Genomic DNA, 56,722 nt, shown 5'->3' with positions numbered 1-56,722 from the left:
GCCTTCCTCGATATGCAGGTGCTCGTCGTCCACATCGAACTCGGCCTGAAACGCCTTGCACTGCTCGCGGTACCGCGCTTCGATGGTTTCCTTGAGCTGGAAGGTCGGATCCGCGGCCGAGAGCATGGGCGACGGATGCGCCGTGATCACATGCAGATGCGCCTTGGCCAGGCTGGCAATGTCGTAGCCATGATCAATGATCGTGGTGTGCAAATGCCGGTGTTCGCCATCGGCATTGCCCACGTCCACAGCCGCAAGAATCACTCGGTCTTTCCAGGAGGTGGATGTTTTCACCAACAGCACCGGAGTCGGGCAGTGGCGCAGCAGTTTCCAGTCGGCCGGGGTCAGCAGAGCTTTTTTCAGCGCGCTGTCGGGATAGTGCTGTTTGATCACCAGCCCGCAACCTTCGGCCTGCTGCACGTCGATGATGGTCTCGTGCAGGCTTTCGTTCCACGCCTGTTCGGTGGTCACGCTGTAGCCATCCGCCAGCAGTGCGGCTTTGAGCACGCCAAGCATGCCGGCGTGGTCGTGCTTGCGGTCACACACCAGCAGGTGCAGATGGGCCTGGGTCACGCCGGCGATCAACTTGGCGCGCTTGAGCGCCAGGCTTTCCGAATGTTCGGGTTCGATGACCACCAGAATGCTGCGAATGGCTTGCATGAGCGGAGTCTCCAGCAAAGAAAAGGCACGGCGTTGCACAACTATAGTTGCTGCTCATGCGCCTGCGACTTGATGCATATCAACGCCTGCGACTGGTGGTCTGCGGGCAGGCCGGTATAATCGGCGGCCTTTGCTCGTACACCTTTTACCGTGAGCCTCATGATCCTTCCCGAAATCCACGAATTCCTTGGCTGCCGCACACCCGACGCTTGGGTCCAGGCCGCACTGGCCGATCAGGAAACCCTGCTGATCGACCACAAGAACTGCGAGTTCAAGGCCGCCAGCACCGCGCTGAGCCTGATTGCCAAGTACCATTCCCACGTCGACCTGATCAACATGATGTCGCGTCTGGCCCGGGAAGAACTGGTGCACCACGAACAGGTCATGCGCATCATGAAACGCCGCAAGATCGAGCTGCGCCAGCTGCACGCCGGGCGCTACGCCTCGGGACTGCGCAAAGTGGTGCGCAGCCACGAACCGGTGAAACTGGTGGATACGCTGGTGGTCGGCGCATTCATCGAAGCGCGCAGTTGCGAGCGTTTCGAAGCGCTGGTGCCGCATCTGGACGAAGAACTCGGCAAGTTCTATTTCGGCCTGCTGAAAAGCGAGGCGCGGCACTTCCAGGGTTATCTGAAACTGGCTTACCAGTACGGCGACGCGAAGGACATCGCTCAGGTGATCGACAAGGTGCGTGCTGCCGAGCAGGAACTGATCGAGTCGCCGGATGACGAGTTCCGCTTTCACAGTGGTGTGCCGGCTGCCGCATAACCTGTAGGAGCTGCCGAAGGCTGCGATCTGTTGATCTTGTTTCAAAAATCAAAAGATCGCAGCCTTCGGCAGCTCCTACTTGTTAAAAACTCTTAAGAGTATGAAATATCACCGAAAACCGGCCCCTGCGGCCGGTTTTTGCTGCCCGAAACAACGCCTCGCCGACGATTGCCGCCATACTGTCGACCATTTCACACATGGGTTGGCAGACGGTCGTTATGGATAACCTGGGTTTTGGCAAAGTCCTGCTGGTCGAAGACGATGAACGTCTGGCCACGCTGATTGCGCACTTTCTCGAGCAGCATGGCTACGAGGTGCGCGCGGTGCATCGCGGCGATCTGGCGGTGGCCGCGTTTCTCGAATTCCAGCCCAAAGTGGTGGTGCTTGATCTGATGCTGCCGGGGCAGAGCGGGCTGCACGTGTGCCGGGAAATCCGCAGCGTGTCGGACACGCCGATTGTCATCCTCACCGCCAAGGAAGACGACCTCGACCACATTCTCGGCCTGGAATCCGGCGCCGACGATTACGTGATCAAGCCGATCAAGCCGCCGGTATTGCTCGCTCGGCTACGCGCCTTGCAGCGTCGGCAGATGCCGGAGGCCGGCGTGGTCAGTGCGCTGGAGTTCGGCCGCTTGAGCATCGACCGCAGCTGCCGCGAAGTGCGGCTGGCTGGCGAGATCATCGAAATGACCACCATGGAATTCGAGCTGCTGTGGCTGCTGGCCAGCGCCGCCGGCAAAACCCTGTCCCGCGATGACATCCTCAACCGCATGCGCGGTATCGCCTTCGATGGGCTCAATCGCAGCGTCGACGTGTACATCAGCAAGTTGCGCAACAAACTCAAGGACAATCCCCGTGAGCCGGTGTGCATCAAGACCGTGTGGGGCAAGGGTTACCTGTTCAATCCATTCGCGTGGGAGCTGTAGATGCTGCGGTTATTCCTCGGGCTGTTTCTGGTGATGACGGTGGGCCTGGTCCTGGCTCTGCAAACTGTCGAACACACCTTCAACGCGTTGCTCGACAATCAGATGCAGGCCTACAACCGTGAGGCGGTGCGCGGGCAGGCGTGGTCACTGGTCGAGCACATGCGCGATCAGCAAGGCGCGGCGCGTGAACAGCAGCTGGAAGCGTTGCGCCCGCACTACGGCTTGTCGCTGAAGCTGATCGAAGCCGATCAACTGGACCTCAGCACCGAGGAAAAGGCCGAACTGGCGCAAAACCTGTTGGTGATCCGCGACAACTACACCCAATTCATCAGCAACATCGACGGTGGCTCGCAACTGCTCAGCATCAAGCTGCCGCCCGAACCGAGCCTGATGCCGTTCTACATCGCGGTGGCTTACGCGATGCTCGCGGTGCTCATCGGCATCGTGCTGTTCTTCTGGGTACGCCCGCACTGGCGCGATCTGGAAAAACTGCGTCTGGCCGCCGAGCGCTTTGGCGATAACGATCTGTCGGTGCGCATTCAACTGTCGAAACGCTCGAACATCCGCGATCTGGCGGAACACTTCAACCTGATGGCGGCGCGCATCGAGAGCCTGATCGCCAATCAGCGCGAGCTGACCAACGCGGTCTCCCACGAATTGCGTACGCCAATTGCGCGGCTGTCGTTTGAACTCGACCAGCTCAAGCAACAGCCGGACGCCAGCCAGAACCGCGAACTGATCGCCGACATGTACGCCGACCTCGGCGAGTTGGAAGAAATGGTCTCCGAACTGCTGACCTACGCCAGCCTCGAACGCGGTGCGACGGTGATCAAGCGCGAAAACATTCAAGCGGCCAACTGGCTCGACAGCGTGGTCGGCAGCGTTGCGCTGGAGGCGGAAGCGGCGGGGGTGCAGTTGCTGATTGGTGACTGCCGGCTCGACACCGTGCGCATTGAGCCGCGGTTCATGGCGCGGGCGGTGATCAATCTGCTGCGTAATGCCATTCGTTATGCCGAGCAGCGAGTCGAGGTGACGCTGGTGCGCAGCGGCGATTACTACGAAGTGCGGGTCAACGACGATGGTCCGGGGGTGCCGGTGGAAGGCCGGGAGAAGATCTTCGAACCGTTCTCGCGACTGGATGCCAGCCGCGACCGGCGTACCGGTGGCTTTGGGCTGGGTCTGGCGTTGGTGCGACGGGTATCGCAGTCCCATGGCGGGCAGGTCGAGGTCGGGGAATCAGTGTGGGGTGGGGCGTCGTTTCGGATGACCTGGGCGCATCTGGACTGATCTGCGTTGTCGGTTCCAGCCCTATCGCTGGCAAGCCAGCTCCCACAGGTTTCTCGGCGTACACAAAACCTGTGGGAGCTGGCTTGCCAGCGATAGGGCCATCAAAGCCAGCGCAAATCCATGCTCATTTGACCAGCCCCAAGCGCTCATGCCACTGCGCAATCGACTCCTCGGGATACACCGCAAACTGTTTGTCCTTGGGCTTGGCATCCACTTCGACCCAAGGCGCCTTCGACCCCAGCATCAAATGCGTGTGTTGCGGCGGTACCGGCAGCGGCGTATCGATGGCCGAGGCGAACGGGTGGATCAGCTCCGGCCACTCAGGGCTGAACAACCATAAACCGCTGCCGCACTGTGAGCAGAAATGCCGTTCGGCCGTGCTGCGATGGGCACGTTTTTCACCTGCTTCCTTCATCTTCGCGTGGTAGATGCTGATGTGCTTGCGCCCCTGAACCTTGAGGCTGGCCGCGTCGCCACCCAGGTTGATCGCGTAACCGCCACCGCCCTGGGTCTTGCGGCAGATCGAGCAGTAGCAGCGTTGATAGGGATAGGGATGGGCGCTGGTCAGGCTGAAGGTGACGGCGCCGCAGTGGCAAGAGCCTTCGAGGTGCATGAGGGGCCTCCGGTTGGCTGGATGGGTTTGAATGAGCCTAGAAGAATTGTGTGAATGTGCCGACGCCATCGCTGGCAAGCCAGCTCCCACAGTGATTTTTTGGTGTGCGCGGCTTTGCCATTCGACACAAAACCTGTGGGAGCTGGCTTGCCAGCGATGAACGATAACGCGGAGCCACTGGACGCCTGCTCAAGGCCCGGTCAGCATGTCCCCAAAAAAGGCACCCCAACCCATGCGAAGACTCCCCTCACTGGCCGCCCTCAGAACCTTCGAATGCGCCGCCCGCCACGCGCATTTCGGCCGGGCTGCCGCCGAGCTGTGCGTCACCGACAGCGCCGTCAGCCACCAGATCCGTCAGCTCGAAGAGCAGCTCGGCGTCTCGCTGTTCATCCGCGAAGGCCGGCAGATCCGCCCGACCATTGCCGCCGGGCGCCTGATGCAGAGCCTGCAGCAGGCCTTCGAATTGATCGGCGAGGCCTGCGATGAACTGCGCGATCCATCCTCGCTGGCGGTCGTGCGTCTGGCGGTCACCGCCGAACTGGCGCAGAAGTGGCTGATGAACCGCCTCACTGATTTCTATGCGCGCTATCCGCACATCACCCTGCATCTCTACGAACAGCCGATCGACGCCAGCGCGCCGGGCGAGGACATCGATCTGGCGATCACTTACGGCATCGGACCTGCAGACAGCAGTTCCTACTTCGTGCGGCCGTTGCCGGCGCTGCAATTCTTCCCGGTGTGCAGCCCCGGGCTGTTCAACCAGGGCGCTCTGAAGTCGCCGAAGGACTTGATGCGCCATTGCCTGCTGCACGACGATCAGGATGGCAAGACCTGGACAACGTGGCTCACCAGCCACGCCGGCGATCTGCGCCCGCAGCGTCAGCTGTATTTCGCCCATGCCGGGTTGGCGCTGGAAGCGGCGGCGCAGGGGCAGGGCGTGGCGATGGGCGACAACCTCACCGCGCAGGAGGACCTGCTGAGCGGGCGACTGGTGCGGCCGTTCAGTGCGAGCATGACCGCGCTCGGCCAATACGCGCTGGTTTGCGAACGGCTGCGGCTGGAGCGTCCGGCGGTGGCGCAGATGCTCGAATGGTTCAACGATCAGTTGAGCGATTGATGAGTTGAATTCAACGGTTCCGCAATAATCATCGTTGGCGGGCCTGCCGTCCGCGACCTTAGCCTGTGGTCATTCCCCACCCAAGACGAGGTTTGACCATGGCACGTTTGCTCGACTCCACCCCCAAACACGACGGCTTCCGTCTGCCCGGCGAATTCGAAGCCAAATCCGGCTGCTGGCTCGGCTGGCCGGAGCGCACCGACGTGTGGCGCAACGGCGCGAAACCGGCGCAGAAAGTCTGGGTGCAGATCGTCACCGCCATCTCCCACAGCGAACCGGTCACGGTCTGCGCCTCCGCCGCGCAATTTGCCACGGCGCGTCGGCAATTGCCGCCGCAAGTGCGCGTGGTCGAGATGACCTGCAACGACACCTGGTTTCGCGACAGCGGCCCGTGCTTTGTGGTCAATGATGAAAGCGGCGAAGTGCGTGGCGTCGACTTCGAATTCAACGCCTACGGCGGCCTCGACGGTGGCTTGTATTACCCGTGGGACAAGGACGACCAGATCGCCAGCAAGATCCTCGAAATCGAGCGCTTCGACCGTTACCGCGCACCGCTGATTGCCGAACTCGGCGGCATCCAGAGTGACGGTCAGGGCAGCATCCTCACCACCGAACAGTGCCTGCTCAACCGCAATCGCAACCAGCATCTGGGCAAGGAGGAAGTCACTCGGCGCCTGACCGATTACCTTGGCGCCGAACAGGTGATCTGGCTGCCACGCGGCTGCAAGTTCGACGAAACCGATGGCCATGTCGATGACCTCGCCTGCTTCGTCCGCCCCGGCGAAGTGGTGCTGCAGTGGACCGACAACCGCGACGATCCGCAATGGGAAATCTATCAAGAGGCCTACGACATCCTGCGCAGCACCCGTGACAGCCGTGGCCGCGAGTTGATCGTGCACAAGCTGCCGCAACCGGACGTGCTGGAGTGGACCGCTGAGGAAGCCGAAGGCCTCGATCAGCAGGACAGCACCCATACCCGTCAGGCTGGCACCAGAATCTGCGCGTCGTATATCAACTACTACGCCGGCAACAGTTCGATCGTGGTACCGCTGTTCGGTGATCGCAACGATCAGGTGGCCATGGCGACGCTCGCCGAACTGTTCCCGCAGCACAAGATCGTCGGCATCGAAAATTCCCGGGAAATCCTCCTCGGTGGCGGCAACGTCGCGTGCATCACCATGCCGCAATACGCCGGCACGTCTAATCGCAAGGGGGTGTGATGATGGGCCTGCACAAACTGACTCAAGCGTTATTGCTGGTGCTTGCACCCCTGTGTGTGCAGGCCGCCGACGCCGCCCGACCGGTGGTCAATCTGTACATCTGGGGCGAGTACCTGGCCCCGGATACGCTGAAGAATTTTGAAGCGCAGACCGGCATTCAGGTGGTCGCCGATCACTTCGATTCGCTGGAAACCGTGGAAACCAAACTGCTCACCGGGCGCAGCGGTTATGACCTGGTGCTGACCGCCGGCCAGCACCTGTCGCGGGCCATCGAGAGTGGGGCGATCCAGCCGCTGGACAAGGCGCAAGTGCCGCACTTTGCCGGGGTTGGCGAGGAGTTTCGCCAGCACATGGCGGTGTTCGATCCGGGCAACCGCTACGCCGGGATATACGCCTGGGGCACCACGGGTGTGGGTTATCAGGAGCAGGCGATCAAGCAGCGTCTGCCGCAGGCGCCGACCGACAGTTGGGCGATGCTGTTTGACCCGGCCGTGGTGGCGAAATTTGCCGATTGCGGGGTAAGTCTGCTCAACGATCCGAACGAAGTGTTCGCGGCGGTCATGAAGTACATGGGCCTGGACATCAACCGGCAGAACCTCGATGACCTGAAACTCGCCGAGCAGCAACTGGCGAAGATCCGCCCGTACATCCGTTACTTCGACAACGACCTGAACATCAGCGACCTGGCCAACGGCAACACCTGCGTGGCGATGTCGTGGAACGGCAACGTGGCGATTGCAGCAGGGCAGGCGCAAGCGGCGAACAAGCCGTTCCAGCTCAGCTACCGCATCCCCAAAGAGGGCACGTTGATCTGGTTTGACGCCATGGTCATTCCCAAGGATGCACCGCATCCGCAGGCCGGGCTGGCGTTGATGGATTATCTGATGACGCCTGAGGTGATCGCGCCGATCACTGACACCATCCACTACGCCAATGCGATCACGGCGGCGGATGCTTTGGTTGATGCGTCGATCCGCAATGATCCGGGTACGTACCCGTCAGCGGCGGTGCGGGCTTCGCTGTACAGCAAGAATGACAATGGCAAGGCGTTCAATCGGGCTTTGATTCGGGCGTTCAGCAAGTTGAAGTCAGGTCTCTGATTTGAGGTTGAATCAACTGGCGCCTTCGCGAGCAGGCTCGCTCCCACCTTTGCAACGCATTCCCCTGTAGGAGCTGCCGCAGGTTCGGGCAGCTCCTACAGGGGTTTTGGTACGCGCCACAGGTACCAGGCCGCCACCGTCCGATACGGGCTCCACGCCAAGCCGATCTCGATCATTTGCTTGCGCGTCGGCTGCACCTCCAGCCCCTTCAATCGGCGATAGCCCTCGCGCACGCCAAAGTCATCCGCTGGCAAAATATCCATGCGTTCCAGGCTGTAGATCAGCAGCATCTCCACCGTCCAGCGGCCAACCCCGCGCAGGCTGACCAGACGTTCGATCAACGTCTCGTCGTCCATCGCCCGCGCGATGGGGTAATCCGGTACCACGCCGTCCAGCGTTGCCTGGGCGATGCCCTGAATCGTTGCAATCTTGCCCGCCGAAAAGCCGCAGCCGCGCAGTCGATCAAAGTCGGTCGCGAGAATCTGTTCAGGCCGGGGAAACGTCTGCCCGGGAAACAACGCCACCAGGCGTCCGACAATCGCGTCCCCGGCCTTGGCGTGCAGTTGCTGATAGGCAATCGCCCGCACCAGCGACTGATACGGATCACGCGTCGGGTGCGGTTGATGCAGGCAGGGGCCGACGGTTGCAATGTGGTGCTGCCAGTCCTCGTCGAGCGCGGCCAGAAACTCACTGGCCGCCTGATAACGATCCGGCATGCTATTTCAGCAGACCGTTGACTTCGCCGTAGGTCAGCGCCTTCAGATCATGGGTATCGAGCTTGCCGCTGGCGAGGAAGCTTTTCACCAGCGCACCCATCGCGCCATAGAGGAATTCGGCGATCCCGGACCCGGCGCTCAAACGCCGCACGCCCAGGGCTTGCAGCTCGGTCGGCGAGGGCAGGCAGGCGAAGCCGAGCACATTCACCGGCAGTGACGTGCCCTTGCAGATTGCCTCGATTTCATAAGCGGTGGTCACGCCAGCGGCAAACAGCCCATCGGCCCCGGCCGCCTGATACAACGCCGAACGGCGCAGGGTTTCGGCGACGCGATCCTCGGCCGGTACCAGACCCTTGAGGTAGACGTCCGTGCGCGCATTGATGAACAGCTTCACATCACGCTTCTGAGCGACTTGCCGAGCCATTTCAATCTTGCGCGCCAACAGTTCCGGGGCGCCGCTGCCGTCCTCGATATTGATCCCGACCGCACCGGCGGCGAGCACCGCATCGACCACTTCGGCCACACGGCCAAGGTCATCGGAATAACCCGCCTCGATGTCCACGCTCAGCGGCACCTGGATCACCCGCGCGATGGATTCCACGGTTGAAATCAACCGCTCGAGGGGCAGGGTGTTGCCGTCTGGGTAGCCATGCGCCCAAGCGACTGCCGCGCTGCTGGTCGCGACCGCTTTACCGCCCGCGTGCTCGACCAGTCGCGCGCCAGTGGCGTCGGCGACGTTGGTCAGGATCAGCAGACCTTCCTGGTGTAACTGGTGGAACCGAGTGTCGAGCGCGTTCATCGAGATTCCTTCTTGTGAGTGGTGCAAAGCGTCAGAAAGCCAGGGGTTGTGTGAGCTGCACCGCAGCGTTTTCCAGCCTCAGCAGAAACGCCTTGCGCGGCTGCCCACCACCATAGCCGGTCAGTGACCCATCCGCACCGATCACCCGATGGCACGGGACCACGATCGACAACCGATTGTGCCCGTTGGCCAACCCCACCGCGCGACTAGCGCCGGGTTTGCCCAAACGTGCCGCGATGGCACCGTAGGTGCTGGTGTGGCCGAAGGGGATGTTCAGCAGTTCGTCCCAGACTTGCCGGTCGAACGCGCTGCCGGGCAGGTGCAGTGGCACGCTGAAGACGCTGCGGGTGCCGGCGAAATATTCCTTCAGTTGTTGTTCGATCTGCTGCAGATGCGCATTGTGCCCCGGTGCGACCACGTAGCCGTGACGGGCCTGCAATTCCTCGACTTCGCGGGTCAGCGCCGGGCGGTCGAGAAACTCCAGCAACACCAGTCCCCGACGTTCGGCCATGGCGATCATCGGCCCCAGTGGTGTGGTCAGGCGGGTGAACAGCAGCGGTTCGCTGTTGGCCGCGCGGCCCGGGGTGATGTGGAAGGATTTCTGGAACGCGTCACGAAAACCGCTGAGCGATTCATAGCCGGAGTCAAACGCCGCGTGATCGATCGAGGCGCCCTGGCGAATGCCGCCCAGCGCCATGCCGAGCCGGCGGGTGCGCAGCCATGCATGGAAGGTCATGCCGAAATGCTGCTTGAACCAGCGTCGCAGCTTCAGCGGTTCGATGCCTTCGGCCAGCAACTGGGCGTCGCTCCAGCGCACTTCCGGGTCGGCATCGACGGCTTTGAGCAGGCGCTGCACCCAATCGGGTGCGATGGCTGCAGCGTCCAGCGGTTTGCAGCGCAGGCAGGCGCGATAACCGGCGCTCAGGCACTCATCGGCATGGGCGAAGAATTCGACGTTTTCCGGCTTCGGCTTGCGCGCCGTGCAACTGGGGCGGCAGAAGATCCCGGTGGTTTTCACGGCCGTGAAGAACACCCCTTCGTAGGCGGTGTCGCGTTCGAGCATGGCGCGAACCATCTCGGCGTGGGGCGGCAGCAGTGCGGTTTGTATGTTCATGGCCAGAGCTTAAATCCAGGATTTCGATGGCTCCACCGAAAAATCGACAGTGAATTTCCAGAACCTCTGAACTACCGTGTAGGAGCTGCCGCAGGCTGCGATCTTTTGATCTTGTTTCTTAAAATCAAAAGCAAAAGATCGCAGCCTGCGGCAGCTCCTACAGAGTGGGTGAGGTGTCGAGTTCATGCATCCGTTTTCGATTCAACATATTGATCACATCGTCCTGCGTGTCGCCGATCTGCAGCGCAGTATCGATTTTTACCGCCAGGTCTTCGGTGCCGAGGTGGTCAGACACAACGAACCACTGGGTCTGGTGCACCTGCGCGCCGGAACTTCGATGATCGATCTCGTCAACTTGCAAGGCGAGCTGGGCAGGAAGGGCGGCGGTGCAGCCGGTACCGAGCGGCGCAACGTCGATCATTTCTGCCTGCGCATCGACCCGTTCGACGAGGCGGCGCTGGTCAGCCACTTGCAATCCTGCGGCCTGACCGTGGAAAAAGCCGCCAGACGCTTCGGCGCCGAGGGCTACGGCCTGTCGCTGTATTGCTTCGACCCGGACGGCAATCAGGTCGAACTCAAAGGCCCGTCCGAGGCTTAAGCACGTTTGGCGAACAACAGCACTGAAGCGGCCGCCGACAGCAGCCCTGCACAGCAACGGTTGAAGACCCGTTTGCCGCGCGGCTCGGCGAACCAGCGGCGCATGTGCAGGCCCATCCACGCATAGGCGCCGATCGCGATCCATTCCAGCAGCAGGAACAGTGCACCGAGCACGGCGAATTGCGCCGGCACCGGGCGGCTCGGATCAACGAATTGCGGCAGAAACGCGGTGAACAGCAGGATCGCTTTCGGATTGCCCGCCGCCACCAGAAACTCCTGACGTGCCAGCCGCCAGAACCCCACCGACGCTCCCGCTACCTGCTGCTCGGCCTCAGGATTGGCTCGCCACAGTTGCCAGGCCAGGTACAGCAGATACGCCGCGCCGATGATCTTGATCGCATGGAACAGCCATTCCGAGGTCTGCAGCACCACTGACAGTCCGGCGCCGGCGAGGGCGATCATCCCGGCGAACGCGATAATCCGCCCGATACCGGCGGCGCAGGCCCGGCGATAGCCATAGCGGGTGGCATTGTTGACCGACAGCAAATTGTTCGGGCCGGGGGCCATATTCAAGGCAAAGCAGGCCGGAAGAAACAGCGTAAGCGTGGCGAGATCCATGGATGTGGGCTCCAGAAGCGATGCCGCATTTTTACCACAGGCGGCGGCCGCGTTGACCCATACAGTCTCGCGGCGCTGTCGCGGTACAGCCTTGGCAGTCCCTTCAATCAAGTCGAACTTTTCCGATTGGCCGGAACTCTCAAAAGTCTGAAGGCGCTGGTTTCGTCAGAAAAATCTATGCGCCAAGTCAGAAAAAGGCGTTTGCCGTGTAATATTCGTCCAAAGCTGCAAACACCCTGCCGGCCCCGAAGCGGCCCCACCAAGAGCGATTTACATGCAAGCAAAGGCCCGTGAAGTTTATGTGCCGCCGGTGCTGCAAGATCTGCGAGCCGGCACTGCCGAACTGCACATCGCACTGGAAAAACGTCTTCCTTTTTTCTCCAATACCCTCGATTCCAACGCTTTCGTACGGTTGATGCAGGCTTATTACGGCTTTTATCGGCCACTGGAAAGCGCATTGCTCGACAGCGGCGCGATCCCGGTGGGTTTCGATCTTGCGCCACGCCTCAAATCGCAGATTTTGCTCGATGATTTGCAGGCTCTGGGCCTTACGACCGAGACCATCGCCCGTTTGCCACAGTGTCAGACGTTGCCCGTGATCGACTCCGGGCCGACTTGCCTGGGTGTGTTGTACGTGCTGGAAGGGGCAACCCTCGGCGGGCAGATCCTGCGTCGCGAAATCGCTTCGCGGTTGAGCCTGGACGCCGACAATGGCGCGGCATTCCTCGACGTTTACGGCGCTGCCACCGGCCGCCGCTGGCGCGATTTCATTGATTACCTGGGCAGTCGACCGCTGAGTGCGGATGAACGTGAAGCCGTGGTTGCGGCGGCCCAGTCCACATTCAGTTGTTTCGAGCGCTGGCTCGAAAGCCGGGAGGTACTGGCATGAACCCGCAAGACCAAGAAGCCTTTGAAGAACTGCTGGCCAACTGTGCCGACGAACCGATCCGCTTTCCGGGTGCCATCCAGCCCCATGGCCTGCTGCTGACCCTGAGCGAGCCGGCGCTGGAAATCATTCAGATCAGCGCCAACGTCGAGACCCTCTTGGCACGGCCGGCGCAGGAGCTGATCGGCCAGCCGCTGCACAGTTTGTTGGGTGAAGCGCCTGCCGCCGCCGTGCGCGATGCGCTGCAGCAACCGGTGTTCGCCGATGCCGGACCGCTGCATTTCCGCCTCAACGGCACCGCGTTCGAAGGTCTGCTGCACCGTCATCAAGGCGTGTTGATTCTGGAACTGGAAATCCACGTCGAAAACTTCCAGCCGCGTAATGTCGCCGGCAACCAGACCCATCTGGGACGCATGCTCCAGCGCTTGCAAGCAGCCACCACATTGCAGGCCCTGTACGACATCAGCGTCAAGGAAATCCAGGCGATGACCGGTTACGACCGGGTGCTGATCTACCGCTTCGAGGAGGAGGGCCACGGTCAGGTGATCGCCGAGGCGTCGGATCCGTCGATGGAAGTGTTCAACGGCCTGTTCTTCCCGGCCTCGGACATCCCCGAGCAAGCGCGCGAGCTGTACCGCACCAACTGGCTGCGGATCATCCCCAATGCCGATTACCAGCCGGTGCCGCTGGTGCCCAAGTTGCGCCCGGACACCCAGACCCCGCTGGACCTGAGTTTCGCCACCCTGCGCAGCGTCTCGCCGATTCATTGTCAGTACATGAAGAACATGGGCGTTCTGTCGTCGATGAGCATCTCGCTGCTCAAGGGCGACAAACTCTGGGGCCTGATCAGCTGTGGCAACCGCCAGCCGCTGCATGTGCCGCACGAGTTGCGCAGTGCCTGTCAGACCATCGGTCAGGTGCTGTCGCTGCAGATCAGCGCGATGGAGGCGCTGGAACTCAGCCGTCAGCGTGAAGAAAAGGTCGAGGCGCTGACGCTGCTCAATCAAGCCATGATCGACTCGCCGGAAAATGTCTTCGATGGTCTGGCGCAGCAACCGCAAGTGCTGATGGCGCTGGCCGGGGCCGGGGGCATTGCGATCATCGAAGACAAGCAGTTGCACCGTTACGGCAACTGCCCGGAACCGGAAGACATTCGCGCCCTGCACAAGTGGTTGCAGGAAACCGGCGAGCCGGTGTTCGCCAGTCATCATCTGGCCAGCGTCTACCCGCCAGCCGCGCAATTTCAGCAAGTGGCCAGCGGCGTGCTCGCCATGAGCCTGCCCAAACCGGTGGACAACGGCGTGTTGTGGTTCCGCCCCGAGGTCAAGGAGAACATCAACTGGAGCGGTGATCCGCGCAAGCCGCTGGATCTGGAAAACTCCGATGCCGGCCTGCGTCTGCGCCCGCGCACTTCGTTCGAAATCTGGAAAGTCGAGATGGCCGGGATCTCCACCAAATGGAGCCACGGCGATCTGTTTGCGGCCAATGACCTGCGCCGCTCCGCACTGGAAAACGACCTGGCCCGGCAGGTGCACCGCGAGCAGGAAGCGGTGCGCGCCCGTGATGAGCTGGTGGCAGTGGTTTCCCACGATTTGCGCAATCCGATGACCGTGATTTCCATGCTCTGCGGCATGATGCAGAAGACCTTCAGCTCAGATGGCCCGCACACCTCGCGGCGCATCTCCACCGCGATCGACACCATGCAGCAGGCCGCCGGGCGGATGAACACGCTGCTCGAAGACTTGCTCGACACCTCGAAAATCGACGCCGGGCGCTACACCATCGCCCCGCAGACCCTGGACGTCGGGCAGATGTTCGAGGAAACCCAATCCCTGCTTGGGCCGCTGGCGCTGGACAAGGACATCAGCATCTCGTTTCAGGCCGATCCCGACCTGAAAATTCATGCCGACCCGGAGCGCCTGTTTCAGGTGCTGTCGAACCTGATCGGCAACGCGATCAAGTTCACCCCGCGCAAAGGCTCGGTGGGCGTACTGGCCAAGTCTGACGGCAGGGAAATCGTGTTTACGGTGCGCGATACCGGTGAAGGCATTCCCAAGGAAAACCTGGCGCGGGTGTTTGACCGCTACTGGACGGTGAAGGAGGGCAACCCGACCGGAACCGGGCTGGGTTTGTACATCACGCAGGGGATTGTTGAGGCCCATGGCGGGCGCATCGAGGCCAGCAGTGAGCCGGGTGAGGGCACGGAGTTTCGGTTTACCGTGCCGGCGATGCTTACCGGTGAATGAGAAAATCCGTGCCTCGTTAAACGGGGCACGGATTTTGAGTGGTCAGCCCAGATCGCTCAACGACATGAACACGTGTTTCGGCATCGGTACAAATCGCTGGTTGCGCAGTTGGCTGATCGCATACACCGCACTCGCGGTACGACCATTGCCGTCACCGAAGCCTTGGAAACCGGCGATGGCCGCCAGCAAGTGTTTGTCGAAGTGCTCATGAGCGGCATCAAGTGTTTTCAGGTGTTGCTCCAGCAAGGCAAAACCGCTGACGCTGCTGCCATACTTTGACGGCGCACCCGCCTCGCGCACGGACCCAGCCAGTTGAGGAACCAGTCGGCCGTGGATTTCTTTGACCACGGTCGCATCGGTCAGGGATCTGTTGTTGCCCGCATACTCACGCAGGATCGCCACAATGTGTGCCAGTTCGTTGTCGGAGGTCGAGCCTTTGACCATCCACGCCCCGGCTCGCTGCGCATTGTCGGAGAAACCCTGCGGGTTGAACGACGATTCGGGCATCACATCGGTGTAGGGCGGCTTGCCAAGATCCAGCTTCAAGACGTTTTGCTGATGATTCTTGAGGTAGATGATTTTCTTTGATTCAAGCTCGGCCATGAACCCGAGTGTGTCGGAATAGTCACGGGCTTTTGTAGTGAACTTGGTTCCATTGAACCTGGGGCCTTTGCTTTTTGTGAACGTGATCAATACGTCGTTCGCTGCGGCATGGCCTATCAACGATTCCAGTTCCTGGAATCCCTTTGACGACGCAGCCGCTTCCTTCGTTGCAGTATTGAAAAGATGCTGCAGCTCTGTCGCATTGCTGCCCTTGGGGACGGATATAACGTCCTGACTCAGTCGTGTGACGATCTGTTCGACAGTTTCCAGAGCGTCGTCCTTGAACAGTGCCCGCGCATGAGCCACCGTCGGCAGGGTCATGCGAATCTCGGCCGCCGCGCCGGACTTGCTCAACGCTTTGACCAGGTCGTAGGAGCCACTGCTGGTGGTCGTCAGTCGACGCAACTGGCGGGCTGCTGTCATGCTGATCGAACTGCCAGCGTGGCTGAGCTTCAGCGCGCTTTTGCCTGCCAGCTTCCCGGCGCCGACGATCAGTTGGGGAACGCCGTCGACAGGGTTGAAGATTGACACCAGAATACTGCCCGCCACGCGCCCGAGGCTTAGCAGCCTGGTGCTGCTTGCCACTGCCTTTGCCAGCGCTCCGGCCGCCCCGATAAAGACAAAGGACACCGCGAGGGCGTCGATGACGCAACTGAAGGCTGCCCCACTGCGTTCATCCGGATCATCCGAAGTCAGTTGCTGGATACAGCCTCTGAATGGAATGAAGATGTTCAGAATGATGTTGGCAACGCGCTCGTACGCTTCCTGCTTTTCCTCGTATTCAGTCTGGTCATAGCCCATCCGGTAATATTCGTTGTAGGTGATGGGCGGGTTCTTTTGCGCAATGAAGTCGGCAATGTCTTTTAGCCTCGGCGATTGGTAACTTTCCATTGGCGATGTGTACCAGGCCGATTCTTCGTAGTGCGGCGCAAATTGACCAAACCGATCAAGCAGCATGCCGAACTCATGAACATCTGCATGCTCGGCCAGTTCCCAGTGGCGGCGCGGCAGTAATTGATTGATGTCCGTTTGTTCGCTCTGACCAGGCGTTGCACCCTGGAAGTAGGCTGCGTGCTCGGTAATGATATTTTCCAGATAGGTAAGGCGCGGGAAATTCCCGGTCTTGCCGTTGGTCGGCCCGTCGAAGCTTGCGGTGTCTTCATTGAATGCATAGCCGCTGGCGAAAGCCTCGGCCAGGCGCTCGCTTTTGCGGCACACTCCCTGTAACGGGAACAACTCAAAGCAATGGTTTTTCGATTTGTGACGACACAGGATGACCACCCCGTGCGGGGAGAAGTGGTCGGCGCTGTGACCGGGGATATTGCGGTTGCCGCGCACCAGGTAGAGCGTTGAAGCGCCCTGTGTCAGTGCTTCTCGATCACTCATGCCGAGCCGGGAGAATGCCAGCCGGATCATGGTGCTGATTCCCGACTTGAAGGTTTCGTGCTGCGGCTTGAGCTTATCGGCATACAACTGATTGATTGGCGCCAGGCTGGCCAAATCCGGATGCACGTCGTGCAAATTGCGCTTGGTCGATGTGCTGGTGAGGTTTTTACGGTGTAACTGGTTGGCAAGGTAAAGATTGATCACCGTGTCGCTGATCAGTCCCCCTTTATTGTGCGGCGAACGAAATACCTCCTGATGATGGTCGATGTCGGCATCGAACAGCGTTTGCTGCGCCAGTTTCCGTCGGCTGACCGGCGCAGCGGTTATCGACTTCAGCGCCGCCTCCAGTTCACCGGCATACGTGTTGTAGTGATTCACTGCCGCTGTTGCGATCTGTTCTTCCGATAATGCCGGGTCTTCACGGAGCATCACCTCGTTGATGTTTGCCCAATCCAGCACGCATTGCAGATTGAGTAATTGATGCAGGGCGCGTTGTGCATCGCTGAGCGGCGCAAGTGCGGCAAATTTCATCAGTTGCTCATAAGACAGTTTGCGCGACAAGCCGGGAGCGATCCTTTCTGTCAGCATGACGGCCTTGCGCAACATGACCCAGCCTGGTGAACCGATCAGCAGTGTCGGCGGGGTAACGACCAGAAACTCCGGTGATTGCCCCGCCAGCACCAGTTCCACTGCCAGGTAAGCGGCGAACGGACTGACGCGGTTGATCTGCTCAAAATGGCTTTTGAGACGAGTCCGCGCCTGCGCCGGGGTTTCATGCACATACAGCGATTCATAACGCAGACTTCGATGAGTTTCGACCCGCTCATCCGAGCCCATGTCCAGGTCCAGCACGACCGCGGCGAGCAGTAACCGGCTGCGGGTGACCTCCGTTACCGTGTGTGCCTTGCCCTCGATCAGAAGTGCATCGAAACAACGCTGAGCCAGACTTTTTGCCTCGCTCGTTTGCATCAGAATTTCCCACGCCAGTCGCGGATCTTCCTGCAGCAAGGCGCCGCTTCTCTTCTTGAGCAGCACATCCGTCAGGTAGTTGATCAACGGCTCGGAATACCGCCCCGACTCAGCCATCAACGTTCGCACGACCTGCATGATCACAGGATACTGCTCCGGCTCGACTATCAGGGCGATATCCTGAGTCTCTTCGGAAATACCCCAGTAGTTAGCGAATTTTGGCGGCGCGGGCATTTTGAAGTTCAGGTAGTCGATCAAGTTTGCAAGGTCTGCATAATTTTCAGGTGGGTCAATTTCCTGAAACGCCAGCCAGTTGCGCAGTGGCACGGTGGCGCTGGAGGAAATAATGCCGCCAGAACGCCATGCGGTTTTCGACAAGAGTTCGATATCGTTCCGTAAAGATTCGATCTCATACAGTTCATCGGTAATGATGGCGTAGTGGATGTAAAAACCCGTAGCGCCGAACGCTTCATAGGCGGCGTACACTTCACCATTGCTTCTGACCATAAAGAAGTGATCGGCAGGCAGGTCGAAGGAGGCAATGAATTCAATGAATTCTGGATGTTTGCTGAGTGAACGCAGCAATAATTTGCCGGCGAGATGTTCACTGTCGAAACGGCTTCCCGAAACAACTTCCGTAGCGAGTTGCATGAAGTTTTCTTCAGCACGAAAGGCTTGTCGAAGGAAGTGTCGGTTCTCCAGAGCCTTGGCGATGTTCAGTCGTTCAGCTTCGTCGGCCGATGCTGGGGCAGTTGCAAATAGGTTGCGATTAATATCCATATTGACTTCTTCTGGTTCGGGTTATGTAGCGCAGCAGTCAGCCAAGTTAAATTGGCGGGTTGTGAAGTGGTCGGGAATATAAAGCGTCGAGCAATGTTGGTGTTTCATTTTAAGTTTCAGGTTGTTATTAAAAGTATCGAGATGTCTGCTTGAAGTATTAAGTGGCAACAGAAACTTCTTCTCCGGCCTCAAGTGCCTGAGTTGTGGCGCGGGTCGTGGGTGATTTTGTTCAATACGCGAGCCCGCGGCACTGTTTACTGTTGGCGCCTTGTTCCCCAATTGCAGCAGGTGCGTAATGAGTCTGATTGTGTCGATGGCGGCGTTTGCGCTGGTGGCGTCCATAACCCCGGGGCCGGTGAATATCGTCGCGCTGAGTTCCGGGGCGCAGTACGGCTTTCGGGCCAGTCAGCGGCACGTGGCGGGGGCGACGCTGGGCTTTGTGCTGTTGCTGGTGCTGATGGGTTTGGGCCTGCATGAAGTCCTGAAACTGTGGCCATTCCTGACCCGGGTGGTGCAATTGGCCGGGGTGGCGTTTCTGTTGTTCATGGCCTGGAAGCTGGCTGCCGATGACGGCCAGTTGCATGCCGGCGAAGCGGGGCGGGCGCCGTCGATGCTGTACGGCGCGGTGATGCAATGGCTCAACCCGAAAGCGTGGCTGGCCTGTGTGGCAGGAATGGGCGCGTTTGTCGCCGATGGCGAGGCGCAGCTGGTCTGGCAGTTCGCCGCGGTGTATCTGGTGATCTGTTATCTGTCGGTCGGTTGCTGGGTGTACGCCGGAACGTTTTTGCGGGGGTATCTGGGCAATCCGGCGGGGATGCGCCTGTTCAATCGCTTGATGGCTTTGCTGCTGGCGGCGAGCGCGGTTTATCTGCTGTTGCCGTGAGCCCGAAGTCGATGGTCAGCCGCGATATTGGCCGGGTGTCGCGGCCAGATGCTGTTTGAACGCGCGCTGAAAATGCGCCTGATCGGCAAACCCTGCTTCCAGTGCAACATCGGCAATCAGCTGGCCGCTGCGCAGGCGTTCGCGGGCAAACTGGATGCGCTGGTTGACCAGGAACGCGTGCGGCGTCATGCCGTAATGCTGTTTGAATGCACGGATCAGATACGACGGTGACAACTGCGCCGCCGTGCAGATGTCCTCCAGGCTGAGCAGGTCGGTGCAGTGTGCGCGGATGAAGTCGGCGGCGCGCTCGAGCTTGATATTCGGCTCGCGCAGCGCGGGTTCAGCCGGGTTCAGGCGCCATTGCAAATCACTGAAAAACTCCACCGCCGCGCTGTGTTTACGCAGTGCGTCCTGCTGCTCATCGACCAATATGGCGTAAAGCTCGCGCAGGTCACGAAACAGTCGCAGGTCACCCAGGTGCGTGGTGGAAAATCGCCGAAACTCAAGCTCCGCACTGAACCCCAACTGATGCTGCAGATCCGTCAGCCATGGCGTCTCGACATACAACATCAAGTACGACCACGGCTGATCATCGATCGGATTGCAGGCGTGCACGTCGCCCGGATTCATCAGCACCACGGTGCCGGCGGCGACTTCGAATGTCGATTGCTCATGCACATAAATGCTCCGTCCGGCCGTGATCGCGCCGATGGAAAAGTGCGCATGGGAATGGCGTGAGTAGCAGACTTCACGACCATCGGCGATGGCCCGCGCTTCGATGAAGGGCAGGGCATCGTCCCGCCAGAAGCGTGGGGCTTTTTGAGGGTTTTTGGCGGCAGCGTGTTTCATCGTTATGGTTCCCGGCAGGCCAGACCCGGAGTGTATTAGCTCTGGCCGGCAAAGGCCCGCTCCAGTTCGGCGATGTCGAGTTTTTTCATCGTGAACATGGCCTGCATCGCCCGTTGCGACTTGCTGGTGTCGGGGTCCAGCATCATGTGCATGAACGCCACCGGCACGATCTGCCACGACACCCCGAACTGATCCTTGAGCCAGCCGCATTGCTGGGCCTCGACCGGGCCACCGGCCGACAGATTGCCCCAGAAATGGTCGACTTCTTCCTGATTCTGGCAGTTGACCTGAAACGAAATGGCTTCACTGAACTTGAACAGCGGCCCGCCGTTGAGGCCGGTGAAGGTCTGGCCGTCGAGTTCGAAGCTGACGGTCATCACCGCGCCTTCCGGCTTGCCGTGAAATTCCTCGCCGACCTTGCTGTAGTGGGTGAGGCCGGTAATTTTCGAATGATCGAAGATCGAGCAATAGAACTTCGCAGCCGCTTCGGCCTGATCGTCGAACCACAGGCACGGCGTGATTTTCTGGAAACGTTGCATGGCAGTCATCCTCGGCAGGTTAGACACGCGGGATTTACAGCGTAGTCAGTCCCTGGTCGACTGGCGGTGCCGTAGATCGACAAGTGCAGTGCAATTCAGCAACACCCTGAACCTGTGGGAGCTGGCTTGCCAGCGATGAGGCCGGCACCTTCAGAAGTGATGTTGCCTGAGCCACCGCCATCGCTGGCAAGCCAGCTCCCACAATGTCTGTGACTCAGTCAGGATGTGCAGGAAGTCAGCGCCGTTCGGCGATCATCAGTAACGACTGCGGCACCGGGCTTTGCGGATGCTGCGGCTCCTGCAAACTGAGAATGTGAAACCCGGCCATGTCCAGCGCGTTGCACCAACTCGACAGCGTGCGGAAATACCACGGCATCGGCTGCCACTGGCCCTTGAACGCGGCGAACGATTCTTCACGCCAGCCATCCTGATAATTGCCGGCCGCCACGGCCCACGGATGCAGGGTCTGAATGATCATGGTGCCGCCCGAAACCAGCAACGCGTGCATGGCGGCGAGCAATGGAATGATGTCCTGATGCAGCAGCGAGAAGTTGGCGCAGGTCAAATCGTAGTCACGGCCAATAGCGCCTTCGGCCTCGACCAGCGTCTGGTAACTGGCGACATGCACATTGGCTGAACCGGCCGCGCGTGCCGCCTCGATCAGCCTCGCATCACCGTCGACACCCACCGCATCGATGCCGCGATCCGCCAGCGCGCGCAACAACCAGCCTTCGCCGCAACCCAGATCCAGCACGCGTTCCGGTTGGCGGCCCATGATCGCCAGCAGGATCGCCTGATCGGTAACCTGCTGACGGCTTTCGATGGCACCGCTGCGGATGACCTCGATCCAGGCATCAGCGTTGGCGTGCCAGCTCTGTAACAAAGTGGATTCAGGGGAGGACATGGCGCTGTCTCCGGCAAAGGGCAAATTGTGAGCGTTCGCTAGTACGGCTGCTATGTTCAAAGGCTGAACAGAGTCTGACAGAGGATAGACACCATGACCCCATTAACCGGCGGTTGCCTGTGCGGCGATGTTCGCTTCGAAGCTGCGGGCCAACCTTACCGCATCGGCATTTGCCATTGCCTCGACTGCCGCAAACATCACGGCGCATTGTTTCACGCATCGGCAATATTTCCCGAGAACGCGGTGACCGTCAGCGGGACTCTCGGCGAGTATCAAGGGCGGGTGTTTTGCCCGCGCTGTGGTTCGCCAGTACTTGCACGTTCGGGGGATGAAATTGAAGTGAATGTCGGCTCGCTGGACGAGCCGAACCGGTTCAAGCCGACTTATGAGCTGTGGACCATCCGCCGGGAGTCATGGTTGCCAGCGCTGCCGCTGGCGCACCACTACGAACGTGATCGTGAAGGGACGGGCCGTACCGAGGCGTAGTACGCAGTCAAGCCAATCACCCAGTCCCCTGTGGGAGCTGGCTTGCCAGCGATGAGGCCGGCGCATTCACAATTGATGTTGCCTGATCCACCGCCATCGCTGGCAAGCCAGCTCCCACAATGATGTGTGTCAGCCGCGAATAAACGCCAGCAAATCCGCATTGATCGTCGGCGCTTCAGTGGTCGGCATACCGTGCGGAAAGCCCGGATATGACTTCAGCGTGCCGTTTGGCAGCAGTTTCGCGGACAAAGGCCCCGAGTTCACATACGGCACGATCTGGTCGTCTTCGCCATGCATCACCAGCACCGGCACGGTGACTTTTTTCAGGTCTTCGGTGAAGTCGGTCTGGGAGAACGCGACGATCCCGTCGTAATGCGCCTTGGCGCCGCCGATCATGCCCTGACGCCACCAGTTGCCGATGATCCCTTCCGAAGGTTTTGCTCCCGGGCGGTTATAGCCATAGAAAGGACCGCTGGGAATGTCGCGATAGAACTGCGCGCGATTGGCCGCCAGTTGTGCCTGAAAATCATCAAACACCGATTTCGGCAACCCACCGGGATTGCTTTCGGTCTGGACCATCAACGGTGGCACCGCGCTGATCAATACGCCTTTGGCCACGTTGTCCTGCCCATGTCGGGCGATGTAGTGGATGACCTCACCGCCGCCGGTGGAGTGGCCGACATGCACCACGTTCTTCACCCCCAGATGCTGAACCACCGCCAGCGCATCGTCGGCGTAATGGTCCATGTCGTGGCCGTCCCAGACCTGGCTCGAACGTCCATGGCCCCGACGGTCATGGGCAATCACCCGAAAGCCCTGGCCCAGGAAGAACAGCATCTGCGCATCCCAGTCGTCCGAGCTGAGTGGCCAGCCGTGGTGGAAGTGGATCACCGGAGCGTCCTTCGGGCCCCAGTCCTTGTAGAAGATATCGACGCCGTCTTGAGTGGTGACAAATCCCATTTTCGCGACTCCTGACCAATGTGATGGGTGACCGCGCTCGTTGCAGGCCTGCGTTGCTGGCTCGGGTGAGCGCCGTTATCAGCCAGAAGATTAAAGTCGACATTTTTACGTTGAGGCATGACCGGTGGTCGCAACGTCTGGCTTGCGGCGCAATTTGGGCTTTGCTGAAAGGGATAAGCCGAGGCACGCACTGGCTTCGATGGCCGTAGCGACGCCCCTTCAGAACACCGTGAGTCTGAGGAAAACCCCCGATGCTGACCTTGAATATCAATGGCAAGGATCAGGAACTCGATGTGCCGGCAGACATGCCGCTGCTCTGGGTCCTGCGTGATGTGGCGCACCTGACCGGTACCAAATTCGGCTGTGGCATGGCCCAGTGCGGCGCCTGCACCGTACACGTTGATGGGGCACCGTTGCGTGCCTGCATCACGCCCGCCACTGCCGTGGCCAACGGCCAGAAAATCCTCACCATCGAAGGCCTGTCCACCGACGGCTCGCACCCGGTGCAGCAAGCCTGGGCCGAACTGGATGTGGTGCAATGCGGTTACTGTCAGTCCGGGCAGATCATGTCTGCCGCGGCGCTGCTGGCGAAAATCCCCAAACCTACCGACAGCGATATCGATCAGGCGCTCTCCGGCAACATTTGCCGCTGCGGCACCTATCCGCGAATCCGCGCAGCAGTGAAACGTGCGGCCGAAATTGGCTGATTGGGAGATAGACGATGAACAGTCCTGTATCGCGTCGCGGCTTTCTCAAGGGCAGTGCCGTGCTGGGTGGCGGTCTGGTGGTGGCGTTTGTCGTGCCCGGTGCCCATCGGTTTGCGCGGGCAGCGGAGAATGAAGGCAAGGTCTTCGCGCCGAATGCGTTTTTGCGTATCGCCGCCGACAACAGCGTGACGGTGTTGCTCGGGCATTCGGAAATGGGCCAAGGCATCTGGACTGGCCTGACCATGTTGATCGCCGAAGAACTGGACGCCGATTGGTCGACGATCCGCGTCGAACACTCGCCGGCATCGGCGGCCAATTACGGCATGCCGGCATTTGGCGGAATGCAGATTACCGGCGGCTCGACTTCGACCTGGATGGAGTTCGACCGTTACCGGCTCGCAGGGGCCACGGCGCGGCAGATGCTGGTGGAAGCGGCGGCCAAGCGCTTCAACGTCGCTGCGTCGACGATTCGCACTGAGTCGGGCGTCGTGATTGCCGGCGATAAAAGCGCGACGTACGGCGAACTGGCGGACGCTGCCGGGCAACTGCCAGTGCCGGATCCGAAGTCGATCACCTTCAAGGAGGCGAAGGACTGGAAGGTCATCGGCAAACCGACCAAACGCCTCGACACCCCGGAGAAAATCACCGGGCGCGCCAAGTTCGGTATGGACGTGCAATTCGAAGGCTTGATGACCGCGATGGTTGCCCGTGCACCGGTGTTCGGCGCCACGGTCAAGTCCTTCGAGGGGGCCGAGGCGCTGGCGGTGCCCGGCGTGCACAAAGTGGTGCAGGTGCCGACGGGCGTGGCGGTGATCGCCGAGCATTATTGGGCGGCGAAACTCGGTCGCGATGCCTTGAAAGTCGATTGGGACAGGGGGCCACACGCGGACCTGAGCAGTCAGGGCCTGCTCGACAACTTCCGCAAGCTGGCAGCGACACCGGGCACTTCCGCCAGTCAGGCCGGGGATCCGCAGGGCAACTTCAATAAAGCGGCGAAGAAAATCGACGTCGAGTACAGCGTGCCGTATCTGGCGCATGCACCGATGGAACCGCTCAACTGCACGGTGAAGATCAGCGCCGACAAGTGCGAAATCTGGACCGGCACGCAATTCCAGACCCTCGACCGGATGGTCGCCGGCAAGATCACCGGACTCAAACCGGAGCAGGTGGAGATTCACACCGAGTTTCTGGGCGGCGGTTTCGGGCGCCGGGCCAATCCGACTTCGGACTTCGTCGCTGAAGCCGTGCAAGTGGCGAAAGCGGCCGGGGCGCCGGTGAAAACCGTGTGGTCCCGTGAGGATGACATTCGCGGCGGTTATTACCGCTCGATGTTCCTGCATCAGGCGCGCATCGGCCTCGACGGGCAGGGCATGCCGTTGAGCTGGCAGCATGTGCTGGTCGGTCAATCGATCATGGCCGGCACCATGCTCGAACAGACCATGGTCAAGAACGGCATCGACGCAACTTCGGTCGAAGGCGTGGCCGACAGCCCGTATATCAAAGGCCTGTCTCATCAACAGGTCGAGCTGCATTCGCCGCAGACCGGGATCAACGTGCTGTGGCTGCGTTCGGTGGGGCACAGCCACACCGCGTTCGTCATGGAGTCACTGATCGATGAAATGGCCACGGCGGCCGGCAAGGACCCGGTGGAATACCGGCGAACGTTGCTCAAGGATCATGCGCGCCATCTCGGCGTGCTGAATCTGGCGGTGGAGAAGGCCAACTGGACAGCGCCATTGCCGGACGGGCATGCGCTGGGCGTGGCGGTGCACGAGTCGTTCGGCAGTTATGTGGCACAGGTGGCCGAGGTCTCCCAGGACAATCTGGCGATCCGCGTGCACCGCGTGGTGTGTGCGGTGGATTGCGGGATCGCAGTCAATCCGCAGAGCATCGCGGCGCAGATGGAATCGTGCATCACCTTTGGCCTGGGCATGGCACTGCACAGCAAGCTGACGGTCAAGGACGGCGCGGTGGTGCAATCCAATTATCACGACTATCAGGTGCTGCGCCTCAATGAGATGCCGCTGGTCGAAGTGCATATCGTGCCCAGCAGCGACAAGCCCGGGGGCATCGGTGAGGCGGGGGTTCCGCCCACCGCGCCGGCGGTGGCCAACGCTGTGTATGCACTGACCGGGCAACGTTTGCGTGAACTGCCGCTGCAACTGTCGGGGGTGTGAGATGAAACGACATCTGCTATTGGGCACGGTGATTCTGCTCGGGCTGGGCGGCTATGCTTCGGACCTGTTCGCCGATGATCAGGAGGCGCTCAAGGCGTTCGGCACGGTGCAGAAGGTGTTCCAGAGCCCGCGTTGCCAGAACTGCCACATTCCCGGTGACTCGCCGCTGCAATTCGATGCCGGCAAACCGCACGCGATGAATGTCGTGCGCGGCATGGACGGCAAGGGTGCCGCCGGTTTGCCTTGCGCCACCTGTCATGCCGAGCGCAACCCGCCGGACAGTTATGGCCCGCATGCGCCTCCGGGGGCGCCGCACTGGAGCCTGCCACCGGCGGCGCACAAGATGGCCTGGATTGGCCTGCCGCCGGACAAGTTGTGCGCGATGATCAAGGACCGCTCCAGCAACGGCGACCGTGATTTCGCCGCGCTGATCAAACATGTCAGCGACGACAAACTGGTGCTGTGGGGCTGGAATCCCGGAGCCGGACGCGCGCCGGTGCCAGTGCCGCATGACATTTTTGTGGCCCAGTTCAAGCTTTGGGCCGATGCCGGCGGGCCGTGCCCGGTGGCGGGCGGTTGAGTGTGTGAGTCGCTGGCGAATCAAGCTACTCTAACGGTCGTTGACCCTGATGGAGTGCGTGATGCTGGCCCCGATCAAACCTGCCAATGAAGCTGTGCGAATCCAGGCATTGCACGGACTTAACGTCCTGGACTCTGCGCCCGAAGAACGTTTCGACCGTTTGACGCGTCTGGCCAAACGGCTGTTCAACGTGCCGATTGCGTTGGTCACGCTGGTCGACAAGGATCGGCAATGGTTCAAGTCGTGCGTCGGCCTCGACGTCAACGAAACCCCACGGGATGTGTCGTTCTGTGGGCACGCGATTCTTCAGGATGAATTGCTGCTGGTGCCGGATGCCAAGCAAGACAAACGCTTTCATGACAATCCACTGGTGACCGGCGAGCCGAACATCCGTTTTTACGCGGGCTACCCGCTGACCGTGCCCAACGGCAACAAGATGGGCACGCTGTGCCTGATCGACACCAGGCCGCGCGAGCTCGATGACGAGGAGCGCGGGCTGTTGCGCGATCTGGCTGGCATGGCCGAGCAGGAATTGATGGCGGTGCAGATGGCGAACATGGACGAGCTGACGCTGCTGTCCAACCGCCGTGGCTTCAAGGCCCTTGCTCAGTATGCGCTGGAGGCCTGCAAGCACCGGGACAAACCGGCGACGCTGCTGTTTTTCGATCTCAATGACTTCAAACACATCAATGATCACTATGGGCATGCCGAAGGCGACAGTGCGCTGAAGACCTTCGCCGACGTCCTGCGCATCGCTTTTCGTGAGAGTGACGTGGTCGGGCGCCTGGGCGGTGACGAGTTCGTGGCGCTGCTGACCGGCTCCAGTCACGTCGAAACCACGGCGATCATGGCGCGGCTCAAGGACATCCTCGACGAGCGCAATACGATGTTGCAACGCGGCTACGACATCCGCTTCAGCGTCGGCCAGATCGAATATGATCCGCAACGCCATGACACGGTGGATCGGCTGCTGGCTGATGCCGATAGCGCAATGTACGAACACAAGCAGCAATTGAAGCGCGGTCATTGAGGGCCTCATCGCTGGCAAGCCAGCTCCCACAGATTTCGCGGGTGCTCACAAAATCCAGCCACACCGCAGAACCTTGTGGGAGCTGGCTTGCCAGCGATAGCGTCCGGTAAGGCGCCACACTTTTATTTGGCAAACAACTGTCCGATGTCCTTGAACGCCTTGAACTCCAGCGCATTGCCACACGGGTCGAACAGAAACATCGTCGCCTGTTCGCCCACCAGGCCTTGAAAGCGAATCCCCGGCTCAATCACAAACCGCGTGCCCAGCGACGTCAGACGTTCGGCCAGCGCCTGCCATTGCGCCATCCCCAGCACCACCCCGAAATGCGGCACCGGCACGTCATGCCCGTCCACGGCATTGGTGTGGGCGGCTTCCTGAGCAGCGTTTTTCGGCGCCAGATGAATCACCAGTTGATGGCCGAAGAAGTTGAAGTCGACCCAGTGTGCGCTGGAACGTCCTTCCTCAAGGCCAAACACTTCACGGTAAAAATGTCGGGCGGCGGCGAGGTCGTATACGGGAATGGCCAGATGGAATGGGCTGAGTGACATAGGCGCGGTCTCGATAAACGGTTGGGGTGAGCTGAGTTTAGCGCTGTGCATTTCGATTGAAAGACGATAGTTTTTGCGCCGAGCTCAAATTATTTCGATCAATTGAGGTGTCCATGCTGCGTGAACTCAAGACCTTTCTGGCGGTGGCGCAGCACGGCACGTTTGCCGCGGCGGGTCTTCATGTCGGCCTGACGCAATCGGCGGTCAGCGCGCAAATCCGCAATCTGGAACAGACCCTGGGCGTAAGACTGTTCGATCGCACCGGGCGGCAGGCGATCCTCAATCCGGCAGGACAGCGCGCGGTGCCGATGGCGCAGGAAATGCTCGCGACTTTCAGTCGCATGGCGATCAGTGAAGACGCCAGCGAGTTTCGCGGCGAGCTGAGAATCGGTGCCGTGGCCACCGCACAGACCGGGCTGCTGCCTCAGGCGTTGTTGCGCTTGCGTCAGCAGGCACCGGGCGTGGAGCCGAAACTGGTGCCGGGGGTGTCGCTGAACCTGTTGAGTCAGGTGGATGCCGGGGAAGTCGATCTGGCGATCATGATCAAGCCGCCGTTCGAATTGCCCAAGGAGCTGTCGGCGCAGGTGATTCGTCGCGAACCCTTCGTTCTGATCGTGCCGACAACGGTCGAGGGCGATGATCCGCTGCAACTGCTGGCCGAACACTCTCACGTGCGCTACGACCGCAATTCGTTTGGCGGACGACTGGTGTCGCGGTTTCTGCGTGAGCAGCGGATAGACGTCCACGTAGCGCTGGAGCTGGATGAGCTGGAAGCGATTGTGAAAATGGTCGAGTGCGGGCTTGGGGTTTCGTTGCTGCCAAGAGCCGGATTGTGGCTGGAGCAACCGTTGAGGGTGAGGGTGATCGAATTGGGTGAGTTGACGTTCTATCGCGAGATGGTGCTGTTGCAGCGTTACAGCCAGCGCAGCCAGCCGATTCAGCAGTTGTTCGCCCGTTGCCTGGAATCGCAGGCATGAAAAAGCCCGCCAATTGGCGGGCTTTTTATCGGCAGCGCGAAAATTACTCTTCGATGTTGCCCATGGCGGTGGTGTTGAAGCCGCCGTCCACGTACATGATTTCACCGCTGATGCCCGACGCCAGGTCGGAGCACAGGAAGGCGCCGGCGTTGCCGACTTCTTCGATGGTGACGTTGCGGCGCAGTGGAGTTTGCGCTTCGTTGGCGGCCAGCATCTTGCGGAAGTTCTTGATGCCCGAGGCGGCCAGGGTACGGATCGGGCCAGCCGATACGCAGTTGACGCGGGTGCCGTCCGGGCCCAGGGAACCGGCCAGGTAACGTACGCCAGCTTCCAGCGAAGCCTTGGCCATGCCCATCACGTTGTAGTTCGGCATGGTGCGCTCGGCGCCCAGGTACGACAGGGTCAACAGGCTGCCGTTGCGGCCTTTCATCATTTCGCGACCAGCCTTGGCCAGGGCCACGAAGCTGTAGGCGCTGATGTCGTGAGCGATGCGGAAACCTTCACGGGTGGTGGCTTCGGTGAAGTCGCCGTCCAGTTGGTCGCCCGGGGCGAAGCCGACGGAGTGCACGATGCAGTCCAGGCCGTCCCACTTCTTGCTCAGTTCTTCGAAGACCTTGGCGATTTCTTCATCGCTGGCCACGTCGCACGGGAAGCACAGCTCAGGGCTCGAACCCCAGCCCTGTGCGAACTCTTCAACGCGACCCTTGAGTTTGTCGTTCTGATAAGTGAAGGCAAGCTCAGCGCCCTCGCGATGCATTGCGGCAGCGATGCCGGATGCGATGGACAGCTTGCTGGCGACACCGACGATCAGTACGCGCTTACCGGCGAGAAAACCCATGTGTTGCTCCTCTTTCAGGTTATTGCGCAGTGGCTGGTGCCAGAAAAGCGGCTTCCAGCAACTGCTGTGTATACGAATGTTTGGGAGCGGCAAAGATTGCTTGCGCGTCTCCCTGTTCGACCACTTGGCCATGCTTGACCACCATCAGCTGGTGGCTCAGCGCTTTGACGACAGCCAGGTCATGGCTGATGAACAAATACGTCAGGTTGTACTTGGCTTGCAGTGAACGCAACAGCTCCACCACTTGCCGCTGCACCGTGCGGTCGAGCGCCGACGTCGGCTCGTCCAGCAGGATCAGCGCCGGTTTCAGCACCAAGGCCCGAGCAATGGCGATACGTTGCCGTTGCCCACCGGAAAATTCGTGGGGGTAGCGGTGCCGGGTTTCCGGATCCAGACCTACCTCCTTCAATGCCGCAATAATCGCCGCTTCCTGCTCGGTCGCGGTGCCCATCTTGTGAATCCGCAGGCCTTCGCCAACGATGTCGCTGACGCACATTCGCGGGCTCAGGCTGCCGAACGGGTCCTGAAACACCACCTGCATCTCCCGCCGCAACGGGCGAACCTCGTTCTGCGTCAGGCAGTCTAGCTGCTTGCCCTCAAAGCGGATCGCGCCTTTGCTGCCGATCAGCCGCAAAATCGCCAGACCCAGCGTGGATTTGCCGGAACCGCTTTCCCCCACGATCCCCAGGGTCTGTCCCTGAGGCAGGCTGAAATTGATGCCGTCCACTGCCTTGACGTAATCCACCGTGCGTTTGAGCAGGCCTTTCTTGATCGGGAACCAGACTTTCAGGTTCTCGACTTCGAGCAACGGCGCCCCGATTTTATTGCTCGCCGGGCCTCCGCTGGGCTCCGCGCCGAGCAATTCCCGAGTGTACGGATGCTGCGGCGAACGGAACAGCTCTGCGCACGATGCCTGTTCGACGATGCAACCGCGCTGCATGACACATACGCGATGCGCAATTCTTCGCACCAGGTTCAAATCATGACTGATCAGTAACAGCGACATGCCCAATCGAGCCTGAAGTTCCTTGAGCAAATCGAGGATTTTCAGCTGAACGGTCACGTCCAGGGCGGTGGTCGGCTCGTCGGCGATCAGCAGCTCCGGCTCGTTGGCCAACGCCATGGCGATCATCACCCGCTGGCGCTGGCCGCCGGACAACTCGTGGGGCAGGGCCTTGAGGCGCTTGTGCGGCTCGGGGATGCCGACCATCTCCAGCAGCTCCAGCGTGCGTTTGGTCGCGACTTTGCCGCTCAGGCCCTTGTGGATGCCCAACACCTCGTTGATCTGCTTCTCGATCGAGTGCAGCGGGTTGAGCGAGGTCATCGGCTCCTGAAAGATCATCGCGATGCGGTTGCCGCGGATGTGGCGGATGGTCTTTTCGCTCAGCCCCAGCAGATTCTGCCCGGCGTAGTTGATGCTGCCGGCCGGATGGCGGGCCAGCGGATAAGGCAGCAGGCGCAGGATCGAGTGCGCCGTCACCGATTTGCCCGAGCCGGATTCGCCGACCAGCGCCAGGGTCTCACCGCGCTTGATGTCGAAGCTCACGCCCTCGACCACCCGGTGGGCCCGCTCATTCAAGCCAAACTCGACGGCGAGGTCGCGCACTTCGATCAGATTGTCCTGATTCATTTCACTTCCTCGGGTCGAAGGCATCGCGAGCGGACTCGCCGATAAACACCAGCAAACTCAACATCAGCGCCAGCACCGCAAACGCGCTGATGCCCAGCCACGGCGCCTGCAGGTTGGATTTGCCCTGGGCCACCAGTTCACCCAGCGACGGGCTGCCGGCCGGCAAACCGAAGCCGAGGAAATCCAGCGCGGTGAGGGTGCCGATGGCACCGGTGAGGATGAACGGCATGAAGGTCATGGTCGAGACCATCGCGTTGGGCAGAATGTGGCGGAACATGATCGCGCCGTTCTGCATGCCCAGCGCCCGCGCCGCGCGCACGTATTCGAGGTTGCGCCCACGCAGGAACTCGGCGCGCACCACATCGACCAGGCTCATCCACGAAAACAGCAGCATGATCCCCAGCAGCCACCAGAAATTCGGCTGGACGAAACTGGCGAGAATGATCAGCAGGTACAGCACCGGCAGCCCCGACCAGATTTCCAGAAAGCGCTGCCCGGCCAGATCGACCCAACCGCCATAGAAACCCTGCAGCGCGCCGGCAATCACGCCGATGATCGAGCTGAGTACCGTCAGCGTGAGGGCAAACAACACGGAAATGCGGAAGCCGTAAATCACCCGCGCCAGCACATCGCGGCCCTGATCGTCGGTACCCAGCAGGTTATCCGCCGAGGGCGGGGCCGGGGCCGGGACTTTCAGGTCGTAATTGATGCTCTGGTAGCTGTAAGGGATCGGCGCCCACAACACCCACGCATCCTTGGCCTTGAGCAGTTCTCGGATATACGGGCTCTTGTAGTTGGCTTCCAGCGGGAATTCGCCGCCGAAGGTGGTTTCCGGGTAGCGCTTGATCGCCGGGAAGTACCAATTGTTGTCGTAATGCACCAGCAGCGGCTTATCGTTGGCGATCAGCTCGGCGCCGAGGCTCAGGCCGAACAGAATCAGGAACAGCCACAGCGACCACCAGCCTCGCTTGTTGGCTTTGAACAGTTCGAACCGGCGGCGGTTGAGCGGGGACAGGTTCATCTCAATGCTCCCGGCTGGCGAAGTCGATGCGCGGATCGACCAGGGTGTAGGTGAGATCACCGATCAGTTTCACCACCAGCCCCAGCAGGGTGAAGATGAACAGGGTGCCGAACACCACCGGGTAATCGCGGTTGATCGCCGCTTCGAAACTCATCAGGCCCAGGCCGTCGAGGGAGAAGATCACCTCCACCAGCAACGAGCCGGTGAAGAAGATGCCGATGAACGCGGAAGGGAACCCGGCAATCACCAGCAGCATGGCGTTGCGGAACACATGGCCGTAGAGCACGCGATTGCGCGTCAGGCCCTTGGCCTTGGCGGTGACCACGTACTGCTTGTTGATCTCGTCGAGAAAGCTGTTTTTGGTCAGTAGGGTCATGGTCGCGAAGTTGCCGATCACCAGCGCCGTCACCGGCAGTGCCAGGTGCCAGAAGTAATCGAGGACCTTGCCGCCAAGGCTGAGTTGATCGAAGTTGTTCGAGGTCAGGCCGCGTAGCGGGAACCAGTCCAGATAACTGCCGCCGGCAAACACCACGATCAGCAGAATCGCAAACAGGAACGCCGGAATCGCGTAGCCGATGATGATCGCCGAACTGGTCCACACGTCGAAGTGGCTGCCGTGCCGCGTGGCCTTGGCGATCCCCAGCGGGATCGACACCAGGTACATGATCAGCGTGCTCCACAGCCCGAGCGAGATCGACACCGGCATCTTTTCCTTGATCAGGTCGATGACCTTGGCGTCGCGGAAGAAGCTGTCGCCGAAGTCCAGCTTCGCGTAGTTCTTGACCATGATCCACAGGCGTTCCGGGGCCGATTTGTCGAAGCCGTACATGTGCTCGATTTCCTTGATCAGCGCCGGGTCCAAGCCTTGCGCGCCGCGATAGGCGGAGCCGGCCACCGAAACCTCGGCGCCGCCACCGGCGATGCGGCTGGTGGCGCCTTCGAAGCCTTCAAGCTTGGCGATCATCTGTTCCACCGGGCCGCCGGGCGCGGCCTGAATGATCACGAAATTGATCAGCAGAATGCCGAACAGGGTCGGGATGATCAGCAGCAGTCGCCGAAAGATATACGCCAGCATCTGATTACTCCGTGCCCACAGGGTCGGCTTGCAGTTTGGTTTCGACTTCTATGGCGGGTTTCGCGTCAGGCTTGACCCACCAGGTGTTAATCCCGATGTCGTATTTGGGCGAGACTTTCGGGTGACCGATGTGGTTCCAGTAAGCCACGCGCCAGGTCTTGATATGCCAGTTGGGGACCACGTAGTAACCCCATTGCAGCACCCGATCCAGCGCCCGGGCATGCGCCACCAGGCTGCTGCGTGAATCGGCGTTGATCAGGCTTTCCACCAGTTGATCGACGATCGGATCCTTCAGGCCCATGGTGTTGCGGCTGCTCGATTTGTCGGCGGCCGCGCTCATCCAGAATTCGCGCTGCTCGTTGCCCGGCGAATTGGATTGCGGGAAGCTGCCGACCATCATGTCGAAGTCCCGTGAGCGCACGCGGTTGATGTATTGCGAAACGTCGACGCGGCGGATCACCAGATCGATGCCGAGGTCGGCCAGATTGCGTTTGAACGGCAGCAGTACGCGTTCGAATTCGGTCTGCGCAAGGAGGAACTCGATGACCACCGGTTTGCCGCTGGCGTCGACCATTTTGTCGTCGACAATCTTCCAGCCGGCCTCTTGCAGCAGTTGATAGGCTTCGCGCTGCTGGGCGCGGATCATGCCGCTGGCGTCGGTCTTGGGGGGCTCGAAGGCTTCGCTGAACACCTGTGCCGGGAGTTTGCTGCGGAACGGTTCGAGGATCGCCCGTTGTTCGGCGTCGGGCAGGCCGGTGGCGGCCATTTCCGAATTCTCGAAATAGCTGCGGGTGCGAAAGTAGGCACCGTTGAACAGCTGTTTGTTGGTCCACTCGAAATCGAACAACAGGCCGAGCGCCTGCCGCACCCGCACATCCTGAAACACCGGACGGCGCAGGTTGAAAACGAAGCCCTGCATGCCGGTCGGGTTGCTGTTGGCGATCTGTTCCTTGATCAGCCGACCTTCTGTGACCGCCGGAATGTTGTAGGCGTTGGCCCAGTTCTTCGCGGTCATTTCCAGCCAGTAATCAAACTGCCCGGCCTTCAGCGCTTCGACGGCGACGGTGTTGTCGCGGTAGTAATCGGTGGTCATCACGTCGAAGTTGTAGAAGCCGCGATTGACCGGCAAATCCTTGCCCCAATAGTCCTTGACCCGCTCATAGCGCACCGAGCGCCCGGCCTTCACTTCGGCGACCTTGTACGGGCCGCTGCCCAGCGGGATTTCCAGATTGCCCTTGGTGAAATCGCGATTGGCCCACCAGTGTTTCGGAAGCACTGGCAACTGGCCGAGGATCAGCGGCAACTCGCGATTGTTGGTGTGCTTGAACTTGAACAGCACCTTGAGCGGGTCTTCGGCGATGGCCTCTTCGACATCGCTGTAGTAGCCGCGAAACAGCGGCGAACCGTCCTTGGTCAGGGTCTGAAAGCTGAACACCACGTCTTCGGCGCGCACCGGATGGCCGTCGTGAAAACGCGCTTCCGGGCGCAGGTAGAAACGCACCCAGCTGTTGTCCGGGGCTTTCTCGATCTTCGCGGCGATCAGGCCGTATTCGGTGAACGGCTCGTCGAGGCTGTGCTTGGTCAGGGTGTCGTAGATCTGCCCGACGTCATCGGCCGGCACGCCTTTGCTGATGAACGGGTTGAGGCTGTCGAAGCCGCCGAACCCGGCCTGGCGGAAGATCCCGCCCTTGGGCGCGTCGGGGTTCACGTAATCGAACTGTTTGAAGTCCGCCGGGTATTTCGGCGGCTCGTTGTACAGGGTCACCGCGTGTTGCGGGGCGGCAATCGCCAGCCCGGCGAACAGCAGACCGCTGGCCTGCAGGAGCAGGGCACGGATGGGGGTCATTTATTGTTCTCCGAAGATTTCAGCCACCACGCGCTCAGGCCCAGGGTGTAGGGCGGCGTGGTGACGAAAGCCAACCGGTTGCGGTAGGCCAGTCGGTGATAATTGAGGTACCAGTTGGGAATGCTGTAGTGCTGCCACAGCAGCACGCGGTCCAGCGCCTTGCCGGCGGCGACCTGTTCGTCGCGGGTTTGCGCGGCGAGCAATTGTTCGAGCAGGTGATCGACCACCGGGTTGGCGATGCCCGCGTAGTTTTTGCTGCCCTTGACCCCGACCTGACTGGAATGGAAGTACTGCCATTGCTCCAGACCCGGGCTGAGGGTCTGGTTGAGAGTCATCAGGATCATGTCGAAATCGAACTGATCCAGGCGCTGTTTGTACTGGGCGCGATCCACCGTGCGCAGGCGCGCATCGATGCCGATGCTGTTGAGGTTTTCGATGTACGGCTGCAGGATCCGTTCAAGGTTCGGGTTGACCAGCAAAAGTTCGAAGCTCAGCGGTTGGCCTGCGGAATTTTGCAAGCGCTGGCCGTTGAGCTTCCAGCCGGCCTCGGCGAGCAGCGCCAGGGCCTTGCGCATGGTTTCTCGCGGGATGCCACGGCCATCGGTTTGCGGCAAGGTGAACGGCTTGGTGAACAGCTTCGCCGGTAACTGATCTTTATACGGCTTGAGCATCAGCCATTCGTGCCCGACCGGCAGGCCGTTGGCGCTGAACTCGCTGTTGGGGTAGTAGCTGGTGGTGCGCTGGTAGGCGTCGCTGAACAGCGCGCGGTTGGTCCACTCGAAGTCGAACATCAGGCCCAGCGCTTCGCGCACCTTGACGTCGCTGAAGGTCGCGCGTCGGGTGTTCATGAACAGGCCCTGGCTCTGGGTCGGGATCTGATGCGGGATTTGCGCCTTGATCACGTCGCCACGGCGCACCGCCGGGAAGTTGTAGCCATTGGCCCAGTTCTTCGCCTGATGCTCGATGTAGATATCGAATTCACCGGCCTTGAAGGCTTCGAAGGCCACGTCGCTGTCGCGGTAAAACTCGACTTCCATGCGATCAAAATTGTACTTGCCGCGATTGACCGGCAGGTTCTTGCCCCAGTAATCCTTGACCCGCTCGAAGATCAGCTGCCGTCCCGGCGTCACCGAGGTGATGCGGTACGGCCCGCTGCCCAGCGGTGGCTCGAAGGTGGTGGCCTTGAAGTCGCGATCTTTCCAGTAGTGCTGTGGCAGCACCGGCAACTCACCGAGGCGCAGAATCAGCAGCGGGTTCCCCGAGCGTTTCATCACGAAACGAATGCGCTGCGGGTTGAGGATGTCGACCCGCGAGACTTCCTGCAGGGCGGTGCGGTACAGCGGATGGCCGTCCTTGAGCAGCAAACGATAGGAGAACGCCACGTCGTAGGCGGTGATCGGTGTGCCATCGTGGAAACGTGCTTCCGGGCGCAGATTGAACACCACCCAGCTGCGATCTTCGCTGTATTCCACCGATTGCGCGATCAGGCCATAGCTTGATGCCGGCTCGTCACCGGACGGCGAATACTGGCCGGTGCCGACCATCAGCGGCTCGTTCAGCTCATTGATGCCGTACTGCAGGAAATTCGGCGTGGTGACCGGGCTGGTGCCCTTGAAGGTGTACGGGTTGACCGTATCGAAGGTGCCGAACGCCATCACCCGCAACGTACCGCCCTTGGGCGCTTGCGGGTTGACCCAGTCGAAGTGGGTAAATCTGGCCGGGTACTTGAGCGTGCCGAACTGCGCATAACCGTGACTCTCGGTAATCGTCGCGCTTGCGGGTGAGCTCAAGGCCAGGCTGATCAGGAGCAGGAGGAGGGGACGCTTCAAGTCAGATCCGATCCAGGCGGCTTGGGCTTTGTGGGCCGTACAGTAACAGCTTGTCTGGACTGGAAAAAGATAGCGGGTTAATGCTGTGTTAATGAAAAAAAAGATCGCAGCCTTCGGCAGCTCCTACAGAGACCAATGTAGGAGCTGCCGAAGGCTGCGATCTTTTGATTTCAACTCAATGCGGCTGGTAAACCGTGAGCATCTGCCCAGGCTTGAGGGCCTTGCCGGCGCCCGGGTTCCAGCGCTTGAGATGCTGCATCTCGACGTTGAAACGCTTGGCCACTACGTACAGGGTGTCGCCACGCTTGACCTTGTACTGGGTCTGCTGCTGGTTGTCGGCCTTGCCTTTGGTCTTGCTGTTGGCGGCAATCACCGTGTTGATCCGGCCACTGTTACGAGCCGGGGCGCGCTTGGTGGTGTCCTGCATCACCAGGGTCTGGCCGACCTTGAGGTTCTTGCCGGTCAGCTTGTTCCAGCGCTGCAGGTCCTTGACTTCGACCTTGTTGGCCTTGGCGATGGAGCCGAGGTTGTCGCCGCGTTTGACCCGGTAGGCGCGCTTGAGCTTCGCCACCTCGGTCGGGTCGGCACCGTCGAATACCGGTTTCAGCGAACGCGGGCTGATCAGTTCTTCAGGCCGCATGGTCTGCAGACTGGCGGTCAGCAGTTGCGCTTTGGACGTCGGCACCAGCAGATGCTGCGGGCCGTCGATGGTGGTGCGTTGCTTGAAGGCCGGGTTGAGCTGGAACAGTTCGTCTTCGTCGATGTTGGCCACCGCCGCGACCTTCGACAGGTCCATGCGCTGGTTGATTTCGACGACCTGGAAATACGGTTCGTTGGCGATCGGGTTGAGGTTCACCCCGTAGGCTTCCGGGGCCAGCACCACTTGCGACAGGGCCAGCAGTTTCGGCACGTAGGCCTGGGTTTCCGCCGGCAACGACGACAGGTTCCAGTAGTCGGTCGGCAGGCCGAGCTTCTCGTTGCGCTCGATGGCGCGGCTCACCGTGCCTTCACCGGCGTTGTAGGCCGCCAGGGCCAGCAGCCAGTCGCCGTTGAACATGTCGTGCAGACGGGTCAGGTAATCCATCGCAGCGGTGGTCGAGGCGGTGATATCGCGACGGCCGTCATAAAAACGGGTCTGGCGCAGGTTGTAGTAGCGACCGGTGGACGGAATGAATTGCCACAGCCCCGAGGCGTCGGCGCGCGAGTAGGCCATCGGGTTGTAGGCGCTCTCGATCACTGGCAGCAGGGCCAGTTCCAGCGGCATGTTGCGCTCTTCGAGACGCTCGACGATGTAATGAATGTAGAGACTGCCGCGTTCGCCGGCATTCTCGAGGAAAGAAGGGTTGCTGGCGAACCACAGGCGCTGTTGCTCGATGCGCGGGTTGACGCCCAGGCCGTCCTGCAGCTGGAAACCACCGCGCATGCGCTCCCAGATGTCCTGAGGCACCTGCGGGCTGGGCTTTTCGCTCAGCCAGATCGGTTTCTGCTTGGCTCGCGCAGCAATGTTCGGCGTATGGGTCGCTTCAGTCTGCGGAGCATGGCTGGAACAGCCCGCCAATGTGGCGGACACAGCCACCGCGATGGCTTGGGCCAGGCGGGTCAACGTGTCTGAATTGACGGACTTACGTATGGATGACGACATTGGCTGGAAGTAAGTTCCGGGCAAAAATGTCGGGCGATTCTAGAAAGCGCACCCCCTGCGGTCAACCATTCAGAATTTTTGTACCAGGGGGCGAGTCGCTTAGAATTTATCTTTCCACGCCCGCAGAGCCGCAAAAACCTCACTCGGCGCCCGGTTTTGAGCGCCTGCCCGTTCGTCCACTTTTTGTGTAACTAATGTTTCAGCGGTACGCAAAAACGGATTTGTGAGCTTTTCCAGGGCCAGGGTAGAGGGCAGGGTCATCACGCCTTTTTCCCGTTGTTGAGTGACTTTTTCCAGACGGGCGGCAATGTCCGGGTTGCTCGGTTCGACTGCCGCAGCAAACTTCAGGTTGCTCAGGGTGTATTCATGGGTGCAATACACCAGCGTATCCTCGGGTAACGCGGCGAGGCGGCTGAGCGAGTGGTGCATCTGTTGCGGTGTGCCTTCGAACAGACGCCCGCAACCGGCGGCGAACAGGGTGTCGCCGCAAAACAGCAGGCCGTGGTGGTAGTAGGCAATGTGGCCGAGGGTGTGACCGGGCACCGCATAGACATCGAAGTCCCAGCCGAGCACGCTGACCTTGTCGTTGTCCTTGAGCGCCACGTCGCGCCCTGGGATGTTTTCGCTGGCCGGGCCGTAGACTGTGGCGCCGCTTGCCGCTTTCAGGCGTTCGACGCCGCCGACGTGATCGTGATGGTGATGAGTGATCAGAATGTCGCTCAGCACCCAGCCCGGATGTGCGGTCAGCCAGGCCTGCACCGGCGCGGCATCGCCCGGGTCGACCACGGCGCAACGCTGGGTGCGGTGATCCTGTAACAACCAGATGTAGTTGTCGGTGAACGCGGGCAGGGCACTGATCTGTATCATCGTCGGAATTCGCCAAGCGGAAAACATTGGCGCATCTTAGAGCTTCTAGCGGCGTTGGAGAATGACATGACCGATAAAGCGTTCGCTCAGGCCGATCCCGACTGGCTGGCGTTGATCGGCGCGGCCCGTGAATGGCTGGCCGGCCCGCTCGGGCAATTTCTGCTGGATGAAGAACGACGCATGCTCGAAGACGAGTTGGGGCGGTTTTTCGGCGGCTACCTGGTGCATTACGGGCCGTCGGCGCAGACCCCGCCGTCGGCGCCGCAGGTGCAGCGCAACGTGCGGCTCGGCGCGCCGTTACCGGGGGTCGAGATCGTCTGCGAGGAACAGGCCTGGCCGTTGAGCGAGCACGCCGCCGATGTGGTGGTGTTGCAGCACGGTCTGGATTTCTGCCTGTCGCCTCACGGTTTGCTGCGCGAAGCGGCGAGCAGCGTACGCCCCGGCGGGCATCTGTTGATCATCGGCATCAACCCGTGGAGCACCTGGGGCTTGCGCCATGTTTTCGCCCACGATGCGTTGCGTCAGGCACGCTGCATCTCGCCGTCGCGGGTGGCCGACTGGCTCAATCTGCTGGGCTTTGCGCTGGAGAAACGCCGCTTCGGGTGCTATCGTCCGCCGCTCGCGTCGCCCAAGTGGCAGGCTCGACTGGCCGGCTGGGAACGCAAGGCCGGCGACTGGCAACTGTCGGGCGGTGGCTTCTATTTATTGGTCGCGCGCAAGATCGTGGTTGGCCTGCGTCCGGTGCGTCAGGAGCGCCGCGAGCCGATGGGCAAGCTGATTCCGCTGCCGATGGCCAAGGTCAACCGCCGTCGTATCGAACCGTAAACCTTCTTTTTATAGTGGCCGGACTTGTTCCGGCCGCGGCCATCGTCGATCCGCGATTGACGGGGCCAGGCATTTTTCTGGATAGAGTGGCATGAGCGAAAGCGTCGATAGCGTAGAACTGTTCACCGACGGCGCCTGCAAGGGCAACCCCGGCCCGGGGGGCTGGGGCGCCTTGCTGGTGTGCAAGGGCGTGGAAAAGGAACTGTGGGGCGGCGAAGCCAACACCACCAACAACCGTATGGAACTGCTCGGCGCCATCCGTGGCCTTGAAGCCCTGAAGCGTCCTTGCGAAGTGCTGCTGGTGACCGACTCGCAGTACGTGATGAAGGGCATCAACGAGTGGATGGCCAACTGGAAGAAACGTGGCTGGAAGACGGCGGCGAAAGAACCGGTGAAAAACGCTGACCTGTGGAAAGAGCTGGATGAGCAGGTCAACCGCCACAAAGTCACCTGGAAGTGGGTGCGCGGGCACATTGGTCATCACGGTAACGAACGGGCTGACCAATTGGCCAACCGTGGGGTGGATGAGGTGCGCGGCTACAAGCAGAGCTGATTGCCAGCAGGCACACTCCTGCCATCTGGAATGCATTCCCCTGTAGGAGCTGCCGCAGGCTGCGATCTTTTGATTTTGTTTTTTCGAAAGCAAGATCAAAAGATCGCAGCCTGCGGCAGCTCCTACAGGGTTATCGGCGCCGATCAAGCGGTGGCGGGCGACGCGCACCGTGAGCGTGTTAACATCGCCGCTTTTGTACGATTGACCCCGTTGAGAACTGAACACTGATGGCCACCAGATCCGTTGTACTCGATACCGAAACCACCGGCATGCCGGTGACCGATGGTCACCGGATCATTGAAATCGGCTGTGTCGAACTGATCGGTCGGCGCCTGACGGGCCGGCACTTTCATGTCTACCTGCAACCGGATCGCGAGAGTGATGAAGGGGCGATCGGCGTTCACGGCATCACCAACGAATTCCTCGTCGGCAAACCACGTTTCGCCGAAGTCGCCGACGAGTTCTTCGAGTTCATCAATGGCGCGCAGCTGATCATCCATAACGCGGCGTTCGACGTTGGTTTTATCAACAACGAATTCGCCTTGATGGGCCAGCTCGATCGTGCGGACATCACGCAGCATTGCACCATTCTCGATACCCTGATGATGGCGCGGGAGCGTCACCCGGGGCAGCGCAACAGCCTCGACGCCTTGTGCAAACGTTATGGCGTCGACAACTCTGGCCGTGAACTGCACGGCGCCTTGCTCGACTCGGAGATTCTCGCCGACGTCTACCTGACCATGACCGGTGGCCAGACCAGCCTGTCGCTGGCCGGCAACGCTTCCGACGGCAATGGCACAGGTGATGGCGCGGACAACTCCGCCACCGAAATCCGTCGTCTGCCGGCGAATCGTCAGCCTGCGCGGATTATCCGGGCGACAGAAGATGAGCTGGCGGAGCACCTGGCGCGGCTGGAGATCATTGCCAAATCGGCCGGTGGCCCGGCGCTTTGGACGCAGATCGCCGAGGCTGACGCTCAGGCCTGATCCCCTCTGTGGCGAGGGAGCTTGCTCCCGCTTGGCTGCGAAGCAGTCATAAAACCTGAATGCACATTGATGCTGAACGAATACCGGGGGCCGCTTCGCGCCCCGGCAGGAGCAAGCTCCCTCGCCACAAAAGCCGAGTCAGGCTGAATGAAGCCAACTGGCCACCCTCGCCACTTTCGCTGCAACCCTCTACCCTGAGTGCATTGGCAGACATTGATCCGCCGCCTCGGGACACTGAGCCTCATGTACAAAGATTTGAAGTTTCCGGTGTTGATCGTCCACCGCGACATCAAGGCCGACACGGTCGCCGGCGAGCGTATCCGGGGCATCGCCCGGGAGTTGGAGCAGGAAGGTTTCAAGATCGTTTCGGCCATCGACTACACCGAAGGGCGGTTGGTGGCGTCAACCCATCATGGTCTGGCGTGCATGCTCATCGCTGCCGAAGACGCCAGCACCAATTCCCATCTGTTGCAAAACATGGCCGAACTGATCGGTCTGGCGCGAGTGCGAGCGCCGGATCTGCCGATCTTTGCCCTCGGCGAACAGGTCACCCTGGAAAATGCCCCGGCCGATGCGATGGCCGAACTCAATCAGTTGCGCGGCATTCTCTATCTGTTCGAAGACACGGTGCCGTTTCTGGCCCGGCAAGTGGCGCGGGCGGCGCGCAAGTACCTGGATGGCCTGCTGCCGCCTTTTTTCAAGGCGTTGGTGCAGCACACTGCCGACTCCAACTATTCCTGGCATACGCCTGGACATGGCGGTGGCGTGGCCTACCACAAGAGTCCGGTGGGACAGGCGTTTCACCAGTTCTTTGGCGAAAACACCCTGCGTTCGGATTTGTCGGTGTCGGTGCCGGAACTCGGTTCGCTGCTCGATCACACCGGCCCGTTGGCTGAAGCCGAAGAGCGCGCGGCGCGCAACTTTGGCGCCGATCACACGTTTTTCGTGATCAATGGCACCTCGACTGCCAACAAGATCGTCTGGCACTCGATGGTCGGTCGGGATGATCTGGTGCTCGTCGATCGCAATTGCCACAAGTCGGTGCTGCACGCGATCATCATGACCGGCGCGATCCCGTTGTACCTGTGCCCGGAGCGCAATGAGCTGGGGATCATCGGCCCGATTCCGCTGAGCGAATTCAGTCGCGAGTCGATTCAGGCCAAGATCGACGCCAGCCCGTTGACCAAGGGCCGGGCACCGAAAGTCAAACTGGCGGTGGTCACCAACTCGACCTATGACGGCCTGTGTTACAACGCCGAGCTGATCAAGCAGAGCCTTGGCAGTAGCGTCGAAGTGCTGCATTTCGATGAAGCCTGGTACGCCTATGCGGCGTTTCACGAGTTTTTCGCCGGACGCTATGGCATGGCCACCTCGCGCACAGAAGACAGCCCACTCGTGTTCACTACACATTCCACCCACAAGCTGCTCGCCGCGTTCAGCCAGGCCTCGATGATTCACGTACAGGATGGTGGTGCGCGGCAACTGGACCGCGATCGTTTCAACGAAGCGTTCATGATGCACATCTCGACCTCGCCGCAATACAGCATCATCGCCTCGCTGGACGTGGCCTCGGCCATGATGGAAGGCCCGGCCGGGCGTTCGCTGTTGCAGGAAACCTTCGATGAGGCGCTGAGTTTTCGCCGGGCGCTGGCCAATCTGCGCCAGCACATTGCGGCGGATGACTGGTGGTTCTCGATTTGGCAGCCGCCCGGCGTCGAAGGCATCGACCGGGTGCAGACCGAAGACTGGTTGCTGCAGCCGGACGCCGACTGGCATGGCTTCGGTGAAGTCAGTGACGACTACGTGCTGCTCGACCTGATCAAGGTGACCCTGGTCATGCCCGGATTGAATGCCGGCGGCGCGCTGAGCGAGAAGGGCATCCCGGCGGCGGTGGTCAGCAAGTTCCTCTGGGAGCGCGGGCTGGTGGTGGAGAAGACCGGGCTGTATTCGTTTTTGGTGCTGTTCTCGATGGGCATCACCAAAGGCAAGTGGAGCACGCTGCTCACCGAGTTGCTCGAATTCAAACGCAGTTATGACGCCAACGTCAGTCTGGCGAGCTGCCTGCCTTGCGTGGCGCAGCAAGACACCGCGCGCTATCGCGGCATGGGCCTGCGTGACCTGTGCGATCAACTGCACGCCTGTTACCGCAGCAACGCCACGGCCAAGCATCTGAAACGCATGTACACGGTGTTGCCGGAAATCGCCATGAAGCCGGCCCACGCCTACGATCAACTGGTGCGCGGCGAGGTCGAGGCGGTGCCGATCGATGAGCTGGAAGGACGGGTCGCGGCGGTGATGCTGGTGCCGTATCCACCAGGGATTCCGTTGATCATGCCCGGCGAGCGCTTCACCGAGGCAACCCGCTCGATCATCGACTACCTGAAATTTGCCCGCACGTTCGATAGCAGCTTTCCCGGTTTTGTCGCTGATGTGCATGGACTGCAACATGAAGATGAAGGCAATGGACGGCAGTACACCGTCGATTGCGTCAAGGAATGAGGACTTTTCCGAGTATGCAACCGGTCATGAATCCAAAATACCCAGGACTGTCGGTGCGCGTCGCCGACGATGGTTTTGCGGCGTACATCTGGGGCAGCGACTTCAGTTTCGAGGTGGCTGCGTATGGCGCGGCAGTCATTGGCCAGCCGGTCGAGCGCTGGGCGGTGACGCCGATCGTGCCGTACCGCAAGTGCTACGGCATCGATCCTGAAGAGTTCAGCAGCTATCGCGACGCCGCCGACAGCGCGATCTTCATGGCTTATCTGGACGACGAACCGGTCGGCCATCTGGTGATCAGCACCAACTGGAACGGTTTTGCCCACATCGATGAATTGGCGGTGCACGCACCGGCACGACGCCATGGCGTCGCCAAGGCGTTGCTGGATGTCGCGCAGTTCTGGAGTCGCAAGAAGAAGCTGCCGGGGATCATGCTCGAGACGCAGAACAACAACCTCGGTGCGTGTCGTTTGTACGAACGTTGTGGCTACGAGATTGGCGGTATCGACCATTTGCGTTATCGCGGGATAGACCCGAATACCGCCGAAATTGCGCTGTTCTGGTACAGACTGTTCGACAACCCGCTGGAAAACCCGCTCAGCTCGCCAGCATCGCCTCGGCTTGTTCCGTGACGATCGCCAGCAGCGTTTGAATCGCGGCCGGCGTGGCGTTGTGTCGGTAGCTCAGCGCATACAGGCTGATCGGCACCGCCGGTGACAACGGGCAGACGTCCAGGCCGCCCGCCCGTGCACCGAGCGCAGTAAACGGGTCGACGATGGCCAGGCCCTCGCCGGCCTCGACCATGCTGCGCATCATCTGATGGGTTTGCACTCGGGTCTGGATGCTCGGCGCCGGGCGCAGGGCCTGGAGTTTGTTCTCCAATGCCGGGCTCAGCGGGTCGTGGCCTTCGAGGCCGACCATTGCCTGGCCAGCGAGATCCTGCAGGGAAATGTATTTCTGCTTCGGTTGCAGCCAGCCGTGGGGCGCGAGCAGTTGCAGCTTGCCGTGGGCCAATGGCTGGCAGTGGATGTCGGGGTGTTCCGGATCGTGCAGGCTCAGGCCCAGATCGCTTTCGCGCAGCAGCAGGCTGCGGACGATGTCGCAGGTCGGAGAGCTGAGCAAGCGGCAGGGCGCATCGGGCAAGCGTCGGCGCAGCAGCGCGATACTTTGCGGCAACAGCTGTTGCGCCAGCGGCGGGGTGCCGATGATGCGCAGGGGCGGGGCGAGGTATTGCTTGAGGCTGCTGGCCAGACGCTGCACCGGCTCCAGCGCCTGATAGACGTGAGCAATTTCCACCTGCAGCGCCCGCGCTTCGGGCGTTGATTGCAATCGACCGCGCACGCTGGCGAACAGCATGAACCCCAACTCGCTCTCGACTTCGCGCAAACGCTCTTCGACGTCAGTCACCGGGAGCTGCAGCCATTCGGCGGCGGTGCCCAGGTGACCGGTCTGCAAGAGCGCCTGAATCACTTCGATATGACGTAAACGCATGCGTGAAGTCCATGTTCAGCAGGTGGGGTCAGTGGCTGAATCCTACCCCAAGTCTGCGCATATGACTTCTGCTCATAACGCGCGGTTATTGAGCGACGGTTGGCTCGGGTTCGCGGATCAGGGTGATGTCCGACTGAACCAGCAAAAACTCATTGTCGCTGAGCTTCTTGACTCGATCGCCAATCGCCAGTTTGTAGGTGGTGACAGGCTCCATGCCGGTGAAACCGTCTGCCGACGGGGTGGATTCCTGGAACTCATGCACGGAATAAACGCGGCCTTCCGCATCTCTTGCATGGAACTGACCGACGAGTACTGCTGCCATCTGCTTAGAACCTCTGGAGATAAAACGCTTGATTTGCGGCTTGGTAGACCGCCATCAAGCCCTGTAAGTTTTCCTGCAGGAAAAAAATAATCAGCGCGGAGGAATTTCCTGCGCACGCTGGTGAAACGGTCATCGAATCATCTATAACTACTGGCTCTTCCCACGGACAGTCGAGAGTCTTCCATGAGCAATGTCTACAACGTCGCTGTAGTCGTCGGCAGCCTGCGCAAAGCATCGATCAACCGCAAAGTCGCGCTGGCACTGGCCGAGCTAGCACCGGCGAACCTGAAACTGAAGATTGTCGAAATTGGCGATCTGCCGCTTTACAACGAAGACATCGACGGCGATTCACCGCCGGCAGCCTACAGCACTTTCCGCCAGCAGGTGGGCTCTTCCGACGCGGTGCTGTTTGTCACCCCGGAATATAACCGCTCGGTGCCCGCGCCTTTGAAGAATGCGATTGACGTGGGTTCACGGCCTTATGGCAAAAGCGTCTGGAGCGGCAAGCCGGGGGCGGTGATCAGTGTGTCGCCGGGAGCCATTGGCGGTTTTGGCGCCAACCAGCATCTGCGCCAGTCTTTCGTGTTTCTCGATGTGCCGTGCATGCAGCAGCCGGAAGCGTACCTGGGCGGTGCGGGTTCGGCGTTTGACGAGGCGGGCAAATTGAGCGAGTCGGTCAAGCCGTTCCTGCAAAATTTCATCAATGCGTATGGGAAATTTGTGGAACAACACAAAAAATAATCGGGTCAGAGCTGCGGCTTGAGAAAATCCTGTGGGAGCGAGCCTGCTCGCGAAAGGGCCATCAGCCACACCTCGTGGTGACTGACAGTCCGCTTTCGCGGGCAGGCTCTCTCCCACAGTTGTGTGGTTTGGCTTATTTCATTCATTAAGGCTGTCGCGAATGCTCGCTGCGTCACTGATCTTCCTGCTGACCATCACCCTTGTCATCTGGCAACCCAAAGGCCTCGGCGTCGGCTGGAGCGCGACGCTCGGCGCCGTGCTCGCATTGATCTTCGGCGTCGTGCACCTGAGCGATATTCCGCTGGTGTGGCAGATCATCTGGAACGCCACCGGCACCTTCGTCGCACTGATCATCATCAGTCTGTTGCTCGACGAAGCGGGATTCTTCGCCTGGGCCGCGCTGCATGTGGCGCGCTGGGGGCGGGGCAGTGGGCGCAAGCTGTTTGCCTACATGGTGCTGCTCGGCGCGCTGGTGTCGGCGCTGTTCGCCAATGATGGCGCGGCACTGATCCTCACGCCGATCGTGATTTCGATGCTGCTGGCGCTGCGCTTTTCCCCGGCGGCAACCCTCGCGTTCGTCATGGGCGCCGGATTCATCGCCGACACCGCGAGCCTGCCGCTGGTGGTGTCGAACCTGGTCAACATTGTTTCGGCGGACTTCTTTCACATCGGCTTCAACCGCTATGCGGCGGTGATGGTACCGGTCAACTTCGTCAGCGTGGCCGCCACTTTGGGCGTGTTGATGTGGTTCTTCCGCCGCGACATTCCCAAGGCCTACGACCCCGAACAGCTTGAACAACCGCATACGGCGATCCACGACAAAGCGACGTTCTACGCCGGTTGGGTGGTACTGGTGATCCTGTTGATCGGCTGCTTCTTCCTCGAACAGCTGGGCATCCCGATCAGCGCGATCTCCGCAGTCTGCGCTGCGTTGCTGCTGGGGATCGCTGCCCGTGGTCACAAGATCTCCACGCGCAAGGTACTCAAAGAAGCGCCGTGGCAGATCGTGATTTTCTCGCTGGGCATGTATCTGGTGGTGTATGGCCTGCGCAATGCCGGACTCACCGGGTATCTGGCCGGCTGGCTGGATGTGTTCGCCGGGTACGGCGTGTGGGGCGCGGCGCTGGGTACCGGGGTGCTGACGGCACTGTTGTCGTCGATCATGAACAACTTGCCGACGGTGCTGATCGGCTTGTTGTCGATCGATGCTAGTCAGGCCAGCGGTGTGGTCAAGGAAGCGATGATCTACGCCAACGTGATCGGCAGCGACTTGGGGCCGAAAATCACCCCGATCGGCAGTCTGGCGACGTTGCTCTGGTTGCATGTGCTGGCGCGCAAGGATATCCGGATTGGCTGGGGGTATTACTTCAAGGTCGGGATTGTGCTGACGGTGCCGGTGTTGTTGATTACCTTGGCGGCTTTGGCGCTGCGGTTATCCCTTTAGACCGAGTTGATCCCATCGCTGGCAAGCCAGCTCCCACAGGTTTCGTGATGCGGCTCAGAAAGTGAGCACACAGAAGATCCCTGTGGGAGCTGGCTTGCTAGCGATGGGGCCGGTGCAAACACCGCAAAATCTCAGGCCTGGCCCGGCACATTCGGCCAAAGATCCGCCACCAGAAACAACCGCTCCGCCTCTTCCCATTCACCCCGGGCATTCTCGGTCAGGCGCACCATCAGTTGCGCCGGAGCCATCGGTTCCAGGGTGTCCAGCCACCTCTGCAGGTGTTCAGTGCTCCAGGTCTGATCTGCCGGGTAGTGGGCCGGTGCCAGCCACGCATGGCGGGGCAGCGGTTGCCAGCGTCCGGCCGGGCGCTGGGCGACGAACGCCGGCCAGTCCTTCTGATGCAACCAACTGCCGCGCAGATGCTGCGGATGCGCCCCCTTCGGCGGCTCGGCGTGACCGGGCCACGGGTACAACAGGTAGCCGCCCAGCCACAACTGCGCACTGAACACTTCGATATCCAGAGTGGCCAATACCGCACGGCTTTCCGGGCGCGCCGAGATCGGCAGCTGGTGTTCGGCCAGATGCGCCAGTTTGCGGTCCAGTCGATCGTGGCAACCCGGCCCCAGCCACTGCGCCGGGTCGTGGCCGTCGCCATTCTGCGGGCCGAGATAGAGCTTGATCGCCAGTTCCAGGTGATGCACGCCGTCGCGGTCGCGCAGCAGCATGTCGAGTTCACCGAGGGTGTGGCCTTCGCGGCGGATCGGCAGGTTGGCGGCAATCAGTTCGATGCCCGGCGCATGCTCCACGGCAAACTGCCACAACCGCTCGTAATACAGGCCCAGCCGCCGCGTGCGCGCCTGCGACAGCCAGTGCAGCAAGCCATAACTGTCCCGATCCAGTTGCCGCAGCCACTGCTCCAGGCGCGCGGGATCGCTCACCCAATCGCTGCCGGCCAGCGGATGGCGTTGCGGCCAAGGTGTCGCCGCGAGCATTGGCGGGGCGAGAATCACCCACGCCAGATCCCGCACTTCCGGATGGCGTAATTGATGTGGCAACTGGAGCAGGTCGGGAAACAGGATCATCTTGCGAGCATAGCCTGAAACACGCGCGCACCCTTGAGGCTGAAAGGATTTTGTCTATGGCGGGCTTTCGCCCATAATTGTGCTTTTCGCGTTTTCGATTGTCCGCAGAGGTCCCATGGAGCAATTTCGTAATATCGGCATCATCGGTCGCCTGGGCAGTTCCCAGGTGCTGGATACCGTCCGCCGACTGAAACGCTTTCTGCTCGATCGTCACCTGCACGTGATCCTCGAAGACACCATCGCCGAAGTCCTGCCGGGCCATGGCCTGCAAACCTCGTCGCGCAAGATGCTCGGCGAAGTCTGCGACATGGTCATCGTCGTTGGCGGTGACGGCAGCCTGCTCGGCGCCGCGCGGGCGCTGGCCAAGCACAATATTCCGGTACTCGGGATCAACCGGGGCAGCCTCGGTTTTCTCACCGACATTCGTCCCGATGAGCTGGAAGTCGAAGTGGCCAAGGTGCTCGACGGCCACTATCTGGTAGAAAACCGTTTCCTGCTGCAAGCCGAAGTCCGCCGCCACGCCGAGGCCATCGGCCAGGGCGATGCGCTGAACGATGTGGTGCTGCACCCGGGCAAATCGACGCGGATGATCGAGTTCGAGCTGTACATCGACGGCCAGTTCGTCTGCAGCCAGAAGGCCGACGGTCTGATCGTCGCCACCCCGACCGGTTCCACCGCTTACGCGCTGTCGGCGGGTGGCCCGATCATGCATCCCAAGCTCGACGCCATTGTGATCGTGCCGATGTACCCCCATATGTTGTCGAGCCGGCCAATTGTGGTCGATGGCAACAGTGAGCTGAAAATCGTCGTGTCGAAAAACATGCAGATTTACCCGCAAGTCTCCTGCGACGGGCAGAACCACTTCACCTGCGCGCCGGGCGACACCATCACCGTCAGCAAGAAAGCCCAGAAGCTGCGGCTGATTCATCCGCTCGACCACAATTACTACGAAGTCTGCCGGACCAAACTCGGCTGGGGCAGCAAGCTGGGTGGTGGAGGCGACTGATGCTCGATCCCGCGCGCAGTTATGACTTGATTGGTGACGTGCACGGATGCGCCCTGACCCTCGAACACTTGCTTGACCGTCTCGGTTATCACAAGCAGGGCGGGGTCTGGCGGCATCCATCGCGCATGGCCGTGTTCGTCGGCGACATCATCGACCGTGGCCCGCGAATCCGCGAGGCATTGCACATCGTCCACGACATGGTCGAGGCCGGGCAGGCGCTGTGCATCATGGGCAACCACGAATTCAACGCACTGGGCTGGAGCACGCCGGCGCTGCCGGGCAGCGGCAAGCAGTTCGTCCGTGAGCACACGCCGCGGCACGCGCGCCTGCTGCACGAAACCCTGACCCAGTTCGAAGACCATCCGGGCGACTGGCATGACTTCCTCAACTGGTTCTACGAACTGCCGCTGGTGGTTGATGCCGGACGCTTCCGTGTGGTGCACGCCTGTTGGGATACCAGCCTGATCGAACCATTGCGCGGGCTGTTTCCCGATGCGCGCATCGACGAGCATTTTCTCCAGGCCTCGGCCGTGCCCGGCAGTTTCGCCTGCACGGTGTTCGACCGCTTGCTGCGCGGCACCGACATGCGCCTGCCGGATGGCCTGACCATGACCAGCGGCGACGGTCTGGTGCGTTCGTTTTTCCGTACCAAGTTCTGGGAAGACGATCCGAAAACCTACGGCGACATTGTCTTCCAGCCAGATGCACTGCCTGAGCCGGTGGCGCAGAAGCCGCTGACCTCCAGCGAAAAAAACAACCTGCTGCGCTACGGCATCGACGAGCCGTTGTTGTTCGTCGGGCATTACTGGCGCAGCGGCAAACCGGCGCCGATCCGCCCGAACCTCGCGTGTCTGGATTACAGCGCGGTGCTCTACGGCAAACTGGTGGCCTATCGTCTGGATCAGGAAACACGCCTGGATCCGCATAAATTTGTCTGGGTCGATGTCGAGCGGCCGGAGGTGCTGCAATGAGTGCGGTAGCGGTATTGCGTCTGCCACTGGCGGTGGATTTGAGTGGTTTCGTCAAGCTGCTGCAACGGATGCAGGTGCCGCATCGGGTCAGTGAAGAGGCGGGCGAGCAAGTGCTGTGGGCGCCAGCGGAAATCAGCGAAGACGTACGTTCGCTGTACGAGCGCTTCCCGGCCGGCGATCCCGATCAGCAACTGGACATCCCGCTGGCGCCGACCTTCAAACGCCCGAGCTTCGCCGAGCAACTCAAACACGCCAAGGCCACCGGATTGATCCTGCTGCTGAGCCTGCTGGTCGGTGGCCTGACCTATCTGGGCGACAACCTCGAAACGATCCGCTGGCTGACGTTCCTCGACTTTCGTGTGGTCGGCGAGTACATCCAGTTCACCCCGCTGGCCGACAGCCTGGCGGCGGGGCAGTGGTGGCGCCTGTTCACGCCGATGCTGCTGCACTTCGGCATCCTGCACCTGGCCATGAACGGCATGTGGTACTGGGAGCTGGGTCGGCGCATCGAGTCACGTCAGGGCAGCATCAATCTGCTCGGTCTGACCCTGCTGTTCAGCCTGGTGTCGAACTACGCGCAGTTTGCCTGGAGCGGCCCGAGCCTGTTCGGCGGCTTGTCCGGCGTGCTTTACGGACTGCTCGGCCACTGCTGGATTTTCCAGTTGCTGGCACCGAACCCGGCGTATCGCCTGCCACGTGGCGTGCTGGTGATGATGCTGGTGTGGCTGGTGATCTGCATGTCCGGACTGGTCTCGATGATCGGGTTCGGCCAGATCGCCAACGCCGCCCACGTCAGCGGGTTACTCATCGGATGCTTCACCGGTTTGTTGGGCGGTTTGTATAACCGCCGTAAACTGGCCGCCTAACATTTCAGTGAATAAAGAGCACGGAGACCCAGATGTCCTCTTTTAACGACATGATCAAAAACATAACCCCGGACATCTACGAGAGCCTGAAACTGGCCGTGGAAATCGGTAAGTGGTCCGACGGTGGCAAACTCACCGCCGAACAGCGCGAGCTGTCGCTGCAGGCGATGATCGCCTGGGAAATCCAGAACCTGCCTGAAGACCAGCGCACCGGTTACATGGGCCCGCAAGAATGTGCGTCGAAGTCGATCGAAGTACCGAACATCCTGTTCAAGTCGGATGCCATCCATTGATCGAGATTGGCCGCGGTGCAATCAGCAAAATGTCGGCGCGCCTGGACGGGCCGAACGTGCAATACGCGTTTCGTCTGGATGACGTCGAGGTGCCGGTCAACCCCATGATCGGCACCACGGTGCGTCTGGAGTACCTGGGGGCGATTCATTGCACCTATTGCGGGCGCAAGACCAAAACCAGTTTCAGCCAGGGTTACTGCTACCCGTGCATGACCAAACTGGCCCAGTGCGACCTCTGCATCATGAGCCCGGAGCGCTGCCACTTCGAGGCCGGCACCTGCCGTGAGCCAGCGTGGGGCGAAAAATTCTGCATGACCGATCACGTGGTCTATCTGGCCAACTCGTCGGGGATCAAGGTTGGCATCACTCGTGCTACCCAGTTGCCGACCCGCTGGCTGGATCAGGGCGCGAGTCAGGCGCTGCCGATCATGCGCGTCGCCACACGTCAGCAGTCGGGCTTCGTCGAAGACCTGTTCCGCAGTCAAGTGGCCGACAAGACCAACTGGCGCGCCTTGCTCAAGGGTGATGCGGCGGCGGTGGATCTGGCGCAAGTACGCGATCAGCTGTTTGAAAGCTGCGCCGAAGGCTTGCAAGGTCTGCAACAGCGATTCGGCCTACAGGCAATTCAGACGATTGCCGATGTAGAACCGCTCGAAATCCGCTATCCGGTCGAGCAATACCCGGCCAAAATCGTCAGCTTCAACCTGGACAAGAACCCGATTGCCGAAGGCACGCTGCTGGGGATCAAGGGTCAGTACCTGATTTTCGACACCGGCGTGATCAACGTTCGTAAATACACGGCCTATCAACTCGCCGTGCATCAATAAGGATTCCAGCATGCGCACCGAACAACCGAAGATGATTTACCTGAAGGACTATCAGGCGCCCGAGTACCTGATCGACGAGACGCACCTGACCTTCGAGCTGTTCGAGGACCACAGCCTGGTCCACGCGCAACTGGTGATGCGCCGCAACCCGGAGCGTGGCCCGGGCCTGCCGCCACTGGTACTCGACGGCCAGCAGCTGGAACTGCTGTCGGTGACCCTGGCCGACCAGGAACTGGGCGCCGGCGATTATCAGCTGACTGAAAACACCCTGACCCTGCAGCCGGCCAGCGCCAGCTTCACGGTCGACACCAGCGTCAGAATCCACCCGGAAACCAACACCGCGCTGGAAGGCCTGTACAAGTCCGGCACGATGTTCTGCACCCAGTGCGAGGCCGAAGGCTTCCGCAAGATCACTTATTACCTCGACCGCCCGGACGTGATGAGCAAGTTCACCACCACGGTGGTCGCCGAGCAGCACAGCTATCCGGTGCTGCTGTCCAACGGCAACCCGATCGCCTCCGGCCCGGGCGAAGACGGCCGGCATTGGGCGACCTGGGAAGACCCGTTCATGAAGCCGGCGTACCTGTTCGCGCTGGTGGCCGGTGATTTGTGGTGTGTCGAAGACACCTTTACCACCATGACCCACCGTAATGTCGCGCTGCGCATTTACGTCGAGCCGGAAAACATCGACAAGTGCCAGCACGCGATGAACAGCCTGAAGAAGTCGATGCGCTGGGATGAAGAGGTCTACGGTCGCGAGTACGACCTGGACATCTTCATGATCGTCGCCGTCAACGACTTCAACATGGGCGCGATGGAGAACAAGGGCCTCAACATCTTCAACTCCAGCGCCGTGCTGGCCCGCGCCGAAACCGCCACCGACGCGGCGCACCAGCGGGTCGAGGCGATCGTCGCCCACGAATATTTCCACAACTGGTCGGGCAACCGCGTGACCTGCCGCGACTGGTTCCAGCTGTCGCTCAAGGAAGGCTTCACCGTATTCCGCGACGCTGGTTTCTCTTCGGATATGAACTCGGCCACGGTCAAGCGCATTCAGGACGTGGCGTACCTGCGTACCCACCAGTTCGCCGAAGATGCCGGTCCCATGGCCCACGCGGTGCGCCCGGACAGCTTCATCGAGATCTCCAACTTCTACACCCTGACCGTGTACGAAAAGGGCTCGGAAGTGGTCGGCATGATTCACACCCTGCTGGGCGCCGAAGGCTTCCGCAAGGGCAGTGACCTGTACTTCGAACGCCACGACGGCCAGGCCGTGACCTGCGACGATTTCGTCAAGGCCATGGAAGACGCCAACGGTGTCGACCTGACCCAGTTCAAGCGCTGGTACAGCCAGGCCGGCACACCGCGTCTGGCGGTCAGCGAGTCCTACGACGCTGCGGCGAAAACCTACAGCCTGACCTTCCGCCAGAGCTGCCCGGAAACCCCGGACAAAGTGGAAAAACTGCCGTTCGTGATCCCGGTCGAACTGGGCCTGCTCGACAGCAAGGGCAACGAGATTGCCCTGCGTCTGGCCGGTGAAGCGGCAGCGCAAGGTACCAGCCGTGTGATCTCGGTGACTGAAGCCGAGCAGACGTTCACCTTCGTCGACATCGCTGAACACCCGCTGCCATCGTTGCTGCGTGGTTTCTCGGCGCCGGTCAAACTGAGCTTCCCGTACAACCGCGACCAGTTGATGTTCCTGATGCAGCACGACAGCGATGGCTTCAACCGCTGGGATGCCGGTCAGCAACTGTCGGTGCAAGTGCTGCAGGAATTGATTGCCCAGCAGCAGAAGGGCGAAAGCCTGGTGCTCGATCCGCGTCTGATCTCGGCGCTGAAAACCGTGCTGTCCGATGAGTCGCTGGATCAGGCCATGGTCGCTGAAATGCTTTCGCTGCCGAGCGAAGCGTATCTGACCGAAATCAGCGAAGTGGCAGATGTCGAGGCGATTCACAGCGCCCGCGAGTTTGCCCGCAAGCAACTGGCGGACAACCTGTTTGAAGCGCTGTGGCTGCGTTATCAGGCCAACCGCGATTTGTCGAAGCAGACGCCGTACGTGGCCGAGGCCGAGCACTTTGCCCGTCGTGCACTGCAGAACATTGCGCTGTCGTACCTGATGCTCAGCGGCAAGCCGGAAGTGTTGGCCGCTACGCAAGAACAGTTCGAAAACAGCGACAACATGACCGAGCGTCTGACTGCGCTGGCGGTGCTGGTCAACTCGCCGTTCGAAGAACAAAAGGCCAAAGCGCTGACAACTTTCGCCGAGCACTTCAAGGACAACCCGCTGGTCATGGATCAGTGGTTCAGCGTGCAGGCCGGCAGCACGTTGCCGGGCGGTCTGGCACGGGTGAAGGCGTTGATGCAGCACCCGGCGTTCAACATCAAGAACCCGAACAAGGTGCGTGCGCTGGTCGGTGCGTTTGCCGGGCAGAACCTGATCAACTTCCACGCCGCCGACGGTTCGGGCTACCGCTTCCTCGCGGATCTGGTGATCGAGCTGAACGGTTTCAACCCGCAGATCGCCTCGCGGCAACTGGCGCCACTGACCCGCTGGCGCAAATACGACAGCGCCCGTCAGGCGTTGATGAAGGCTGAGCTGGAGCGGATTCTGGCTTCTGGGCAGTTGTCGAGTGATGTGTACGAAGTGGTCAGCAAAAGCCTGGCGTAAGTAGGGATAAGATCAGACCTTGTGGGAGCGGGCTTGCCCGCGATGGCGGCATCAGATTCAACGTTGAAGTTGACTCATCTACCGCTATCGCTGGCAAGCCAGCTCCCACAGGTTTTTGCGTTTTCTGTTATTTCAGATCAAACCGATCCAGCTCCATCACCTTGGCCCATGCCGCCACGAAGTCCTTCACAAACTGCTCCTTCGCGTCAGCACTCGCATACACCTCGGCCAGCGCGCGCAAAATCGCGTTGGAACCAAACACCAGATCAACCCGCGTCGCCGTCCACTTCACGCCGCCGGTCTTGCGGTCGCGTCCTTCGAACTCGTCTGCCGCCGCTGAGGTCGGCTTCCACTCCAC

At 60.8% G+C, this 56,722-nt stretch carries 53 protein-coding genes (2 of these 53 only partly in view); 29 read left to right on the top strand and 24 right to left on the bottom strand.

Annotated elements, in window-relative coordinates:
* Window positions 1-660, bottom strand: the 5' portion of a protein-coding gene (locus OC71_RS08930; RefSeq protein WP_041067371.1) for a universal stress protein. 204 nt of this gene lie to the left of the window's left edge; only the first 660 of its 864 coding nucleotides appear in the window; the start codon lies at window positions 658-660; its stop codon lies off the left edge, out of view.
* Window positions 661-819: 159 nt separating this feature from the next.
* Here OC71_RS08930 and OC71_RS08925 point away from each other — a divergent pair, with 159 nt between their 5' ends.
* The 3 genes from OC71_RS08925 to OC71_RS08915 all read left to right on the top strand — a co-directional run bounded on the left by OC71_RS08925 (window position 820) and on the right by OC71_RS08915 (window position 3,641).
* A complete protein-coding gene (locus OC71_RS08925; protein ID WP_041067368.1) occupies window positions 820-1,428 on the top strand; it encodes a tRNA-(ms[2]io[6]A)-hydroxylase in 609 nt (202 codons plus the stop codon).
* Window positions 1,429-1,646: 218 nt separating this feature from the next.
* The gene (locus tag OC71_RS08920; RefSeq protein WP_027613172.1) at window positions 1,647-2,354 is read left to right on the top strand and encodes a response regulator; all 708 of its coding nucleotides are present in this window, start codon (window positions 1,647-1,649) and stop codon (window positions 2,352-2,354) included.
* Entirely contained in the window at window positions 2,355-3,641 is a 1,287-nt protein-coding gene (locus OC71_RS08915; RefSeq protein ID WP_041067365.1) for an ATP-binding protein, read from the top strand.
* A 124-nt stretch (window positions 3,642-3,765) separates the two neighbouring features.
* Here OC71_RS08915 and OC71_RS08910 read toward each other — a convergent pair whose 3' ends face one another.
* Window positions 3,766-4,254 carry a GFA family protein gene (locus OC71_RS08910; RefSeq protein WP_041067362.1) on the bottom strand — a complete coding sequence of 163 codons (489 nt, stop codon included), beginning with the start codon at window positions 4,252-4,254 and terminating at the stop codon, window positions 3,766-3,768.
* A gap of 232 nt (window positions 4,255-4,486) precedes the next feature.
* Between OC71_RS08910 and OC71_RS08905 the strand changes: the two genes are divergently transcribed.
* From OC71_RS08905 to OC71_RS08895, 3 genes are all read left to right on the top strand, one after another.
* Complete coding sequence (locus tag OC71_RS08905) at window positions 4,487-5,371, top strand: LysR substrate-binding domain-containing protein (RefSeq protein ID WP_041067359.1); 885 nt, start codon at window positions 4,487-4,489, stop codon at window positions 5,369-5,371.
* Window positions 5,372-5,469: 98 nt separating this feature from the next.
* Window positions 5,470-6,591, top strand: coding sequence for an agmatine deiminase (gene aguA / locus OC71_RS08900; RefSeq protein ID WP_041067356.1), 1,122 nt, complete (start codon window positions 5,470-5,472; stop codon window positions 6,589-6,591).
* 2 nt (window positions 6,592-6,593) lie between these two features.
* A complete protein-coding gene (locus OC71_RS08895; RefSeq protein WP_041067353.1) occupies window positions 6,594-7,691 on the top strand; it encodes an extracellular solute-binding protein in 1,098 nt (365 codons plus the stop codon).
* Window positions 7,692-7,786: 95 nt separating this feature from the next.
* On the opposite strand, the gene OC71_RS08890 is transcribed toward OC71_RS08895, so the two are convergent.
* Genes OC71_RS08890 through OC71_RS08880 form a run of 3 tightly spaced genes read right to left on the bottom strand, consistent with a single transcriptional unit; the run spans window position 7,787 to window position 10,320 of the window.
* The gene (locus tag OC71_RS08890; protein ID WP_041067350.1) at window positions 7,787-8,407 is read right to left on the bottom strand and encodes a DNA-3-methyladenine glycosylase; all 621 of its coding nucleotides are present in this window, start codon (window positions 8,405-8,407) and stop codon (window positions 7,787-7,789) included.
* Window position 8,408: 1 nt separating this feature from the next.
* On the bottom strand, window positions 8,409-9,206 hold the full coding sequence (locus OC71_RS08885; RefSeq protein ID WP_041067347.1) for an isocitrate lyase/phosphoenolpyruvate mutase family protein: 798 nt from the start codon (window positions 9,204-9,206) through the stop codon (window positions 8,409-8,411).
* Between the two features lie 31 nt (window positions 9,207-9,237).
* Window positions 9,238-10,320 carry a bifunctional transcriptional activator/DNA repair enzyme AdaA gene (locus OC71_RS08880; protein WP_041067344.1) on the bottom strand — a complete coding sequence of 361 codons (1,083 nt, stop codon included), beginning with the start codon at window positions 10,318-10,320 and terminating at the stop codon, window positions 9,238-9,240.
* 184 nt (window positions 10,321-10,504) lie between these two features.
* Here OC71_RS08880 and OC71_RS08875 point away from each other — a divergent pair, with 184 nt between their 5' ends.
* Window positions 10,505-10,918, top strand: coding sequence for a VOC family protein (locus OC71_RS08875; RefSeq protein ID WP_041067342.1), 414 nt, complete (start codon window positions 10,505-10,507; stop codon window positions 10,916-10,918).
* Here the strand turns inward: OC71_RS08875 and OC71_RS08870 are convergent.
* Complete coding sequence (locus tag OC71_RS08870) at window positions 10,915-11,535, bottom strand: LysE family translocator (protein ID WP_041067339.1); 621 nt, start codon at window positions 11,533-11,535, stop codon at window positions 10,915-10,917. The two genes, OC71_RS08875 and OC71_RS08870, sit on opposite strands and share 4 nt — an antisense overlap.
* Window positions 11,536-11,809: 274 nt before the next feature.
* Here OC71_RS08870 and OC71_RS08865 point away from each other — a divergent pair, with 274 nt between their 5' ends.
* Both OC71_RS08865 and OC71_RS08860 read left to right on the top strand, forming a co-directional pair.
* Window positions 11,810-12,424: a biliverdin-producing heme oxygenase gene (locus OC71_RS08865; RefSeq protein ID WP_041067336.1), complete on the top strand. Its 615-nt coding sequence runs from the start codon at window positions 11,810-11,812 to the stop codon at window positions 12,422-12,424.
* Window positions 12,421-14,667 (top strand): ATP-binding protein, encoded by a 2,247-nt coding sequence (locus tag OC71_RS08860; RefSeq protein WP_041067333.1) that lies wholly within the window; start codon window positions 12,421-12,423, stop codon window positions 14,665-14,667. Before OC71_RS08865 ends, OC71_RS08860 begins: the two co-directional genes overlap by 4 nt.
* Window positions 14,668-14,709: 42 nt before the next feature.
* Here the strand turns inward: OC71_RS08860 and OC71_RS08855 are convergent, their stop codons facing one another.
* Complete coding sequence (locus OC71_RS08855) at window positions 14,710-18,405, bottom strand: hypothetical protein (RefSeq protein WP_041067331.1); 3,696 nt, start codon at window positions 18,403-18,405, stop codon at window positions 14,710-14,712.
* A 295-nt stretch (window positions 18,406-18,700) separates the two neighbouring features.
* On the opposite strand from OC71_RS08855, the gene OC71_RS08850 reads away from it, so the two are divergent.
* Window positions 18,701-19,288, top strand: a complete 588-nt coding sequence (locus tag OC71_RS08850; RefSeq protein ID WP_041067328.1) for a LysE family translocator — start codon at window positions 18,701-18,703, stop codon at window positions 19,286-19,288.
* A 15-nt stretch (window positions 19,289-19,303) separates the two neighbouring features.
* On the opposite strand, the gene OC71_RS08845 is transcribed toward OC71_RS08850, so the two are convergent.
* The 3 genes from OC71_RS08845 to OC71_RS08835 all read right to left on the bottom strand — a co-directional run bounded on the left by OC71_RS08845 (window position 19,304) and on the right by OC71_RS08835 (window position 21,580).
* Window positions 19,304-20,137, bottom strand: coding sequence for an AraC family transcriptional regulator (locus OC71_RS08845; RefSeq protein ID WP_041067326.1), 834 nt, complete (start codon window positions 20,135-20,137; stop codon window positions 19,304-19,306).
* 35 nt (window positions 20,138-20,172) lie between these two features.
* Complete coding sequence (locus OC71_RS08840) at window positions 20,173-20,676, bottom strand: VOC family protein (RefSeq protein WP_041067323.1); 504 nt, start codon at window positions 20,674-20,676, stop codon at window positions 20,173-20,175.
* Between the two features lie 235 nt (window positions 20,677-20,911).
* Window positions 20,912-21,580, bottom strand: coding sequence for a bifunctional 2-polyprenyl-6-hydroxyphenol methylase/3-demethylubiquinol 3-O-methyltransferase UbiG (locus tag OC71_RS08835; RefSeq protein ID WP_041067318.1), 669 nt, complete (start codon window positions 21,578-21,580; stop codon window positions 20,912-20,914).
* Window positions 21,581-21,673: 93 nt separating this feature from the next.
* Here OC71_RS08835 and OC71_RS08830 point away from each other — a divergent pair, with 93 nt between their 5' ends.
* Window positions 21,674-22,066, top strand: coding sequence for a GFA family protein (locus tag OC71_RS08830; protein WP_041067315.1), 393 nt, complete (start codon window positions 21,674-21,676; stop codon window positions 22,064-22,066).
* 129 nt (window positions 22,067-22,195) lie between these two features.
* On the opposite strand, the gene OC71_RS08825 is transcribed toward OC71_RS08830, so the two are convergent.
* Window positions 22,196-23,026 carry an alpha/beta fold hydrolase gene (locus tag OC71_RS08825; RefSeq protein ID WP_041067312.1) on the bottom strand — a complete coding sequence of 277 codons (831 nt, stop codon included), beginning with the start codon at window positions 23,024-23,026 and terminating at the stop codon, window positions 22,196-22,198.
* A gap of 251 nt (window positions 23,027-23,277) precedes the next feature.
* On the opposite strand from OC71_RS08825, the gene OC71_RS08820 reads away from it, so the two are divergent.
* The 4 genes from OC71_RS08820 (at window position 23,278) to OC71_RS08805 (ending at window position 27,520) form a co-directional block, all read left to right on the top strand.
* On the top strand, window positions 23,278-23,733 hold the full coding sequence (locus OC71_RS08820) for a (2Fe-2S)-binding protein (protein WP_025111491.1): 456 nt from the start codon (window positions 23,278-23,280) through the stop codon (window positions 23,731-23,733).
* A gap of 14 nt (window positions 23,734-23,747) precedes the next feature.
* A complete protein-coding gene (locus OC71_RS08815; RefSeq protein ID WP_041067309.1) occupies window positions 23,748-25,910 on the top strand; it encodes a xanthine dehydrogenase family protein molybdopterin-binding subunit in 2,163 nt (720 codons plus the stop codon).
* 1 nt (window position 25,911) lies between these two features.
* Window positions 25,912-26,490 carry a hypothetical protein gene (locus OC71_RS08810; protein WP_041067306.1) on the top strand — a complete coding sequence of 193 codons (579 nt, stop codon included), beginning with the start codon at window positions 25,912-25,914 and terminating at the stop codon, window positions 26,488-26,490.
* 61 nt (window positions 26,491-26,551) lie between these two features.
* The gene (locus tag OC71_RS08805; protein ID WP_041067304.1) at window positions 26,552-27,520 is read left to right on the top strand and encodes a sensor domain-containing diguanylate cyclase; all 969 of its coding nucleotides are present in this window, start codon (window positions 26,552-26,554) and stop codon (window positions 27,518-27,520) included.
* 122 nt (window positions 27,521-27,642) lie between these two features.
* On the opposite strand, the gene OC71_RS08800 is transcribed toward OC71_RS08805, so the two are convergent.
* Window positions 27,643-28,068, bottom strand: coding sequence for a VOC family protein (locus tag OC71_RS08800; RefSeq protein ID WP_041067301.1), 426 nt, complete (start codon window positions 28,066-28,068; stop codon window positions 27,643-27,645).
* A gap of 113 nt (window positions 28,069-28,181) precedes the next feature.
* Here OC71_RS08800 and OC71_RS08795 point away from each other — a divergent pair, with 113 nt between their 5' ends.
* Window positions 28,182-29,045 carry a LysR family transcriptional regulator gene (locus OC71_RS08795; RefSeq protein ID WP_041067298.1) on the top strand — a complete coding sequence of 288 codons (864 nt, stop codon included), beginning with the start codon at window positions 28,182-28,184 and terminating at the stop codon, window positions 29,043-29,045.
* A 43-nt stretch (window positions 29,046-29,088) separates the two neighbouring features.
* On the opposite strand, the gene fabI is transcribed toward OC71_RS08795, so the two are convergent.
* The 8 genes from fabI to gloB form a co-directional block, all read right to left on the bottom strand.
* Window positions 29,089-29,883, bottom strand: coding sequence for an enoyl-ACP reductase FabI (fabI, locus tag OC71_RS08790; protein WP_003202751.1), 795 nt, complete (start codon window positions 29,881-29,883; stop codon window positions 29,089-29,091).
* Window positions 29,884-29,902: 19 nt separating this feature from the next.
* Entirely contained in the window at window positions 29,903-31,513 is a 1,611-nt protein-coding gene (locus OC71_RS08785) for an ABC transporter ATP-binding protein (RefSeq protein WP_041067293.1), read from the bottom strand.
* Between the two features lies 1 nt (window position 31,514).
* A complete protein-coding gene (locus OC71_RS08780; protein ID WP_041067290.1) occupies window positions 31,515-32,534 on the bottom strand; it encodes an ABC transporter permease in 1,020 nt (339 codons plus the stop codon).
* 1 nt (window position 32,535) lies between these two features.
* The gene (locus OC71_RS08775) at window positions 32,536-33,609 is read right to left on the bottom strand and encodes a microcin C ABC transporter permease YejB (RefSeq protein ID WP_041067287.1); all 1,074 of its coding nucleotides are present in this window, start codon (window positions 33,607-33,609) and stop codon (window positions 32,536-32,538) included.
* Window positions 33,610-33,613: 4 nt separating this feature from the next.
* Window positions 33,614-35,455: an extracellular solute-binding protein gene (locus tag OC71_RS08770; RefSeq protein ID WP_041067283.1), complete on the bottom strand. Its 1,842-nt coding sequence runs from the start codon at window positions 35,453-35,455 to the stop codon at window positions 33,614-33,616.
* On the bottom strand, window positions 35,452-37,284 hold the full coding sequence (locus tag OC71_RS08765) for an extracellular solute-binding protein (protein ID WP_041067280.1): 1,833 nt from the start codon (window positions 37,282-37,284) through the stop codon (window positions 35,452-35,454). Before OC71_RS08765 ends, OC71_RS08770 begins: the two co-directional genes overlap by 4 nt.
* Before the next feature lie 175 nt (window positions 37,285-37,459).
* Window positions 37,460-38,926, bottom strand: coding sequence for a LysM peptidoglycan-binding domain-containing protein (locus OC71_RS08760; RefSeq protein ID WP_041067277.1), 1,467 nt, complete (start codon window positions 38,924-38,926; stop codon window positions 37,460-37,462).
* A 99-nt stretch (window positions 38,927-39,025) separates the two neighbouring features.
* Window positions 39,026-39,793: a hydroxyacylglutathione hydrolase gene (gloB, locus tag OC71_RS08755; protein WP_041067447.1), complete on the bottom strand. Its 768-nt coding sequence runs from the start codon at window positions 39,791-39,793 to the stop codon at window positions 39,026-39,028.
* Window positions 39,794-39,859: 66 nt separating this feature from the next.
* Here gloB and OC71_RS08750 point away from each other — a divergent pair, with 66 nt between their 5' ends.
* From OC71_RS08750 to OC71_RS08730, 5 genes are all read left to right on the top strand, one after another.
* Window positions 39,860-40,618 carry a methyltransferase domain-containing protein gene (locus OC71_RS08750; RefSeq protein WP_003224159.1) on the top strand — a complete coding sequence of 253 codons (759 nt, stop codon included), beginning with the start codon at window positions 39,860-39,862 and terminating at the stop codon, window positions 40,616-40,618.
* Between the two features lie 91 nt (window positions 40,619-40,709).
* Window positions 40,710-41,171, top strand: a complete 462-nt coding sequence (gene rnhA, locus OC71_RS08745; RefSeq protein WP_003224162.1) for a ribonuclease HI — start codon at window positions 40,710-40,712, stop codon at window positions 41,169-41,171.
* 227 nt (window positions 41,172-41,398) lie between these two features.
* Window positions 41,399-42,157 (top strand): DNA polymerase III subunit epsilon, encoded by a 759-nt coding sequence (gene dnaQ, locus OC71_RS08740; RefSeq protein WP_041067274.1) that lies wholly within the window; start codon window positions 41,399-41,401, stop codon window positions 42,155-42,157.
* 243 nt (window positions 42,158-42,400) lie between these two features.
* Window positions 42,401-44,656, top strand: coding sequence for an Orn/Lys/Arg decarboxylase N-terminal domain-containing protein (locus tag OC71_RS08735; protein WP_041067271.1), 2,256 nt, complete (start codon window positions 42,401-42,403; stop codon window positions 44,654-44,656).
* 14 nt (window positions 44,657-44,670) lie between these two features.
* A complete protein-coding gene (locus tag OC71_RS08730; protein WP_041067268.1) occupies window positions 44,671-45,285 on the top strand; it encodes a GNAT family N-acetyltransferase in 615 nt (204 codons plus the stop codon).
* Here OC71_RS08730 and OC71_RS08725 read toward each other — a convergent pair.
* Window positions 45,251-46,144, bottom strand: a complete 894-nt coding sequence (locus OC71_RS08725; protein WP_041067266.1) for a LysR substrate-binding domain-containing protein — start codon at window positions 46,142-46,144, stop codon at window positions 45,251-45,253. The genes OC71_RS08730 and OC71_RS08725 overlap by 35 nt on opposite strands.
* A gap of 85 nt (window positions 46,145-46,229) precedes the next feature.
* Window positions 46,230-46,466: a hypothetical protein gene (locus OC71_RS08720; protein ID WP_041067263.1), complete on the bottom strand. Its 237-nt coding sequence runs from the start codon at window positions 46,464-46,466 to the stop codon at window positions 46,230-46,232.
* A gap of 183 nt (window positions 46,467-46,649) precedes the next feature.
* Here OC71_RS08720 and OC71_RS08715 point away from each other — a divergent pair, with 183 nt between their 5' ends.
* Together OC71_RS08715 and OC71_RS08710 are read left to right on the top strand one after the other, a co-directional pair.
* Window positions 46,650-47,207 (top strand): NADPH-dependent FMN reductase, encoded by a 558-nt coding sequence (locus tag OC71_RS08715; protein WP_041067261.1) that lies wholly within the window; start codon window positions 46,650-46,652, stop codon window positions 47,205-47,207.
* Window positions 47,208-47,367: 160 nt separating this feature from the next.
* Complete coding sequence (locus tag OC71_RS08710) at window positions 47,368-48,651, top strand: arsenic transporter (RefSeq protein ID WP_041067257.1); 1,284 nt, start codon at window positions 47,368-47,370, stop codon at window positions 48,649-48,651.
* A gap of 131 nt (window positions 48,652-48,782) precedes the next feature.
* Here the strand turns inward: OC71_RS08710 and OC71_RS08705 are convergent, their stop codons facing one another.
* Window positions 48,783-49,733 (bottom strand): DUF1853 family protein, encoded by a 951-nt coding sequence (locus OC71_RS08705; protein ID WP_041067253.1) that lies wholly within the window; start codon window positions 49,731-49,733, stop codon window positions 48,783-48,785.
* 115 nt (window positions 49,734-49,848) lie between these two features.
* Between OC71_RS08705 and OC71_RS08700 the strand changes: the two genes are divergently transcribed.
* Genes OC71_RS08700 through pepN form a run of 6 tightly spaced genes read left to right on the top strand, consistent with a single transcriptional unit; the run spans window position 49,849 to window position 56,364 of the window.
* The gene (locus OC71_RS08700) at window positions 49,849-50,739 is read left to right on the top strand and encodes an NAD(+) kinase (RefSeq protein WP_003224174.1); all 891 of its coding nucleotides are present in this window, start codon (window positions 49,849-49,851) and stop codon (window positions 50,737-50,739) included.
* Window positions 50,736-51,710, top strand: coding sequence for a metallophosphoesterase (locus OC71_RS08695; RefSeq protein ID WP_371260368.1), 975 nt, complete (start codon window positions 50,736-50,738; stop codon window positions 51,708-51,710). The genes OC71_RS08700 and OC71_RS08695 overlap by 4 nt, the downstream gene beginning before the upstream one ends.
* Entirely contained in the window at window positions 51,707-52,576 is an 870-nt protein-coding gene (locus OC71_RS08690; protein ID WP_041067247.1) for a rhomboid family intramembrane serine protease, read from the top strand. The genes OC71_RS08695 and OC71_RS08690 overlap by 4 nt, the downstream gene beginning before the upstream one ends.
* Window positions 52,577-52,608: 32 nt before the next feature.
* Window positions 52,609-52,869 carry a YeaC family protein gene (locus OC71_RS08685; protein ID WP_003224178.1) on the top strand — a complete coding sequence of 87 codons (261 nt, stop codon included), beginning with the start codon at window positions 52,609-52,611 and terminating at the stop codon, window positions 52,867-52,869.
* Window positions 52,866-53,696 (top strand): DUF2797 domain-containing protein, encoded by an 831-nt coding sequence (locus tag OC71_RS08680; RefSeq protein ID WP_041067244.1) that lies wholly within the window; start codon window positions 52,866-52,868, stop codon window positions 53,694-53,696. Before OC71_RS08685 ends, OC71_RS08680 begins: the two co-directional genes overlap by 4 nt.
* 10 nt (window positions 53,697-53,706) lie before the next feature.
* Entirely contained in the window at window positions 53,707-56,364 is a 2,658-nt protein-coding gene (gene pepN / locus OC71_RS08675; RefSeq protein ID WP_041067241.1) for an aminopeptidase N, read from the top strand.
* Between the two features lie 127 nt (window positions 56,365-56,491).
* Here the strand turns inward: pepN and katG are convergent, their stop codons facing one another.
* On the bottom strand, window positions 56,492-56,722 hold the 3' end of the coding sequence (gene katG, locus OC71_RS08670; protein WP_041067239.1) for a catalase/peroxidase HPI. The gene runs 2,040 nt beyond the window's last position; the window shows 231 of its 2,271 coding nt (coding positions 2,041-2,271); the start codon falls outside the window, past its right edge; the stop codon is at window positions 56,492-56,494.

The sequence above is a fragment of the Pseudomonas sp. W15Feb9B genome (assembly GCF_000828175.1).
Classification (GTDB): Bacteria; Pseudomonadota; Gammaproteobacteria; order Pseudomonadales; family Pseudomonadaceae; genus Aquipseudomonas; species Aquipseudomonas parakoreensis.
This window is presented reverse-complemented; position numbering and strand designations above follow the sequence as displayed.

Coding starts and splice junctions, on each gene's coding strand:
- OC71_RS08850 (WP_041067328.1), top strand. CDS start 18,701: ATGAGTCTGATTGTGTCGATGGCGGCGTTTGCGCTGGTGGCGTCCATA.
- OC71_RS08760 (WP_041067277.1), bottom strand. CDS start 38,926: ATGTCGTCATCCATACGTAAGTCCGTCAATTCAGACACGTTGACCCGC.
- OC71_RS08860 (WP_041067333.1), top strand. CDS start 12,421: ATGAACCCGCAAGACCAAGAAGCCTTTGAAGAACTGCTGGCCAACTGT.
- OC71_RS08895 (WP_041067353.1), top strand. CDS start 6,594: ATGGGCCTGCACAAACTGACTCAAGCGTTATTGCTGGTGCTTGCACCC.
- OC71_RS08880 (WP_041067344.1), bottom strand. CDS start 10,320: ATGAACATACAAACCGCACTGCTGCCGCCCCACGCCGAGATGGTTCGC.
- OC71_RS08870 (WP_041067339.1), bottom strand. CDS start 11,535: ATGGATCTCGCCACGCTTACGCTGTTTCTTCCGGCCTGCTTTGCCTTG.
- OC71_RS08905 (WP_041067359.1), top strand. CDS start 4,487: ATGCGAAGACTCCCCTCACTGGCCGCCCTCAGAACCTTCGAATGCGCC.
- OC71_RS08845 (WP_041067326.1), bottom strand. CDS start 20,137: ATGAAACACGCTGCCGCCAAAAACCCTCAAAAAGCCCCACGCTTCTGG.
- OC71_RS08750 (WP_003224159.1), top strand. CDS start 39,860: ATGACCGATAAAGCGTTCGCTCAGGCCGATCCCGACTGGCTGGCGTTG.
- OC71_RS08690 (WP_041067247.1), top strand. CDS start 51,707: ATGAGTGCGGTAGCGGTATTGCGTCTGCCACTGGCGGTGGATTTGAGT.
- gloB (WP_041067447.1), bottom strand. CDS start 39,793: ATGATACAGATCAGTGCCCTGCCCGCGTTCACCGACAACTACATCTGG.
- rnhA (WP_003224162.1), top strand. CDS start 40,710: ATGAGCGAAAGCGTCGATAGCGTAGAACTGTTCACCGACGGCGCCTGC.
- OC71_RS08805 (WP_041067304.1), top strand. CDS start 26,552: ATGCTGGCCCCGATCAAACCTGCCAATGAAGCTGTGCGAATCCAGGCA.
- OC71_RS08820 (WP_025111491.1), top strand. CDS start 23,278: ATGCTGACCTTGAATATCAATGGCAAGGATCAGGAACTCGATGTGCCG.
- OC71_RS08855 (WP_041067331.1), bottom strand. CDS start 18,405: ATGGATATTAATCGCAACCTATTTGCAACTGCCCCAGCATCGGCCGAC.
- OC71_RS08915 (WP_041067365.1), top strand. CDS start 2,355: ATGCTGCGGTTATTCCTCGGGCTGTTTCTGGTGATGACGGTGGGCCTG.
- dnaQ (WP_041067274.1), top strand. CDS start 41,399: ATGGCCACCAGATCCGTTGTACTCGATACCGAAACCACCGGCATGCCG.
- OC71_RS08705 (WP_041067253.1), bottom strand. CDS start 49,733: ATGATCCTGTTTCCCGACCTGCTCCAGTTGCCACATCAATTACGCCAT.
- OC71_RS08815 (WP_041067309.1), top strand. CDS start 23,748: ATGAACAGTCCTGTATCGCGTCGCGGCTTTCTCAAGGGCAGTGCCGTG.
- OC71_RS08875 (WP_041067342.1), top strand. CDS start 10,505: ATGCATCCGTTTTCGATTCAACATATTGATCACATCGTCCTGCGTGTC.
- OC71_RS08780 (WP_041067290.1), bottom strand. CDS start 32,534: ATGAACCTGTCCCCGCTCAACCGCCGCCGGTTCGAACTGTTCAAAGCC.
- OC71_RS08720 (WP_041067263.1), bottom strand. CDS start 46,466: ATGGCAGCAGTACTCGTCGGTCAGTTCCATGCAAGAGATGCGGAAGGC.
- OC71_RS08885 (WP_041067347.1), bottom strand. CDS start 9,206: ATGAACGCGCTCGACACTCGGTTCCACCAGTTACACCAGGAAGGTCTG.
- fabI (WP_003202751.1), bottom strand. CDS start 29,883: ATGGGTTTTCTCGCCGGTAAGCGCGTACTGATCGTCGGTGTCGCCAGC.
- aguA (WP_041067356.1), top strand. CDS start 5,470: ATGGCACGTTTGCTCGACTCCACCCCCAAACACGACGGCTTCCGTCTG.
- OC71_RS08865 (WP_041067336.1), top strand. CDS start 11,810: ATGCAAGCAAAGGCCCGTGAAGTTTATGTGCCGCCGGTGCTGCAAGAT.
- OC71_RS08840 (WP_041067323.1), bottom strand. CDS start 20,676: ATGCAACGTTTCCAGAAAATCACGCCGTGCCTGTGGTTCGACGATCAG.
- OC71_RS08730 (WP_041067268.1), top strand. CDS start 44,671: ATGCAACCGGTCATGAATCCAAAATACCCAGGACTGTCGGTGCGCGTC.
- OC71_RS08715 (WP_041067261.1), top strand. CDS start 46,650: ATGAGCAATGTCTACAACGTCGCTGTAGTCGTCGGCAGCCTGCGCAAA.
- OC71_RS08830 (WP_041067315.1), top strand. CDS start 21,674: ATGACCCCATTAACCGGCGGTTGCCTGTGCGGCGATGTTCGCTTCGAA.
- OC71_RS08735 (WP_041067271.1), top strand. CDS start 42,401: ATGTACAAAGATTTGAAGTTTCCGGTGTTGATCGTCCACCGCGACATC.
- OC71_RS08910 (WP_041067362.1), bottom strand. CDS start 4,254: ATGCACCTCGAAGGCTCTTGCCACTGCGGCGCCGTCACCTTCAGCCTG.
- OC71_RS08725 (WP_041067266.1), bottom strand. CDS start 46,144: ATGCGTTTACGTCATATCGAAGTGATTCAGGCGCTCTTGCAGACCGGT.
- OC71_RS08795 (WP_041067298.1), top strand. CDS start 28,182: ATGCTGCGTGAACTCAAGACCTTTCTGGCGGTGGCGCAGCACGGCACG.
- OC71_RS08890 (WP_041067350.1), bottom strand. CDS start 8,407: ATGCCGGATCGTTATCAGGCGGCCAGTGAGTTTCTGGCCGCGCTCGAC.
- OC71_RS08800 (WP_041067301.1), bottom strand. CDS start 28,068: ATGTCACTCAGCCCATTCCATCTGGCCATTCCCGTATACGACCTCGCC.
- OC71_RS08810 (WP_041067306.1), top strand. CDS start 25,912: ATGAAACGACATCTGCTATTGGGCACGGTGATTCTGCTCGGGCTGGGC.
- OC71_RS08785 (WP_041067293.1), bottom strand. CDS start 31,513: ATGAATCAGGACAATCTGATCGAAGTGCGCGACCTCGCCGTCGAGTTT.
- pepN (WP_041067241.1), top strand. CDS start 53,707: ATGCGCACCGAACAACCGAAGATGATTTACCTGAAGGACTATCAGGCG.
- OC71_RS08835 (WP_041067318.1), bottom strand. CDS start 21,580: ATGTCCTCCCCTGAATCCACTTTGTTACAGAGCTGGCACGCCAACGCT.
- OC71_RS08770 (WP_041067283.1), bottom strand. CDS start 35,455: ATGACCCCCATCCGTGCCCTGCTCCTGCAGGCCAGCGGTCTGCTGTTC.
- OC71_RS08825 (WP_041067312.1), bottom strand. CDS start 23,026: ATGGGATTTGTCACCACTCAAGACGGCGTCGATATCTTCTACAAGGAC.
- OC71_RS08685 (WP_003224178.1), top strand. CDS start 52,609: ATGTCCTCTTTTAACGACATGATCAAAAACATAACCCCGGACATCTAC.
- OC71_RS08925 (WP_041067368.1), top strand. CDS start 820: ATGATCCTTCCCGAAATCCACGAATTCCTTGGCTGCCGCACACCCGAC.
- OC71_RS08710 (WP_041067257.1), top strand. CDS start 47,368: ATGCTCGCTGCGTCACTGATCTTCCTGCTGACCATCACCCTTGTCATC.
- OC71_RS08700 (WP_003224174.1), top strand. CDS start 49,849: ATGGAGCAATTTCGTAATATCGGCATCATCGGTCGCCTGGGCAGTTCC.
- OC71_RS08775 (WP_041067287.1), bottom strand. CDS start 33,609: ATGCTGGCGTATATCTTTCGGCGACTGCTGCTGATCATCCCGACCCTG.
- OC71_RS08920 (WP_027613172.1), top strand. CDS start 1,647: ATGGATAACCTGGGTTTTGGCAAAGTCCTGCTGGTCGAAGACGATGAA.